The sequence below is a fragment of the Paenibacillus sp. P5_B5 genome (genome assembly GCF_056400365.1).
Map to the genome: position 1 here is coordinate 288,357 of NZ_JBFULK010000005.1, position 57,671 is coordinate 346,027.

General features: G+C 42.8%; 47 protein-coding genes and 1 riboswitch (2 of these 48 cut by a window edge). Of the genes, 37 read left to right on the plus strand and 10 right to left on the minus strand.

Going from position 1 to position 57,671, the window contains the following annotated elements:
* The 17 genes from AC1DOK_RS09125 to AC1DOK_RS09205 form a co-directional block, all read left to right on the plus strand.
* On the plus strand, nt 1–476 hold the 3' end of the coding sequence (locus tag AC1DOK_RS09125) for an ABC transporter substrate-binding protein (RefSeq protein ID WP_477553942.1). 535 nt of this gene lie to the left of the window's left edge; 476 of the gene's 1,011 nt are visible here — the last part of the coding sequence; its start codon lies beyond the left edge, outside the window; the stop codon is at nt 474–476.
* Between the two features lie 3 nt (nt 477–479).
* A complete protein-coding gene (locus AC1DOK_RS09130; RefSeq protein WP_477553943.1) occupies nt 480–1,517 on the plus strand; it encodes a FecCD family ABC transporter permease in 1,038 nt (345 codons plus the stop codon).
* Between the two features lie 69 nt (nt 1,518–1,586).
* Complete coding sequence (locus AC1DOK_RS09135; protein WP_477553944.1) at nt 1,587–2,378, plus strand: ABC transporter ATP-binding protein; 792 nt, start codon at nt 1,587–1,589, stop codon at nt 2,376–2,378.
* Nucleotides 2,379–2,449: 71 nt separating this feature from the next.
* Entirely contained in the window at nt 2,450–3,505 is a 1,056-nt protein-coding gene (gene cobT / locus AC1DOK_RS09140; protein ID WP_477553945.1) for a nicotinate-nucleotide--dimethylbenzimidazole phosphoribosyltransferase, read from the plus strand.
* Nucleotides 3,506–3,651: 146 nt separating this feature from the next.
* A complete protein-coding gene (locus tag AC1DOK_RS09145; RefSeq protein ID WP_477553946.1) occupies nt 3,652–4,314 on the plus strand; it encodes a bifunctional adenosylcobinamide kinase/adenosylcobinamide-phosphate guanylyltransferase in 663 nt (220 codons plus the stop codon).
* Nucleotides 4,314–5,309: an adenosylcobinamide-phosphate synthase CbiB gene (cbiB, locus tag AC1DOK_RS09150; protein ID WP_477553947.1), complete on the plus strand. Its 996-nt coding sequence runs from the start codon at nt 4,314–4,316 to the stop codon at nt 5,307–5,309. The genes AC1DOK_RS09145 and cbiB overlap by 1 nt, the downstream gene beginning before the upstream one ends.
* Nucleotides 5,285–6,106, plus strand: coding sequence for an adenosylcobinamide-GDP ribazoletransferase (gene cobS / locus AC1DOK_RS09155; protein WP_477553948.1), 822 nt, complete (start codon nt 5,285–5,287; stop codon nt 6,104–6,106). Before cbiB ends, cobS begins: the two co-directional genes overlap by 25 nt.
* A 351-nt stretch (nt 6,107–6,457) precedes the next feature.
* Nucleotides 6,458–7,588 (plus strand): threonine-phosphate decarboxylase CobD, encoded by a 1,131-nt coding sequence (gene cobD / locus AC1DOK_RS09160; RefSeq protein WP_477553949.1) that lies wholly within the window; start codon nt 6,458–6,460, stop codon nt 7,586–7,588.
* Between the two features lie 15 nt (nt 7,589–7,603).
* Complete coding sequence (locus tag AC1DOK_RS09165; RefSeq protein ID WP_477553950.1) at nt 7,604–9,169, plus strand: cobyric acid synthase; 1,566 nt, start codon at nt 7,604–7,606, stop codon at nt 9,167–9,169.
* 1 nt (nt 9,170) lies between these two features.
* Nucleotides 9,171–9,743, plus strand: a complete 573-nt coding sequence (locus AC1DOK_RS09170; protein WP_477553951.1) for a cob(I)yrinic acid a,c-diamide adenosyltransferase — start codon at nt 9,171–9,173, stop codon at nt 9,741–9,743.
* On the plus strand, nt 9,740–10,678 hold the full coding sequence (locus AC1DOK_RS09175) for an RluA family pseudouridine synthase (protein WP_477553952.1): 939 nt from the start codon (nt 9,740–9,742) through the stop codon (nt 10,676–10,678). Before AC1DOK_RS09170 ends, AC1DOK_RS09175 begins: the two co-directional genes overlap by 4 nt.
* A 5-nt stretch (nt 10,679–10,683) precedes the next feature.
* The gene (locus AC1DOK_RS09180) at nt 10,684–11,043 is read left to right on the plus strand and encodes an arsenate reductase family protein (RefSeq protein WP_477553953.1); all 360 of its coding nucleotides are present in this window, start codon (nt 10,684–10,686) and stop codon (nt 11,041–11,043) included.
* Nucleotides 11,044–11,073: 30 nt separating this feature from the next.
* On the plus strand, nt 11,074–12,210 hold the full coding sequence (locus AC1DOK_RS09185; RefSeq protein ID WP_477553954.1) for a site-2 protease family protein: 1,137 nt from the start codon (nt 11,074–11,076) through the stop codon (nt 12,208–12,210).
* A 115-nt stretch (nt 12,211–12,325) separates the two neighbouring features.
* Nucleotides 12,326–13,462, plus strand: coding sequence for a DNA sulfur modification protein DndB (locus AC1DOK_RS09190; RefSeq protein WP_477553955.1), 1,137 nt, complete (start codon nt 12,326–12,328; stop codon nt 13,460–13,462).
* Nucleotides 13,462–14,646, plus strand: a complete 1,185-nt coding sequence (locus AC1DOK_RS09195) for a DNA sulfur modification protein DndB (RefSeq protein ID WP_477553956.1) — start codon at nt 13,462–13,464, stop codon at nt 14,644–14,646. The genes AC1DOK_RS09190 and AC1DOK_RS09195 overlap by 1 nt, the downstream gene beginning before the upstream one ends.
* A 271-nt stretch (nt 14,647–14,917) precedes the next feature.
* On the plus strand, nt 14,918–18,766 hold the full coding sequence (locus AC1DOK_RS09200) for a family 10 glycosylhydrolase (RefSeq protein WP_477553957.1): 3,849 nt from the start codon (nt 14,918–14,920) through the stop codon (nt 18,764–18,766).
* A gap of 401 nt (nt 18,767–19,167) precedes the next feature.
* Complete coding sequence (locus AC1DOK_RS09205) at nt 19,168–22,368, plus strand: glycosyltransferase family 39 protein (RefSeq protein ID WP_477553958.1); 3,201 nt, start codon at nt 19,168–19,170, stop codon at nt 22,366–22,368.
* A 255-nt stretch (nt 22,369–22,623) separates the two neighbouring features.
* Here AC1DOK_RS09205 and AC1DOK_RS09210 read toward each other — a convergent pair whose 3' ends face one another.
* From AC1DOK_RS09210 to AC1DOK_RS09220, 3 genes are read right to left on the minus strand one after another with little or no spacing between them, the layout of a single operon-like run.
* Nucleotides 22,624–23,895, minus strand: a complete 1,272-nt coding sequence (locus tag AC1DOK_RS09210) for an NAD(P)/FAD-dependent oxidoreductase (protein ID WP_477553959.1) — start codon at nt 23,893–23,895, stop codon at nt 22,624–22,626.
* Nucleotides 23,895–24,227 carry a (2Fe-2S)-binding protein gene (locus AC1DOK_RS09215; RefSeq protein WP_477554122.1) on the minus strand — a complete coding sequence of 111 codons (333 nt, stop codon included), beginning with the start codon at nt 24,225–24,227 and terminating at the stop codon, nt 23,895–23,897. The genes AC1DOK_RS09210 and AC1DOK_RS09215 overlap by 1 nt, the downstream gene beginning before the upstream one ends.
* An 11-nt stretch (nt 24,228–24,238) precedes the next feature.
* Nucleotides 24,239–24,514 carry a (2Fe-2S)-binding protein gene (locus AC1DOK_RS09220; protein WP_477553960.1) on the minus strand — a complete coding sequence of 92 codons (276 nt, stop codon included), beginning with the start codon at nt 24,512–24,514 and terminating at the stop codon, nt 24,239–24,241.
* 353 nt (nt 24,515–24,867) lie between these two features.
* On the opposite strand from AC1DOK_RS09220, the gene opp3b reads away from it, so the two are divergent.
* The 4 genes from opp3b to AC1DOK_RS09240 are packed head-to-tail and all read left to right on the plus strand — an operon-like array spanning nt 24,868 to nt 29,240.
* A complete protein-coding gene (opp3b, locus tag AC1DOK_RS09225; RefSeq protein WP_477553961.1) occupies nt 24,868–25,797 on the plus strand; it encodes an oligopeptide ABC transporter permease in 930 nt (309 codons plus the stop codon).
* Between the two features lie 59 nt (nt 25,798–25,856).
* Nucleotides 25,857–26,816 carry an oligopeptide ABC transporter permease gene (gene opp3C, locus AC1DOK_RS09230; RefSeq protein WP_477554123.1) on the plus strand — a complete coding sequence of 320 codons (960 nt, stop codon included), beginning with the start codon at nt 25,857–25,859 and terminating at the stop codon, nt 26,814–26,816.
* Nucleotides 26,817–26,827: 11 nt separating this feature from the next.
* Nucleotides 26,828–28,801, plus strand: coding sequence for an ABC transporter ATP-binding protein (locus tag AC1DOK_RS09235; RefSeq protein WP_477553962.1), 1,974 nt, complete (start codon nt 26,828–26,830; stop codon nt 28,799–28,801).
* Nucleotides 28,794–29,240 carry a DUF3899 domain-containing protein gene (locus tag AC1DOK_RS09240; RefSeq protein ID WP_477553963.1) on the plus strand — a complete coding sequence of 149 codons (447 nt, stop codon included), beginning with the start codon at nt 28,794–28,796 and terminating at the stop codon, nt 29,238–29,240. Before AC1DOK_RS09235 ends, AC1DOK_RS09240 begins: the two co-directional genes overlap by 8 nt.
* Nucleotides 29,241–29,315: 75 nt before the next feature.
* Here AC1DOK_RS09240 and AC1DOK_RS09245 read toward each other — a convergent pair whose 3' ends face one another.
* Nucleotides 29,316–30,992 (minus strand): peptide ABC transporter substrate-binding protein, encoded by a 1,677-nt coding sequence (locus AC1DOK_RS09245; protein WP_477553964.1) that lies wholly within the window; start codon nt 30,990–30,992, stop codon nt 29,316–29,318.
* A 158-nt stretch (nt 30,993–31,150) separates the two neighbouring features.
* On the minus strand, nt 31,151–32,215 hold the full coding sequence (locus AC1DOK_RS09250) for a M24 family metallopeptidase (RefSeq protein WP_477553965.1): 1,065 nt from the start codon (nt 32,213–32,215) through the stop codon (nt 31,151–31,153).
* Nucleotides 32,216–32,532: 317 nt separating this feature from the next.
* Here AC1DOK_RS09250 and AC1DOK_RS09255 point away from each other — a divergent pair, with 317 nt between their 5' ends.
* The gene (locus tag AC1DOK_RS09255) at nt 32,533–33,537 is read left to right on the plus strand and encodes a proline racemase family protein (RefSeq protein ID WP_477553966.1); all 1,005 of its coding nucleotides are present in this window, start codon (nt 32,533–32,535) and stop codon (nt 33,535–33,537) included.
* An 18-nt stretch (nt 33,538–33,555) separates the two neighbouring features.
* Entirely contained in the window at nt 33,556–34,539 is a 984-nt protein-coding gene (locus tag AC1DOK_RS09260) for an ornithine cyclodeaminase family protein (protein WP_477553967.1), read from the plus strand.
* A gap of 194 nt (nt 34,540–34,733) precedes the next feature.
* On the opposite strand, the gene AC1DOK_RS09265 is transcribed toward AC1DOK_RS09260, so the two are convergent.
* Complete coding sequence (locus tag AC1DOK_RS09265) at nt 34,734–36,512, minus strand: sigma-54 interaction domain-containing protein (protein ID WP_477553968.1); 1,779 nt, start codon at nt 36,510–36,512, stop codon at nt 34,734–34,736.
* Between the two features lie 198 nt (nt 36,513–36,710).
* Here AC1DOK_RS09265 and AC1DOK_RS09270 point away from each other — a divergent pair, with 198 nt between their 5' ends.
* From AC1DOK_RS09270 to AC1DOK_RS09300, 7 genes are all read left to right on the plus strand, one after another.
* On the plus strand, nt 36,711–37,898 hold the full coding sequence (locus AC1DOK_RS09270; protein WP_477553969.1) for an NAD(P)/FAD-dependent oxidoreductase: 1,188 nt from the start codon (nt 36,711–36,713) through the stop codon (nt 37,896–37,898).
* Nucleotides 37,888–38,970, plus strand: coding sequence for a proline racemase family protein (locus AC1DOK_RS09275; protein WP_477553970.1), 1,083 nt, complete (start codon nt 37,888–37,890; stop codon nt 38,968–38,970). The genes AC1DOK_RS09270 and AC1DOK_RS09275 overlap by 11 nt, the downstream gene beginning before the upstream one ends.
* Before the next feature lie 251 nt (nt 38,971–39,221).
* Complete coding sequence (gene rpoN, locus AC1DOK_RS09280; protein ID WP_477553971.1) at nt 39,222–40,538, plus strand: RNA polymerase factor sigma-54; 1,317 nt, start codon at nt 39,222–39,224, stop codon at nt 40,536–40,538.
* A 125-nt stretch (nt 40,539–40,663) separates the two neighbouring features.
* A complete protein-coding gene (locus tag AC1DOK_RS09285; RefSeq protein ID WP_477553972.1) occupies nt 40,664–41,551 on the plus strand; it encodes a dihydrodipicolinate synthase family protein in 888 nt (295 codons plus the stop codon).
* A gap of 30 nt (nt 41,552–41,581) precedes the next feature.
* The gene (locus tag AC1DOK_RS09290; RefSeq protein ID WP_477554124.1) at nt 41,582–43,015 is read left to right on the plus strand and encodes an aldehyde dehydrogenase family protein; all 1,434 of its coding nucleotides are present in this window, start codon (nt 41,582–41,584) and stop codon (nt 43,013–43,015) included.
* Between the two features lie 313 nt (nt 43,016–43,328).
* Nucleotides 43,329–44,216, plus strand: coding sequence for a 5'-3' exonuclease (locus tag AC1DOK_RS09295; RefSeq protein ID WP_477553973.1), 888 nt, complete (start codon nt 43,329–43,331; stop codon nt 44,214–44,216).
* 66 nt (nt 44,217–44,282) lie between these two features.
* On the plus strand, nt 44,283–45,419 hold the full coding sequence (locus AC1DOK_RS09300) for an ROK family protein (protein ID WP_477553974.1): 1,137 nt from the start codon (nt 44,283–44,285) through the stop codon (nt 45,417–45,419).
* A gap of 54 nt (nt 45,420–45,473) precedes the next feature.
* Here AC1DOK_RS09300 and AC1DOK_RS09305 read toward each other — a convergent pair whose 3' ends face one another.
* The 3 genes from AC1DOK_RS09305 to AC1DOK_RS09315 all read right to left on the minus strand — a co-directional run bounded on the left by AC1DOK_RS09305 (nt 45,474) and on the right by AC1DOK_RS09315 (nt 48,054).
* Entirely contained in the window at nt 45,474–46,433 is a 960-nt protein-coding gene (locus AC1DOK_RS09305; protein WP_477554125.1) for a formylglycine-generating enzyme family protein, read from the minus strand.
* Nucleotides 46,434–46,457: 24 nt separating this feature from the next.
* Nucleotides 46,458–46,751, minus strand: coding sequence for a DUF3055 domain-containing protein (locus AC1DOK_RS09310; RefSeq protein ID WP_477553975.1), 294 nt, complete (start codon nt 46,749–46,751; stop codon nt 46,458–46,460).
* A 103-nt stretch (nt 46,752–46,854) separates the two neighbouring features.
* Nucleotides 46,855–48,054, minus strand: coding sequence for an MFS transporter (locus AC1DOK_RS09315; protein WP_477553976.1), 1,200 nt, complete (start codon nt 48,052–48,054; stop codon nt 46,855–46,857).
* Between the two features lie 154 nt (nt 48,055–48,208).
* On the opposite strand from AC1DOK_RS09315, the gene AC1DOK_RS09320 reads away from it, so the two are divergent.
* On the plus strand, nt 48,209–49,246 hold the full coding sequence (locus tag AC1DOK_RS09320; RefSeq protein WP_477553977.1) for an HRDC domain-containing protein: 1,038 nt from the start codon (nt 48,209–48,211) through the stop codon (nt 49,244–49,246).
* A 165-nt stretch (nt 49,247–49,411) separates the two neighbouring features.
* Entirely contained in the window at nt 49,412–50,041 is a 630-nt protein-coding gene (locus AC1DOK_RS09325) for a VC0807 family protein (protein ID WP_477553978.1), read from the plus strand.
* Nucleotides 50,042–50,109: 68 nt separating this feature from the next.
* On the opposite strand, the gene corA is transcribed toward AC1DOK_RS09325, so the two are convergent.
* Nucleotides 50,110–51,048, minus strand: coding sequence for a magnesium/cobalt transporter CorA (gene corA / locus AC1DOK_RS09330; protein WP_477553979.1), 939 nt, complete (start codon nt 51,046–51,048; stop codon nt 50,110–50,112).
* Nucleotides 51,049–51,421: 373 nt separating this feature from the next.
* A riboswitch (SAM riboswitch) is annotated at nt 51,422–51,547 on the plus strand.
* Nucleotides 51,548–51,632: 85 nt separating this feature from the next.
* Here corA and metA point away from each other — a divergent pair.
* From metA to AC1DOK_RS09355, 5 genes are all read left to right on the plus strand, one after another.
* A complete protein-coding gene (gene metA, locus AC1DOK_RS09335) occupies nt 51,633–52,547 on the plus strand; it encodes a homoserine O-acetyltransferase MetA (protein WP_477553980.1) in 915 nt (304 codons plus the stop codon).
* Between the two features lie 46 nt (nt 52,548–52,593).
* Nucleotides 52,594–53,766, plus strand: coding sequence for a PLP-dependent transferase (locus AC1DOK_RS09340; protein WP_477553981.1), 1,173 nt, complete (start codon nt 52,594–52,596; stop codon nt 53,764–53,766).
* Nucleotides 53,763–54,962: a trans-sulfuration enzyme family protein gene (locus AC1DOK_RS09345; protein ID WP_477553982.1), complete on the plus strand. Its 1,200-nt coding sequence runs from the start codon at nt 53,763–53,765 to the stop codon at nt 54,960–54,962. The genes AC1DOK_RS09340 and AC1DOK_RS09345 overlap by 4 nt, the downstream gene beginning before the upstream one ends.
* Before the next feature lie 279 nt (nt 54,963–55,241).
* A complete protein-coding gene (mqnC, locus tag AC1DOK_RS09350) occupies nt 55,242–56,387 on the plus strand; it encodes a cyclic dehypoxanthinyl futalosine synthase (protein WP_477553983.1) in 1,146 nt (381 codons plus the stop codon).
* A 613-nt stretch (nt 56,388–57,000) separates the two neighbouring features.
* Nucleotides 57,001–57,671 carry the 5' portion of a hypothetical protein gene (locus AC1DOK_RS09355; protein WP_477553984.1) on the plus strand. It continues 244 nt past the right edge of the window, so 671 of the gene's 915 nt are visible here — the first part of the coding sequence; its start codon is at nt 57,001–57,003; its stop codon lies beyond the right edge, outside the window.

The window sequence follows — 57,671 nt, forward strand, 5'->3', positions numbered from 1 at the left end:
TTACTGATGCTAATGAGCCTGCTAAGCAGATTGTTGCCAAAATGAAACAGGATATTGATAAAGTGCAGAAAGCTGTAAAGGATGTTAAACCAGAAGCTAAAAAGAAAGTGCTTCTTGAGTTCTCACCTGGTTGGACAGTTGGTAAAGGTGAGTTCATGAATGAACTGATCACAATTGCTGGTGGTGTGAACGTTGCAGCTGAGATGGATATCACTGGCTGGGCACAAATGAATGAAGAATTGATCGTGAAGCAAAATCCGCAAGTTATTCTATATGCAAGTGGGATTATCGATGATAAAAGCAAGAAGCCTTTAGAAACACTTATCCGTGAACGCGCTAGCTGGAGTAAGATGGATGCTATTGTAAACAACCAAATTTTTGGGCTTGATGTGAACAGTTTAAGTAGACCAGGTCCACGAGTTACAGATGGACTATTAGAAGTTGCCAAAGCATTGTATCCTGACTTGGTGAAATAGCCTATGAAACGTAAGCTACTACTATGGGGAGGAGCAGGGGTTCTGCTCCTGCTTCTTACTGTTTTTATAGCGATATTTGTTGGAGCAAGCTATGTATCACCTAATCATATTCTCAGAATAATTGGGAGTCATCTTCCGTTTATAGGGGATTGGTTTATGCCTGATTGGGATGCATCTGCTGAGCAAATTATTATGAATGTTCGTATGCCACGTGTGATGCTCGGCATGCTTGTCGGTGCTTCATTAGCATTAGCAGGGGCAGCTTTTCAGGGTGTCCTTCGCAATCCACTTGCCGACCCGTATACGCTAGGAGTAGCGTCTGGATCATCAGTTGGAGCTGCAGTGCTTATCTATTTTGGTCTTGAATATGCATTGTTTGGGCAGTGGACAATTCCGGTTGTAGCTTTTACTACTGGCATCATGACACTGTGGATTGTGTTGAAGCTTGCGCAAGAGAATGGTCAGATAAGGAAGGAAACCTTAATTCTTTCTGGGGTTGTGATGCAAGCCTTCTTTGGAGCAATAGTATCGTTCCTCGTAGCCATGTCCAAACAAACGGTTAATGAAATTATGTTCTGGCTCATGGGATCGCTATCGATGCGTGGATGGGAATATTCACTAGTGATCGGCCCTTATTTATTGATCGGACTCGTTATCCTCATTGGATATGCGAGGGCTTTGAATTTGTTCGCACTTGGCGAAAGACAAGCTGCACATCTTGGAGTTCATGTTGAACGCACGAAGTTGATTGTTCTATGCGTAGCTACTTTGCTTACAGCGGCTGCAGTATCGGTAGCGGGAGTCATTGGATTTGTAGGGCTAATTGTTCCCCATTTACTTCGTCTTATCGTTGGTCCTGATTATCGCTTACTTATCCCACTATCTGCTCTTGGTGGGGGGATCTATGTTCTGTGGGCAGATACTTTGGCTAGAACAGCGCTTGCGCCTACAGAAATACCACTTGGTGTTGTTACCGCTTTTATCGGTGCTCCGTTCTTTGCGTATTTATTACATAAACAGAAGAAAGTATCTCACATGTAAAGAAGAACGTATCAGTAGTTTGAACGCTATATCTTTTCATCTATTCTCGTGAACAAGGAGGCTCGGATCATGATTAAGTTAAATCATATTTCCAAAGCATATGACACTAAAGTTGTCTTGCATGATGTCAATTTAACCGTAGAGCAGGGTGAATTTATTGGCCTCATCGGACCCAACGGAAGTGGGAAATCGACCTTGTTACGGATGATTTCAGGCGTTGAGCATGCGGATAACGGAAGTGTTGAGCTTAGAGGAAAGTCTGTTCGAGATTACCCACGTAAGGTATTAGCTAAATGGCTTGCTGTACTTGAGCAAGATGCGCTTCCAGCGCTTGGATTTACCACAAGAGAAATTGTAGAAATGGGTCGATACCCATTTCAAAGCTGGTTAGGTGATGACTCGAATAATGGTTATCAATTAGTAGATGCCATATTAGAACGGTTGAAGTTGAGTGAAATTGCTGAACGCAGAGTAGATATTTTAAGCGGAGGTCAAAGACAACGTGTCGCACTAGGTAGAGTGATGGCCCAAGAGCCTTTGTTATTACTGCTTGATGAACCGACAACTTACCTCGATATTGCTTATCAAATTCAAATGATGGATTACATCCTCAAATGGCAGGTTGAGTGTGGTCTTACAGTCGTTGCTGTATTACATGATTTGAATTTGGCAGCACAATATTGTACTCGTTTATTAATGATGAGTGACGGGCAGATCGTTGCAGATGGAACACCTGCAGAAATCATTACTACTGATCTAATTAAGCAAGTGTATGGTACTGAACCCATTGTTTTATCTCATCCTGTTAGTGGTGTGCCCCAAATACTACTACAGCCTGAGGGGAGTATATGGACAGTCTAAGAAAATTAACAAAATATCGTAAGCTTATAAGGTAAGGCAAAAATCTATTTTTACGAAAGAGTGTGACTATGATGACAGCATTACACAAGATGATTACTCGTATTGAATCACTTCATAATAGTAAAATAGACGAAGCAGCGCAGTATTTGGATTCTCTAACCAAACCTCCAGGCAGTCTAGGTAAACTAGAGTCAATCGCCAAGCAGGTTGCAGGAATTACAGGAGAGCTTAAACCATCGTTCACGAAAAAGGCAGTCATTGTTATGGCGGCAGATCATGGGGTATGCGAGGAAGGCATTAGTGCATTTCCAGCAGAGGTAACACCTCAGATGGTATTAAACTTCTTAAGCGGTGGTGCAGCAGTTAATGTGCTGGCACGTCATGCAGGTGCTGATGTCGTATGTGTTGATATTGGTGTGAATGCGGAACTAGAGCATCCTAAGCTCATATCACGCAAGGTACGTAAAGGTACAGCTAATATGACTAAAGGTGCTGCAATGAGCTATGATGAAGCCGAACGCGCCATTATGGTAGGTGCTGAACTGGTCAATGAAATGGTACAGCAAGGGGTTACGTTGTTTGCAACTGGTGAAATGGGAATTGGAAATACCACAGCAAGTTCAGCAATATTATGTGCACTTACTGGATTGTCACCTGAAGAAGCGGTCGGACGTGGTACTGGAATTGATGATGCGCGAATGCAGCATAAGCTTAACGTGATTGCTCAGTCACTTGAAGTCAATCAGCCAAATGGGAAAGATCCACTTGATGTACTGGCTAAAGTTGGGGGACTTGAAATCGCAGGATTAGTTGGTGTTATACTGGGCGCAGCAGCCAATCGTTGCCCTGTAGTGATCGATGGATTTATCTCATCGGCGGCTGCATTAATTGCTAGTAAAATGGCTCCTTTATCTGTTGATTATATGATTGGCTCACATTTGTCCATGGAACAAGCACACCGTCGAATGCTAGAAGCAATCAACCTATCTCCGATGCTTCAAATGGATATGAGATTAGGTGAAGGGACCGGTGCTGCATTAGCCTTTACTTTAATCGATGCTGCAGGCAAAATAATGCGTGAAATGGCTACCTTCCAAAGTGCTAGAGTAACGAGTGATCAAGTGTAGAATTTATCAAGTATAGATTTTATGAAGAATAGATCTTTACCTGTAGTCTAGAGAATTAGTAAACAAGCTGTAGAATAAAGCTGTATGATAGAAATAGAGCCTTAAGATAATGTGTACCCAGTAAGCTGTAAGGAGTGTTGATATAAATGGCTATTTTGGTGACAGGGGGAGCGCGCAGCGGCAAAAGTGGGTTTGCCGAGCGGTTAGCAGCTAGGCTAGGAGACTCCGGGCTGTATATTGCTACAGCACAAATTTATGATGAAGAGATGCGCGAACGCGTCTCTTTGCATCAAGAGCAGCGCACCAGCGGCACATTCTCGTGGGTGACACGGGAGGAGCCTTATGAGCTATCCAAGCTGCTGCGCGAGCTTGCCAGTAGCGGGGAATCCTCGGTAGTCGCGACACCGACTATGAATGTGGTGTCCAGCGCTGTTACGGATTCCACTACTGATGCGACATCCGCCAGCGCGGAGCGGGCGGTAGTGTTAGTGGACTGCCTCACCTTGTGGCTGTCCAACCAATTGCTCCGGCATGAGAACGAGCCGGAGGCAGTGGCCCTCGTGACGGCGCAGATCGCGGATTTGGCAGAGGCCGTATCGGCCTATCCATATCCGCTCATCCTCGTCACGAACGAGGTGGGTGACGGCATCGTACCCGTCACCCCACTTGGCCGGCAATTCCGTGATCTTGCCGGTCGCTTAAACCAGACGCTCGCAGCGATATGCTCGCAAGTTTTCCTCGTAACCGCAGGAATTCCGATTGAGCTAAAAAGCATAGCGTACAAGCTGGACGAAAGTGAGCGAAACTAATGCTTTTCTATTCGTTACAAGAAATCATATGGATTGTAATAGCCGCCATTCTCTTAGATTTATGTATCGGCGATCCGAAGTGGCCCACACACCCGGTCATTCTGATCGGTCGCTGGATTAGCTTTCTAGAGAAGCGGCTTTTGACGTCTAATGATATTAAGCGTGCAGAGTTAAGTCCTAACATCAAGCTATGGTGTGGTGCTGTGCTCACTGTTTCCACCACACTACTTAGCTTTGCAATTCTATGGGGAATTATTGCAATCACGACTTGGATACATCCTTGTTTAGGGTATGTAGCAAGTGTATGGTTCATTGCTTCTACAATTGCGATCAAAGGCTTGAAGCAAGCAGCTTATCGTGTTCTTAACCCTATACGTGCAGGTAACATGCAAGATGCACGTAAATATACAGGCTATATTGTAGGTAGAGATACGAAGGAGCTTTCTGAAGCAGAACTGACTCGTGCAGTCGTTGAGACTGTTGCTGAAAATATTGTGGACGCTGTAATTTCACCAATTTTCTATGCTTTGCTTGGTGGAGCTCCATTTGCTATGCTGTATAGAGCATCGAATACATTAGATTCAATGGTTGGCTATCGCAATGAACGTTATTTATTTTTTGGACGAGCATCAGCGAGATGGGATGATGTCATGAACTGGATTCCAGCACGACTGACGGGTCTTTTAATCTTAATTTCCGCTATGTTTGACCATGAATTGTCAGCAAGACGTGGATTTCGCTCGGTCATCACCTTTGCAAGTAAACATCCAAGTCCCAATAGCGGCATACCAGAAGCAGCAGTTGCTGGAGCGCTTGGTATTGAGCTTGGTGGTCGCAATATATATGGTGGTGTTGCTAGTGAACGAGCTAGACTTGGCTATCCACTAAGAGAGAGAAATGCGAATGATATCGTGTCGACAGTTCGAATATTATATCGATCTGCCTTTATTGTGATTGGAGGATTAGCCATATGGGCTCTACTCATAATCGTGTAACAGACTGGCTGTATGGATGTATTGCGGCCTTTCAATTTTTATCGCGGATTCCTATTCCACTGCAAATTAACTATAACAATCAGGTGTTCCAAAGAAGCGTACCTTTCTATCCGATCGTTGGTGGAGTAATTGGGTTATTACTGCTAACTCTAGCCGTTATTGGTCAAATGATTCTGCCTCCAATGCCGGCTTCAGTGCTACTTATTACTTTCTGGATTATCTTGACAGGCGGATTGCACTTAGATGGTCTCATGGATACTGCTGATGGTATTCTCAGTCATCGGGATAGGGAACAAATGCTTGACATCATGAAAGATAGCCGGGTAGGAGCTATGGGTGTCATTGTTTGTGTCCTGTATTTATTCATGAAAACCTCACTTATCTACGTGATTGTGCAGCATGATCTCTCCCAGTTGTTTCTTCCCTTATTGGTGATTCCGATCTGGAGTCGTTGGTTTATGACTGCTGCAATTACCCATTGGCCATATGCAAGACCTGATTCTGGATTAGGTAGTTTTTTTAAGGGGACGTCAGTACGCTATGTAGGATTGGGTGCAATAGTTGGACTTTTACTAAGCCTAGCGGTGCTTGGCGTACCCTATTTACTTGGGAATTCAATCGACTGGATACTGCTGCTATGTGTGATTGGTGGTATGCTAATAATCGGTTGTATGACAGCAGTTTATTTGGCTCGCAAGCTTGGTGGGTTAACAGGAGATACATACGGCGCATTGAATGAGATCCTTGAGTTAACAGGGCTCTTGATTGTAGTTATCTTTTATCATTTAACAGTTTAATTAACTGTGTTAAATATATGGTTGTTATTTTTCATACCTTATAAGTTGCTCTAATACATAATCAGTACATGCTAAAGACAGAATCCAATATTGATCGTAGTAGCGGAGGGGACGGAATTGTCCTGAAGAAGCGAAGCGTTCGCCTACAAGTTTTCCGAAGGAAAACTACTTCGTAAGCGTATGCTTTGACACCGGATTTCTACCGCTCTATGCGGTATATAATCAAGAAATCTGGTGGCAACAGCGATCGTAAGGACAATCCGTCCACGCAGCGGTCATCGATCGGCACACTTGTAACGTTTCTAGCACTGATTATGATTTAGACCTTAAGTTACCCTAGGAGGCACGTTTATGTTAGAACGTTATGGACATGGTGGAGATCTTCGTACAGCTGAGGAATCGTTTGGTTTGAATAAAGAAGAGTTTCTTGATTTCTCTGCCAATATGAATCCGCTTGGGCCACCTGAGGTAATTGAGCACATTATGAAGTCGAAGTGGCATGAAATTAATCGATACCCAGATCCAGCTTCACGCCAGCTTGTCAAAGCGATATCGGAACACTATGAGATTCCAGAAGCGAGCATAATGGTTGGTAATGGCGCAGCAGAGTTAATCGATCTACTTGTACGCCATCTTGTGCCGAACATAACAGGACTTGCACAACCTTGTTTTAGTGAGTATGGGGATGCGGTTCACAATGCAGCAGGAATCGCCTATGATATCCCCTTGTATGAAGAACACAGCTTTGAATTGCAAGAAAGTGATATCGAGCAAGCGATGAATGAAACGAATTTACTTTTCCTCGGGCATCCCAATAATCCAACGGGGAAGCTTATACCACAGTGTATTCTCAATAATATTATAAATCGTAAACATCCTCTCATTTTGGATGAAGCTTTTATGGATTTTATCGCGAATGAAGCGGAGGTTAGCCGTATCCGTCAGGCTGCTGGGGAGCCGAATCTGTATGTGATTCGTTCAATGACCAAATTCTTCTCAATTCCTGGTATAAGGCTCGGGTTTATGGTTGCTCATCCTGATATGATTGCTCAGCTTCGCAAACGGCAAACGCCTTGGAGTGTTAATTTTTTAGCACAGGAAATAGGTAAATCAGTCTTGAATATAGAAGACCCTTGCAATGAGCAATATGCTCAGCGTACGCGAGAGTGGTTAGATGAGGAACGTCCATGGTTAACTAATCAACTTGAGTTACTAGGGCTACAGGTTGTACCAAGTGAAACTAATTTCTTGCTGATCTCATTACCTGAGCAATCTGGCTACGATATTAAACAACTCCAACAGTTATTAGGACGTAAAGGAATACTAGTTAGAGATGCTTCTTTGTTTAAAGGTCTAAATGAGCGATATGGCCGAGTTGCTGTTCGAACTAGATTAGATAACGAGCGTTTAGTTCAAGCGATTCGAGAAGTCATGGCTATCAAAGTTGCTATTAAAGTTAATGTTCAAGGTATGCCTGAATAGGGAGATGGTCAGTCAATGAAATCAGATACCTCAAAGCGAGCAAGAACAATTATGGTCTTAGGGACAAGTTCTGATGTGGGTAAGAGCATTATCACCACAGGGTTATGTCGTATTTTTCTCGAAGATGGCTTAAAGGTAGCTCCTTTTAAATCACAGAATATGTCTAATAATTCTTATGTGACGATAGATGGCAAAGAAATTGGGCGCGCACAAGGTGTGCAAGCTGATGCATGCCAAATTCAGGCGACAACGGATATGAATCCGATCTTGCTTAAGCCCAAAGGTGACCTCACTTCACAGACAATCGTTCATGGTGTGCCAGTTGCTGATTTTAAGGCAAGGACTTATCGTGAAGAATACCTTCCTTTAGCTGAATCGATTGTTAAGGAAGCGATCGATCGTTTGCGAGCGCAATATGATGTGGTTGTCATGGAGGGGGCAGGAAGTCCGGCAGAGGTGAATTTGAAGGATAACGATATTGTTAACATGCGCGCGGCTGTGTGGGGTGAAGCACCGGCTGTGCTTGTTGCTGATATTGATCGGGGAGGCGTATTTGCTTCGATCGTCGGTACGTTAGAAATTCTGACTGAAGAAGAGCGATCCCGGGTACAAGGCTTTATTATAAATAAATTTCGTGGAGACGTATCTTTACTGCAGCCTGGTCTTGATTGGTTAGAAGCACGGACTGGTATTCCTGTACTGGGCGTCATTCCATATTTGCCTATGCTTGGTATAGAAGATGAGGATTCTGCTTCTCTGGACTCTAAACGTCAGATAACGCGTTCAAGCGATAGTTCACAACATGCCAAGGATCAAAAGCTTGATATTGCTGTCATTCGTTTCCCTCGTATTTCTAATTTCACAGATGTTGATCCGCTCTATGACGAGGAAGATGTGCGGGTTCGCTATATCACACACCCAGGTGAATTTGGGAAGCCTGATGCGATTATTATGCCAGGAAGCAAGAATACGACAGAGGATTTAAGATATTTACGCAGTACAGGCATGCAAAAGCTGCTGCTTGAGTATATGTATGAGCAGGATGGTCACGTCGTAGGTATTTGTGGTGGTTATCAAATGTTAGGGCGTAAGCTGCTTGATCCGAATCAAGTAGAGTCGAATGAAAAGGAATATCATGGGCTTGGTGTTTTTCCATCAGTAACTACTTTTGCACAAACGAAGAGAACGGTTCGTATAGCTGGAACAGCCTCTCTATATGGGGCAGATTTAGTGCCTATTGAAGGTTATGAAATTCATATGGGTGAAACCAATTTTGAGGAAGAGGTTATGCAGCCTTTTACGATCGATGACCTCCCAGAGGGTGCTTCTGTAGATGATGGGCGAATATGGGGTACTTATATTCATGGGATTCTTCATAATGATGATCTGCGTAGACAATGGCTCAATAAGATTCGTCAGACTAAAGGACTAGATCCACTTCCTGCGAATTTAAGATTCAAAGAGAAAAGAGAGCAAGCTTTTGACAGATTAGCATCGCATGTGCGGGAGCATTTGGACTTAAAGCGCATTTATAATATCATAGGATTATCTCATCCATCACAAATATCGGAGGTTGATTAGAATGAAAATATACACGCGAACAGGTGATAAAGGTCAGACAAGTGTAATTGGTGGTCGTGTGAATAAAGATGATATTCGTGTTGAAGCTTACGGAACAGTAGATGAGCTTAATAGCTTCGTAGGGCAAGCGATGAGTCTCATGAATCCAGATAAATTTACGGATCTGCTCGAAGATTTATTACAAATCCAACATGAGTTGTTCGACTGTGGTTCAGATCTAGCGAAGTTGAAAGAAACGGAGAAGCATCCGTTCAAGGTAACAGCCGAAATGGTAGAAGCACTTGAGCCTTGGATTGATAAATATGATGCCGAGACGCCTGATCTCACACGGTTTATTCTGCCAGGTGGAAGCAGCACTTCTTCAGCTTTACATATTTGCCGAACTGTATGTAGACGTGCAGAACGGAGAGTTGTGACGCTTGCTCGTGAACAAGAGATTAACCCTGAAGTATTGCGTTATCTAAACCGATTATCCGATCTATTCTTTACCATTGCTCGGACTGCTAACTTGCGGGAAGGGCAGACTGATGTTGAATATATTCGCTCCGCTGAGGTGTTTAGATCCAAATCATGAATTATTATGATCCCTTACAATATATTGTGCCGCCCGAAGATGATGGTTGTGTATTGAAAACAATTTTACAAAAAAGATTAGGTGTTTCTCGTAAATTGTTATCTCGTGTGAAGCTGACGGAACAAGGAATTATGGTTAATGGTGAGCGTAAATATATTTCTGTTCATGTGCAAGCTGGTGATCTTGTTGAAGTCCGAATGGAGCGCGAGGAATCGGATGATATTATGCCACAAGAGCTGCCATTAGACTTTATATATGAAGATGAAGATCTCTTAATTGTAAATAAACAAGCTGGAATGATTGTACATCCCACGCATGGTCATTATATTAATACGGTTGCGAATGGTGTCGTTTATTATTGGCAAAGTAAAGGTGAGAGCTTCCGCTTTAGACCCATTCATCGGCTGGATCAAGAAACTTCTGGTGTGCTCGCCATTGCTAAGAATGCCTATGTCCACCAGCAAATTTCTGAGCAGATGATTGCGCATACGATTGAGAAAGAATATATGGCACTTGTATATGGTGATGTCAAGGATGATAAAGAAACGATTGAAGGTCCAATAGATCGTGATCCTGAACAGCCACATATGAGGATTGTAACCCCTACAGGTTATCATGCAGTCACGCATTACGAGGTATCAGCACGATTTGGACATGTAACATTAGTCAGAATACGTCTAGAGACAGGTCGCACGCATCAAATTCGCGTACATATGAAGCATATTGGTCACCCACTTGTGGGGGACAAGATGTACCAACTAGGTGAGTATGCTCATTTATCAGAGTCTGTTGATTCCATTATAACTAGACAAGCCCTTCATGCTTATCGGCTCGGATTTACTCATCCAAGTACGAGGGAGCGGGTAGAGTTCAGGGCAGAAGTACCAGATGATATGAAACTTGTGATTGAACATTTACGTAATGAAATGGAGTGACTTGGATGAATTTTAAAGTCTATGAATATGCAAAATGCAGTACATGCCGGAATACATTAAAGTGGTTAAGAAGTCATCATCCAGATGCGGAGATAACGACAATTCCAATTGCGGATACTCCACCAAGTGTTGAAGAACTACGGGAACTGGTTAAGTTAAGTGGACTTGACATTCGCAAGTTTTTTAACACTGCTGGGGAAGTGTACAGATCGATGGGACTTAAAGATCGGTTACCGCAGCTTTCGGAGGATGAGATGCTAGCGTTGCTCGCATCTAATGGTATGCTAATTAAGCGCCCAATCGTAACGGATGGACATAAGGTAACAGTTGGTTTCAAGGAAGAAGCATTCGAACTAAACTGGTAATTGTACGTGAGGACGTTTGAGGAGGAAAATATGAAAGATAGTTCACCTACACCTGAATCTAATAAGCCAAATAATAGTAACGCCAAAAGCAAAAAAAATAATCCATTGTGGTTTCTTGGAACAGCCGGCTTCTTTATTCTAGCTAAGGGAAAATGGATTCTTTCACTTTTGAAGTTCGGTAAGTTTGGTGGCGCTATAGCAAGTATGCTAGTTTTCACTGGAACCTATGCGATGCTGTTTCCAATATCTTTTGCGATCGGTATAGTGGTAATGCTATTTATTCATGAAATGGGACATGTGATTGCTGCCAAGCAGAAGAAGATGCCTGTATCTGCACCATTCTTCATCCCTTTTGTTGGAGCATTAGTGTCCATGAAGCGTAATCCTAGTGATGCAGTAACAGAAGCCTATATTGGTTACGGTGGTCCTTTACTTGGTACGATTGGTGCAACAGCTACTTTTGGACTTGGATTCCTGCTTGATTACCCAGTACTCTATTCAGTTGCTTATATTGGATTTTTTCTGAATTTGCTCAATCTACTACCGGTTCATCCGCTTGATGGTGGGCGAATCTCTGTTGCAGTAACACGTTGGCTATGGGTTGTTGGCTTAATTGTAGCGATTCCTGTTATTATTTATTTGAAAAGTATATTATTAGGAATTATTTTAGTTATATCAGCTTGGAATATGTACAATAAATATGTGAAGAAAAAAACAGCTCAATCCAAAATGAATTTTGTTTCTACGGATTACTATTTGACAGAGGAAACCTTCTATCAAGGGTTAACGTTCATTCCAGGCGAGAACCATCAGCGGGATTTATCGTATACAGCATTTACTGAGCTTACCGGCAAGCACGAAGGTAAGACAATTGTTAGAGCAAAATGGGATGCCATTCAATTTGAAGAAGAAATGGTTGTTATGACGCAAGCTATCATTAAACGCGTATACGCCCAAACCAAACATATTCAAGCGGGTAGTCAGGATTCATCTGTTTGTTTGACCGTAGTTATTGAATACCAAGAGTTTGAGAATGAACAATATTATGAAGTTCGTTCCTCAACTCGTTGGAAATTCGGGCTTGCATATTTTGGGCTTGCTGCTTATTTGGTTGTCATGATGATGCTTGCTCATCAGGAAATGCAATCTATCATGCTGATTTCATAACTTTTTGTATATAAAAAAATATATTTTGATATTTTAAGGAGCGCCGATGTTTTAACGGCGCTCTTTTTGTTCAAAATGGTAAGGATAGGATATTGGTATTGAAAGGAGATTAACAATGAATTCCGTAACTTCCTTATCTGAATTATTGTCAAAAGGTAGAAATTCCGCATATGTTGATATTCCGGGTATGTTAGGTAAAACATTTGGACAAGTTACTTTGTCAGCAACGATGCCAATGAGTAGATTGTTTTCTATTTATGAGGTTGACCTTGAGGTACAACGCTCGATTAATCCACGTAATTTAACTAAACTAATTGATTATATCGAATTGTACTTGCAAGATAACCAGCCCATATATTTCCCGGGAATTATTTTCTCTGCTCGGGGAGCTGGGCACTATGACGAGGAACAGAATGCTTTTCGTCTCCAGCCAGTTGAAATGCTTTATGTCGTGGATGGTCAACACCGTCTAGCTGCATTCCGAAGAGTGATGGAAAGCTTACAAAGTCAAATGACAAGGGCAAAGGATCGTCGCGAATATGAGAAGATGGAGGAAATAACCGAGAAATTACGCCGGTTGTATGCATTCCCAGCCTCTATTATGATCTATCTGGACATCAATGCAATTCAAGAGCGTCAGCTCTTCTCAGACATTAACAAACTGCCACGTAAAATTGGCGGTAATCTTGCCGTATTACGTGATCAAAGACGTTATTATCATGTAATGGGGATGGACTTGCTGCAGAATCACGCCGTGATGAACCATATTCCGATTGATACATTCTCCGAAAGGGGTAAGGGTCCTGAGTATTTGTTTACTTATCACCTACTCACCGAAATTCTAGTCGCTCTATTCGAAGGTAGAATGAAATCTAGTAGCCGTCAGAACAGCTACCGCTATGAAGATAAAATGCTGCAGGAGCATATTACATTAGCTTCCGAGTATTTTATTCAAATGCTTAAGGTATTGCCTGAACCTATTAAAGGCTCATCGCCTTGGACAGAAAATATGCAGCTTGCTACAGCATTATTTATTCATGATGAAGCGACGAAGAGTGGCAAATTTAATCGATATGCGATGAATTATGCGATGCGGATTCTGCCTCATATTCGCTGGGAGACGATTTTCTCAGGAGAAGAGAAAGATCGATTGCCACGTAGAACAAGGATTATGAAGGCCTATCAGCATATAGTAGGTTTCTACAAGGAAAACCATGTATTGTTGATTACAGATGGGGAGGATGTTGGCTAATGGATGGACTTCGCTTACAAATGACCATTTATCCTCTGTGTGATAAATTCGGCTTGACTACAGTTGCACTTAAAGTACGTGATTTGCTTGATTATACAACGATTGACCCTATGGTGCAGCGGAAGCTTAGTTTAATGCAGAGACGCAAAATATCTAATTATTTGCAGGAAAGAGAATTGGATCAGGTATTCTTTGGACCTGTCACACTCTCCATGAGAGACGTCGGTTCACTTGCTACTGATGGAGAAGATCATGAGAAACAAAGCTATGTACTCAGGCAAGGTTCTAAACTCAGTATCTTAGATGGTCAACATCGAATTTTGGCGTTAGGTTATGTTGGTGAGCAAATGCTGCGTGAGGTTCGCAGGAACACACGCAAAATCACTGTTTTGAAATTGAAGCAGCGAAAGGATCCTGAAGATCCCTCAGTACAGTCAGAATTAGATGATTTGCAAAACTTAGTAGATAGTATCGAAATAAGAAGGCTGGCATTGATGGAAACAGAGCTAGCTGTACAAATCTACATTGGTCTGAATGAAGAAGAGGAGAAGCAATTGTTCGGAGATATCAATTCCAAGGTTCAATTGGTATCTAAGGAGCTTGGACATTTGTTTGATTCAGTTGATCCCATTAATCTGGTTATTCAACAGGTTGCAGACCATCATCCAATGCTTAAGGAGGTAGGGATTGAAAAACGGAATTCTTTAACCGCGTTCAATCGTAACTTTACTTGCTTCTCTTGGATGTATTCAGTAGCAACGATGCTGTTCTCAGGGAGAATGCAACCATCGTATGAGTTAATGCGCAATATGCGTAAGGATTTACCATTCTACGTTGAGATTCTGCATCAATTCTATAGCAAGCTGCTACCACTCTTACCAGAACAACCCGGCTTATCACAATATACGTCAGCGAGTAGAGTAATGCAGGAGAGCATAGCGATCTATGCGAATCACTTTTTGTTTAAGGATGGCGAATTTAATGAGGAGTGGACCTCATGTCTTCGAATTCTAGATGGATTCGATTGGTCCCATCGTAATGAAGAGTTGTTCTATATTTTCGGTATGCAAGATAATGGCAAGTTAAATTTAATTCACGAGAAATCTCTGCGTAAACATAGTAAGCTGCTTAAGTTTTTCTTGGAAGGTATGGAAGAACCTGATGGCTTCGCCTCTTTAGCGTAAAACGGTCTTTCTTCATTAATTAGCATCCGTTATCTTACTTAAGATGACATTCGGATGGTTAATCGATGAGGAAAGACCATTTTTTTTGTAGTTTTTTGTAATTTAATTTCTTCTTGGAATATTATTTTAAATGTTTATTGAATTTTAAAATTTTATTTTATATAATGAGGTTTAATTAACAGAATATTATTTTTTCAAGGAGGTGGTTTCAGAGCAAATTTCTTGATGTCAGAATAATTGAACTGACAATAATGAATCGGGAGTGATTAAATTGATAGGTATTCATCGGTATTATACAAAGAGAATTGCAATTATGCTGGTTATTCTTCTGTTATTTAGTACTTGGACTAGTACATTTGTAAGCGCTTCCGAATATAAAACAGGGTTCTCTGTAAGCGAATCAGATGTGCCGAATTCTGAACAAGAGAACTTACCAACAAACAACGAAGATGAATTAAATAATGAACCAAGTAATAATCCTGAAGATGAGGCACCAGTCGATGAGATTGTTAATGAAGAAGAGAAGTTAGATATTGAAAATTTAGCAGTAGTTGATGTCAAACGCATTGAAATCGCGAATAACACACTTATGATGAATCCAGGTGCTGTGCAACCATTTCAAGTAAAAGCATTTGATGAAGGCGGTAATGAAATCCCTCTTACTGAAGGTGTAGCTTGGACTGCTGACCCTCAGATTGGTCAAATTAGTCAAGTGGGAGAACTGACTGCTGGCGGTATACTTGGAAGTGTTGAATACGGCTATGTCACAGCCAAATACGGAGAATTAGAAGCTCGTAGTCTTGTATTAGTAGGCAAGGTTGGTGTCGTATTAGAAGACTTTGAATCGATGACTCAGAATGGTAAAACCATTTTAACAACTGGCATTATTAACAGTAAATCTGCAAATGTACAATTATCTTCAAGGCCTGACCCAGTTGTATATGGGGAGCATGCGGCCAAGTTTACATATGATATGTCTGGAACAACAGGAACTTCAGCTGCATATGTCAGTTTACGAGATCTTGCTACAGGAGCCCTTGATCGCAGATTAGAGGGTAATCCGACTAAGCTTGGCGTATGGGTATATGGTGATCAGAATGCCCATTGGTTTCGGGCAAGGTTGAGAAATAACACGGGTGGTTCTTTCACTATTGATTTTACAACAAGCTCTAATTTTACTTGGTCTGGCTGGAAATATGTTACGGCTTCAATGCCTTCCAACCAAGTGGGGCCTTTTAAAATCATGGATTTATATCTGGTAGAAACGAAGAATGACAATAAAAACGCAGGTGTACTGTATTTTGATCGATTTAGTGCTTTCTATAACAATACGGATATTTTCAGTGTCGATATTGAGGGTTTAACACCAATGAAAGTTGGGGAGAGCAAACAAGCTCAGGTCTATATTACTCAAAATGGTAGTGTAGCACCCGAACAAGTAGGAAGCGGAGTTACTTTTTTAAGCAGTAATCCCGAGGTCGCCTCAATTGATGATTCTGGGCAGGTTATTTCTCATAAGGCTGGTCAAACGACCATAGTTGCTCTGTATCAAAATGCACAACCCGCCTTATTCGAACTTATGGTAAGTGTAGACGACGCTCCGCTTGAATCAATTGAAATGATTGGTCCTTTAACAATTGAGAAAGGAAGAACAGGTGAAGTCAAAGTGTTTGCTAGATACTCGAATTATCCGAATAAAATCAATGTGACGGGCGAAGCAGTTATTAGCTCTTCATCTCAAAATATTGATATTCAACATGGAGGTATAGTGAAGGGCTTAGATGTAGGTGATGCGATCATTACAGCAAGTTATCAAGGAAAAGATGCTTCCTATTCATTAACCGTTACAGAACCTATTCCAGTTCTTGATAAAATTGAACTCTCGGGACTCTCGGCGATGACAATAGGCAGTGAACAACAAGCTACAGTGACAGCCTATTATAATGTACTTGATCAGCCAAGCCACACCACTGATATCACACAGAATGCTGCATTTACCAGTAGTAAAAAAGCAGTAGCAGAAATAGGGCCAGGCGGACAAGTAAGAGCACTAAGCGTAGGTGCAACCATGATCACCGCTTCTTTCCAAGGTAAAACACACAGTTATGTGTTGGTAGTAAATAAAGAATCGGTTGCTATTCCAAAACAAGAGATGCGTGCAACTTGGGTCGCAACGGTTGAGAACATTGACTGGCCATCCAAGGGACCCTTTGATAAGGATAAGCAACAAGCCGAATATATTGCCATGCTGGACGAATTGCAAGCTACGGGTATAAATGCCATCATTATGCAAGTCAAGCCAGCTGCAGATGCGTTCTATCCGTCTGAATATGCACCATGGTCCAAATGGTTGACAGGAAAGCAGGGTCAAGATCCTGGTTATGATCCACTCGCCTTTATGATTGAAGAGTCTCACAAAAGAAATATCGAATTTCATGCATGGTTTAATCCTTATCGTGCTAGCATGGAACCAGATATCAATAGCTTGATTCCCGAACATCCGCTTAGGCAACATCAAGATTGGTTGCACGCGTACGGTGGTAGGCTGATCATGGATCCAGGCATCCCAGAAACACAGGAATACATCATCAACGGCATTATGGAAGTCGTTAATAAATACGATATTGACGCTGTCCACTTTGACGATTATTTCTATCCTTATCCTGTAGCAGGTGTTGCATTTCCGGACAGTGAATCCTTTGCTAAATACGGGCAAGGTATGACATTAGATAATTGGCGTCGTAATAACGTAGATACGCTAATTCAGGATTTGTCGATAGAAATTAAAAAGGCAAAGCCATATGTTAAATTCGGAATTAGCCCATTTGGTATTTGGAGAAATAAATCATCTGATCCGAACGGCTCGGATACGAATGGGACGGAAAGTTATAGCGCCATTTATAACGATACTCGCAAATGGATTCAAGAAGAATGGATTGATTATGTTACACCGCAAATTTACTGGTATTTCAATTATGGTCCTGCCGCATATGAGAATTTGGTCGATTGGTGGGCTAAGCAAGTAGAAGGAAAGAATGTGCATTTATATGTTGGGCACGGCGCTTATCGAATCGGATCTAATGATCCAAACTGGTTGGATCCTGATCAAATGCCTAACCAAGTTACATTTAATCGTAATTATAATAATGTGAAGGGCAGTATCTTTTTCTCAACGGATAGCATTCGCTCCAATCCATTAGGATTTAAAGATAAGCTTCAAGATTCTTTATATCAATACCCTGCATTAGTACCTCAGATGAATTGGCTCAGTCACAATCTGCTGAATCCACCTCAGGATTTAATGGGCAAAGTAGGCAGTTCAGGATTGAAATTAAGCTGGAATGAATCACAGGATGATACATCTTATTATGTTATTTATCGTAGTGAAGGTACCATTGCACCTGATGTAACAAATCCTGCTCATATTTTAACGAAGGTTAGTAGAGCAGCTGGTGAAGATCAACGATTCGAGGATAAGACGGTAGAACTATCGAAGACATATACTTATCTCATTACGGCAGTCGACAGGCTTCATAATGAAAGCAATCCTGAGACGATAACCGTCGAAGTGAAAGAGTTTGAGAAGGTGCCGAGAATTGAGTTCGAGAACATGTCCGCCTTAAAAGTAGGTCAGTCTTTAATAGTGCAGCTTCTAGCGATCAATGAAGATCATACAGAACCTGTGGATATAAAAAGTGATGTTAAATTAACAAGCAGCAACGATAAAGTCGCTACTATTGATAAGAAGGGAATCATTAAAGCGAAAAAAGCTGGTAAAACAACCATCACTGCGAATTACAAGAATCTATTCACAAGTTATGAACTTATTGTGATTAATAAAAGTGACGATCCGAATACGATAGAATGGATTGAATTCTCGAACCTAACTTCCTTACTTACAGGTGATACTTTACAAGTGCAACTTCAGGCGATCTATATTGATCGCACAGAATCATTTGCAATAAATAATAAAGTTAAACTAGCTAGCAGCAAGGAAAAAATTGCGACAATTGATAAAAATGGACTCATACATGCAATTAAGGAAGGTAAAACAACTATTACTGCGAAATATAAGAATTTGACTGCAAGCTTTGAACTAATCGTAGCGAATAAGAACTAACATAAAAGGCTCAACACCAAAATCAGTGCTTGAACAAATGGAGTCGTGTCGATGGATGACCGCTACGCGGACGGATTGTCCTTACGATCGCTGTTGCCCCCAGATTTCTTGATCATATACCGCTAACAGCGGTAGAAATCCGGTGGCAAAGGCGAACGCTTTGCTTCTCCAGGACAATTCCGTCCTCTACGCTACCTTCTGCTTAGGCTTCTGTTTTTAGCAAGCACTTATTATGATTTAGAGCCACATAAAATATCCCCTTTAAGCAGACGGTGTTCGATAAAGAACACTAAAGTTGACTTAAAGGGGATTTTTGTACACGATGATAGTTGCCAGTTCTGAATAAAGTAGCATAAAATGGTTGTAGAAGTAATGACAAAAATATAGGAGTGGTTAAGCTTTTGGCTAGATATATAAAACCTTTACATAAGACGACTCGGAATAATATCCGATTTACGCCATTGTTATGGATATTATTATTTATCGGGCTGGCAGTTCGACTCTATATTGCACCTATCTGGACCGGATATGAAGCCGATATCCAAACCTTTATCGCTTGGGCGGAGACAGCTTATTCAGGAGGTCTTAATCAGTTATATGGGACTGACATGTTCCTTGATTATCCACCTGGATATATGTATGTCCTTTATATCATTGCAGCGATTAGAGACATGCTGGGAATAAGCTTGGATAGCCCTGCGATGCTTATTTTACTGAAGATGCCTGCAATGCTCGCGGATGTGATTACAGGTTATCTGCTTTATCTTGTTGGGGTTAGATACCTCAAACCAACAATAGCGGTAATGATTGCCGCACTATATGTGCTCAATCCAGCAATACTGATTAATTCTACAGTATGGGGACAAGTTGATTCGTTCTTCATGCTCGTTATTGCTGTCTATTTATTGTTCCTGCAGCGAGGAAGGTTATCGCTAGCTGCGGTCGTATTAGCAGTTGGTATCATGCTTAAGCCTCAAGGTCTTTTATTTGGGCCATTCTTACTTATTGCTGTTCTTCGGACTCAAAGCTTTCGCGTACTGTGGCAGTCCATACTCTCTGGCGTCGGAACGGTTCTCGTATTATTATTGCCATTTGGCATTCTAACGAATGGCGTAGGATGGGTTTTTAAACTCTACTTTACAACATTAGCATCTTATCCATACGGCTCGCTTAATGCTTTTAATTTTATAGCGCTGTTAGGCGGTAATTTCATCGAGTTGAACGGTAAGTTAATTTCGTATCAAGCCTGGGGCTTCATGCTGATGATCGTTTCTTCGATTTATTGCTTCTATTTATATTTCAAAAGTATCGATCGGAAGGGCGCAGCTTTCTATTTCTCGTTCTTATTCTTGGCCGCGGTATTCATGTTTACGGTCAAAATGCATGAACGCTACTTTTTCTATGCCTTGCTGCCGCTTCTGATGAGTTACATCTATCTCCGTGATAGGCGAATATTAGGCTTGTTTGCATTGTTTTCCTTTACACATTTCGTTAATATCGCTTATGTGCTTAAGCTTGTGTGGCAAGGGATACCTTGGGTTCCGCAATGGGATGTGCTGATGCTGATCATTTCAGCGCTGCAAGTTATATTGCTCGTATATGGTGCGTGGCTTGGATGGCAGCTTTATAATCCGTTAGCAATGAACTCGTCTGTAGAGAATAAAAACATCACAACTAAGTCGAGGTCTGATAAGAACGAAGCTAAGCTTGCCAATAAAGCCTTGTTGCCTTTAGCAAAACCCAAGTCAGATCGATCAAAACGATTTACCAAGAAAGACTGGCTGTTATCGATGAGTTTAACTCTCGTCTATAGTGTATTTGCATTTATTAATTTAGGAGCGCATGAAGCGCCTGAGACGTACTGGAAACCGGCTGTTTCTGGCGAAGCGATTGTCTTTGATCTTGGCTCCAAGGTGAAGCTTGAACGATTACATACGTACGCAGGGGTAGGCCATGGGAAATATACCTATTCGTATTCGAATGATGGAAAAACCTGGACTGATTTGCCTGAAGTTGATTCTAATCATACAAAAGTATTTACATGGAATGTTCTGACACCGAATGTAGATGCGAGGTATGTCAAGTTGGAAGTGAAGGAGCAGGGCTTCACACTGCATGAGATCGCTTTTTTTGATGGTCAGTCTGACAAGCCGCTGCCTGTTGAACAACTGCAGGCTATCCATCTGAATGCAGATGACCTTGGCAAGGTAGACAATCTGATCGATGAGCAAAGCATCGTACCATATTCACCAACTTATATGAATGGTACCTACTTTGATGAAATCTACCATGCACGGACAGCTTACGAGCATCTGCATCAGATTGAACCCTATGAGAATACACATCCACCACTAGGCAAAATATTTATTTCAATCGGAATCGCGCTATTTGGAATGAATCCTTTTGGCTGGCGGATTGTAGGAACGTTGTTTGGAATTGCGATGGTTCCTATTATGTATATGTTCGGAAAGAGGCTATTTGGCAAATCCCGTTATGGCTTTATCGCTTCCTTCTTATTTACGTTTGATTTTATGCATTTTGCACAGACACGAATTGCAACGATTGACGTATATGGCGTATTTTTCATCATCTTGATGTTCTATTTCATGTATCGATACTGGTCAACGAACTTTTATCGGGACGGCTTACGCAAAACATTAATTCCATTAGGGCTTGCGGGTCTTTTCTTCGGAATAGGAGTTGCTTCCAAGTGGATCGTATTATACGGTGGAGTAGGATTGGCTTTGATTCTGCTGATTGTGTTGATCGAACGCTATATAGAGCATCGACAGGCTAAGCAGCTGTTAAATAGCTTAGAGCAATCGAGTGAGGATAACCCTTCAACTGATGGTTCAATCAGTGAAGATAAATCTGTTGAAGCACCCATCGAACTATCGACGGAAGAACGCAGTTATTTGGAGAAAGTAGCAAGCACCTACTGGCGCCCGACCATTGCGACATTAGCCTGGTGTCTGTTGTTCTATATAGCGATTCCTGTAACGATCTATGTCCTATCCTATATACCATTTATGATGGTTCCTGGAGAAGGGCATGGGCTGAAGAACGTGATTACGTATCAGGAACACATGTTTAGCTATCATAGCAAGCTGGTCGCAACTCATCCATTTGGTTCGCCTTGGTATGAGTGGCCGTTTATGGTGACACCGATCTGGTATTACTCAGGACAGTTCTTACCTCAAGGCAAAATATCGTCGATTGTGTCATTTGGTAACCCGCTTGTATGGTGGGGAGGACTTGTCGCCTTGTTTGCAACGATTTATTGTGCAATCAAATATAAAAAGCGTGAGCTTATCGTACTATTGATTGCTTGCGCCTCCCAATACCTGCCATGGGTCGGTGTTCCGAGATTGACCTTCATTTATCACTATTTTGCAATAGTTCCGTTCTTGGCCTTAATGCTTGCGTACTTTATTGGCAATTGGATGGACAAGAGCAAAGAGCTGAAATGGATTGCTTGGGGCTACTTAGCTGCTGTATTCCTGTTATTCCTGATGTTCTATCCGATTCTATCTGGCATGGTCATCGATTCAAGCTATTCTGCAAACTGGCTGCGCTGGCTGCCAACATGGAATTTCTTCTAGTCAATTTCAACCGCAAGCTGTTCTATAATGGATGAATCATGTCCCTGATGTGTGGGCTAATTGGGAAGATATAAAGCTGCGAAAGGTTGTTGTTAAAAATCCACTTGAGCTAGCTATAATCGAATTCAAATAAAGGCGTCCCATAGGGCCAGTTGTTGACCCGGGAAGCCTTTTTGTTATGCTTATGGCGATCTACAATGACTTGGAATTCCGTGCAAACCACTCATCCTCAAGCATGCTCTTTTGGATGCAGGGTTAGCTTGATTGGTTTGATCGGTTTGATGTTGATAGCCAGTGCTCTGTCATTTGCTGTCTTCCAGCCTCGACCTGAGGGTGGAATTGCAACACGGCAGCAGACCTAACTCGATGAACCTTTTGCATGGCTGTCTGCAGCAAATGATCTAGCTTTGCAAGATCAGCATTTGTTGAAGGGGCTGTATTGGTATATGGCTTAATACGTTTCGAAAGCAGTTGCCTCGCAATCGACAGTCCAGCCACCGTTCCTTGGGCCAAGGCAATCTTAGCACTCTCGATGCCAGTGATATTGCCAGCCACATACAAGCCGCTTATGGGTGTTTCCATTTGCTCATTGTGTACAGGTACATGTCCGCCGAGCTCGGGAATGTAGCGGAATGGACAACCCGCCACTGCTGCCAGCTCTGCCAGCGGATAAAGTCCGCCAGAGATGCATACGAAATCGACATCCAGAGATCGGATCGATCCCGCCTTTACTTGGCCATCTGCATCTACATCCGCAATTTGGACCCGTTCTACCTGGCCATTTCCTTCTACATCAACAGCAGCTAGGCGAAGCTGAATCGGGATTCCCCATATGCGCATGCCGCGCTTCGGATAGAAGCGATGCCCCAGCTTCTTTATAGCGGGATTGCGCATGAGCTTTGCTCCGAATCGCAGCAGTGGAGAAGGGGCCAGATGTGCCAGCCGCAGCATCGCATCCATAACATGACGTGGACTGCCGGTTTGCTGATTCAGCATGCTGGCCGCTGGCAGAACCATGGCTGCCACCTCGATTCCAGCGAGCTGAAGCTCTCTTGCGATAGCCATCGACAGCACATTGATTCCGACGATGATGCCACGCTTGCCGACCGGCACGCGGTGCACATTCGTCATGACCTGTGCGGCGCCAATCGACATGACACCAGGCAGTGTCCAGCCCGGGATGGGTGAAGCGATTTCAGCGGCTCCCGTTGCCAATAGCAGCGCAGGGGTCTGCCAAACCTGTGAGCCGGCGTAGACTTGCCAGCCTTCCTCGCAATGCACGATATCGTACACGGAAATGCCCATTTCGATCTCTACTCCTAATGAATGGGCACGATCCTCCAGCTTTTTCGCTTCTGATATCCCGTTCCACCATTCTCCATCCGGCTCCTGATGCAGCTGTCCAAGAAGCCTTCCACCCGGACGGACAAATTCATCCAGCACCTTCACTCGCAAGCCATGCTCTGCACAAGCAATGGCCGCACATAGTCCGGCGGGTCCAGCGCCGATAACGATGACATCCACCATCAGGAATGATCTCCTTTCTTGAATGGGGTAGGCAGCGCTTTGCCTGATTGCACCTTCATACCGTCCCGTACGATTGTCAGACAGGCTCGTTGTCCTTCAAGTCCGTCAACCGTAACGCGGCATTCGAAGCAATGTCCAATGTTGCAGTAAATTCCTCGTGGTGTACCATGCTCCTCTTGTACACGCAAGGTTCTTATTCCATAGGCTAGCAGTGCTGCTGCAATTGTCTCGCCTTCCCTGGCTTCCAGCGGCTCGCCGTCAAATTGAAAGCACTGGGGCTTTCCGAGAACGAGGGGGCCCAGAATGGGATGCGCCTCCAGTCGCTGCGCTATACGCGGCTTGATCAATCTGCGTCACCTCCTTGAGTGGTATGAAAGGGGATCGGACGAACAGGCGGCTGAACTCTAAGCGGCAGGTCGGCTGGCATTTCACGACCACTTGCCAGCTGGGCGATTTGGTCAACAAGCACTCGACAGGTCCTTCCTCCGCAGTAGCCCATTCCTGCACGGGTACGCAGCTTCAGCTCTCTTGACGAGCATTGATATTGAACAGCAGTATCTACCAACTGCTGAAGTGAAATTTCTTCACAGCGACATATAATCTCCGTCGACTGGCTCATAATGGTCCTCCTTTGAGGTTCATGTTAGGGGTTTCCCACTAATCTAGCAAATACCGTGCCAACTTTGGCTGCTAGTTTTGAGTGACAGATGTCAATGAACCTATACAGTGCCAAATCAGACTGTATACGAATGTCAAATATACCCGGTCAAGTGACGGAATCCTCAGACCAAGCGTAGTATTCACCTCAGGTTTCTAAAAGAAATTCAGTCATTATCCTCCATCTGGCATGATAATTGCTGAAATCATATGCAAGCATGCCATGCTCAGCAAAGCTGAGGTTTGAAATTCTTGAAAGCCCTTCCATTCATAGGGCGTGTACGGAATGCTTAAATATGTGATAGGAGGTAGAGTATGGCTCGTTATATTTTTGGACGTATCGGCTATATGATCGTGACTTTTCTGATAGTTGCCACACTAACCTTTTTCCTGATGCAAACCTTGCCAGGCTCACCATTTAATGATCAGAAGATGACACCAGTGCAGAAGCAAAACCTCTATGAGAAGTACGGCTTAGATAAGCCAGTTGCTATGCGTTACATTCAATACATGTCCAATATTCTAAAAGGGGATCTTGGACAGTCCTTTCAGTTTGACGGAAGACCTGTTACGAAGATTATCTCGGAGCGAATTGGTGCTTCTGCTATACTTGGTGGCCAGTCTCTCGTGATTGGAACTATCCTTGGATTATTGCTTGGAATGCTAGCTGCGATAAAGCACAATAGCTCAATCGATTACGGGGCTATGGTATTCTCGGTGATCGGTGTTTCGATTCCTTCCTTCGTATTTGCCGGATTACTGCAGTACTGGGTGGGGGTGAAGCTGCAATGGCTTCCAATTGCCTTTTGGGATGGCTTCAAATATACCATTCTTCCAACGATTTCGATGGCTGTATTTGTTATAGCCACGATCGCTCGCTTTATGCGTACCGAAATGATTGAGGTTTTGGGACAGGATTACATTATTACAGCAAGAGCCAAAGGATTGGGCAACGTAGCTATTCTAATCAAGCACGGGCTTCGCAATGCAATGATTCCGATTCTTACGCTGCTCGGACCTATGACCATTAATTTGATGACGGGCTCTCTTGTAATTGAAAGGATTTTCAGTATTCCAGGTCTGGGCGAGCAGTTCACACAATCGATTACTACGAATGATTATCCGGTCATTATGGGGACAACGCTTTTCTATGCAGCACTCTTTATTGGAGTCGTGCTTGTCGTTGATTTACTGTATGGCATCGTGGATCCAAGAATACGTCTAACTGGAGGGAAGCAAGGATGAATACGAATATTACAACGCAGCAAAGAAAAGAATGGCTCGTTCTAGCAGAGTCGGACCAAATGAACCCGGATCACATCTCGGACGCTCCTCCACTTACTTATTGGCAGGATACTTGGAAGCGATTTCGTAAAAATAAAGGAGCATTAACTGGGTTTATTATTATCATCCTTCTGGTGATTATGGCAATTGTCGGGCCCTATATGACGAAGTTCGGTTTTGATGATCAAAATTTACAGCGCGCCAAAATGCCGCCCAAGGTGCCAGTGCTGGAGAATATTCCATGGCTTGGGTTTAGTGGAAAAGATATTCATGGCGTTGACCAATACGCTAAAAAAGGAGTCACTGACTACTTTTGGTTCGGTACGGATGAGCTGGGTCGGGACTTGTGGACTCGTGTGTGGCAAGGTACTCGCATTTCATTATATATCGCATTATTAGCTGCAACTATTGACCTGATACTAGGTGTCGCCTATGGAGGAATATCCGCCTTCTATGGAGGCCGAGTCGATAATATTATGCAGCGGATTATCGAAGTATTAGTAGGAATTCCAAGCTTGATCGTCATCATCTTGCTGATCCTTGTACTTAAGCCCGGGATAATTTCGATTACACTGGCGATGGTCATAACAGGCTGGGTTGGTATGGCGCGGATTGTCCGCGGACAAATTTTGAAGCTCAAAAACCAGGAATACGTGCTGGCAGCTCGAACACTGGGAGCCAAGGATCGCCGTCTGCTTTGGAAGCATCTGATTCCGAATACATTTGGTCCAATCGTCGTAACTTCGATGTTTACGATTCCGGGGGCCATCTTCACAGAGGCCTTCCTGAGCTTTATCGGCTTGGGCCTGCAGCCGCCGATTGCTTCACTGGGAACACTGGTCAATGACGGGTTCAAAATGATGCGCATCAATCCACACATGATGATCGAATCATCCATCGTAATCAGCTTGATTATGATTAGCTTTAACCTGCTTGGTGATGGTTTAAGGGATGCACTGGATCCCAAAATGCGCAGATAGGAGGAAACACGATGGAAAAAATACTTGAAGTCAAAAATATGCATGTTTCCTTCCAGACGTATGGCGGGGAAGTGCAGGCGGTGCGAGGCGTTACCTTTGATTTGTACAAAGGAGAGACGCTGGCGATTGTTGGAGAGTCTGGATCAGGCAAATCCGTTACGGTCAAAAGCATTATGCAGCTGATCAATCCATCCATCGGCAAAATCAAGCAAGGAGAGATTCTTTTTGGAGATCAGGATTTGCTAAAGCTGTCGGAGAAGCAAATGCGTTCGATCCGCGGCTCGGAAATTTCAATTATTTCGCAGGATCCAATGACTTCCCTCAATCCTACCATGACGATCGGTAATCAGATTATGGAGTGTATTCGAAAGCATCAACGTGTAAGCAAAGCAAAATCACGCCACATGGCGATCGAACTGCTGGATCTGGTCGGTATTCATAGTCCAGAATTGCGTATCAAGCAGTATCCGCATCAATTTTCTGGAGGTATGCGTCAACGGGTAGCTATTGCTATAGCTCTGGCGTGTAAGCCGAAGATTCTAATTGCAGATGAGCCAACAACCGCATTGGACGTTACGATTCAAGCTCAAATTCTGGATTTGCTCAAAAGTTTGCAAAAACAGTTCGGGATGTCCATTATTTTTATCACACATGATTTAGGAGTCGTTGCCAATATGGCTAATCGAGTAATCGTGATGTATGCCGGACGAATGATCGAGCAGGGTACCGTAGACGATATTTTCTATGATCCGCGTCATCCATATACTTGGGGATTGCTTGGCTCTATGCCTAGTCTGGAGAGGAAGAGCGAGATGCTCTATTCGATCCCGGGAGCTCCTCCGAACATGGCCAGCTTGCCGCAAGGGGATGCTTTCGCCAGTCGAAATCAATTTGCACTTAAAATTGACTATATGGAAGAGCCTCCTATGTTCAAAATATCAGACACTCATTACGCAGCGACCTGGCTGTTGCATGAAGATGCTCCAGTAATAACCAGACCTAATTTGCATCCTGCCGATGGGAAGGAGTCATCTAATAAGGATAAAGGAGATCGGAAGGAAAAGCTGCTGGAAATATGCGAATTACGTAAAACCTTCAAGGTTGGAAAAGGACAGCTGCAGCATGCTGTGGATGGTCTGTCCTTCGAAATTTTCAAGGGAGAAACCTTTGGTTTGGTTGGCGAATCGGGCTGTGGCAAATCCACAACGGGTCGTACGATCATCGGTTTGTATGATGCGACAGAAGGCCAGGTTCTATATCATGGGAAGGACGTTCACAGCTTGAAGGCAAAGGAGAGAAGAGAGCAGGTCAACCGTCATATGCAGATGATTTTCCAAGATCCTTATTCGGCTCTTAATCCAAGAATGACGGTCGCTGATATCATTGCAGAAGGCCTTGATATTCATGGCTTGACCTCAACGTCGCAGGAACGGATGAAGCAAATTTACGAGCTGCTTGAAACCGTTGGTCTTAATCGCGAGCATGCGAATCGTTACCCGCATGAATTCAGCGGCGGCCAGCGTCAACGAATTGGAATTGCACGCGCATTGGCTGTAAATCCGGAGTTCATTATTGCAGATGAGCCGATCTCGGCTCTGGATGTATCAGTGCAGGCCCAAATTGTTAATCTGTTGAAGAAGCTGCAGAAGGAGAAGGGGCTTACTTATTTGTTTATTGCCCATGATCTTTCGATGGTTAAGCATATTAGTGATCGGATTGGTGTGATGTACAAGGGGAAAATAGTCGAGCTGGCCGATAGTGCTGAATTGTATGATAATCCGCTCCATCCCTATACCCAATCACTACTGTCAGCGATTCCACAGTCTGATCCGCAGGTGGAACGTAAGCGTCAACGAATCGTATTCGATCAAGAGCGGTATCGCCGTGATGAGGATCAGCGGGAGTTTCGTGAAGTAAAACCAGGGCATTGGGTGGTATGTAGGCCAGATGAGCATATCTCTGCATTGAAACAAAATCATGCGTAGCCTGTCAGCCTCGCGGATCACATTTCTTATTCTGATCAGTACTATAATCATTTCATTCGTACTTGCGCTTTTAACTCAGGCGCTTTTCCTGCTCTCATTTGTTGATACAGCAACTTTGCTAGCGCTCCTGCTGATTACAGCAGGAGCTGGCTTATGGGTGCTGCAGGGAGGCATGTTTGATGGCTTTATTCATACCTTTAAGAAATTTTATAGTCGTACGGACAAGGTAGCCGCATATGTGGAGGAACAGGAGAAGGAGATTCGCCGAGGATCCGATCGCCCCTCGTTCGATTCGATGGGATCGACTGGCTATCCAATGACTCTCGTATCGCATACGACAAGACCTGCCCGAATCTCTCGAAATCGGTTCACTTATCCACTGCTGATTGCGGGCATTGTGCTGTTTGTTCTGTGCTATGCGGCAGCATTGTTTATGTAAAGATCACAAAGAAACTGGCTTCCATCTCAGCCAGTTTCTTTGTGATGTTTATAGGTAGAAGAAACGATTACTCAATTACTCAATATGAGCCCACATGTAGCTGACATAAACACCGAACGGATGAGTCACATAGCCTTTCAGCTTTTCTTTGATCAGTAAGGCTCTGCCTTCTTGATACATTGGCATCAATACAACATCTTCCTCGAACAGCAGACGCTCAGCTTCTTGCAGGTCTTTCCAGCGCTCTGCCAAGTCTGTGTTGTTTTTCGCTTTGTTGATCAGCTCGTCATATTTAGGATTGTTGTAGCCAGACCAGTTGTAAGGAGAATCCGATGTGTAGTTCTCCAGGAATGTCAGCGGATCTGGATAGTCCGGGCCCCAGCCAGAGGAGACAAATTCATATTTCAAATTGTCCATCAAAGCTAGCTTTTGTTTTTGAGGCTGTTGGTTAATTGTAACAGTTAAGCCTGGAAGGTTTTTTTCCAATTGGTTTTTGATGTACTGACCGATTGTTTTGGACAGGTCACCTTCATAGTTCAGCAGCTCGAGGCTGATTGCTTTCTCGCCAAGCTCTTCCAAGCCTTTGGCCCATAGTTCTTTCGCTTGATCCAGCGTTACTTTGTTGAAGCCATCGTATTTGTCACGGAAATCCTTGCCGTCCGGACCGAATACAAAGCCCTTTGGCACGACGTAGTTAGCAGGAATGGAGCCGTCATTCAATACGATATTAACCATATCCTGCTTGTTCCATGCAGATACTAACGCAAGTCTAATATTTTTATTTTTCAGATATTTATTTGTGTGGTTAAAATCAATATAACGCATACCTGGATCTAAATTAGTGATATATTCCTTGCTGTTTTTGTACTGCTCTACATACTCGGAGGAAAGAGCGGTTACATCAATTTGGCCAGCTTCGTATAGATTCATCCGAGTTCCAACATCTTTAACTACCTTGAAGTTGATTGTTTCAAGCTGAACATCCTTTGTCCCCCAGTAATTAGGGTTCTTTTTCAATACCCATCCTTCTTCATGCTTCCAGCTTTCAATCAAGAATGGACCGCTGAACAATACGGTATTGGCTTCCAAGCCATATTTCGATCCTTGTTTTTCTACGAAGGCTTTGTTTTGCGGATAGAAAACAGGTGTTGTAAGCAGATCCAGGAAGTAAGGAACAGGCTTGGAAAGAACGACTTCTAATTTGTGATCGCTCAGTACTTTAATTCCAAGTGTACTCACTTCAGCTTTTTTGGCGCGAATTTCACGGCCATTTACGATGTCATCGAAGAAGAAGGAGAATGGAGACATGGTCTCAGCGCTAAGCGCTTTTTTCCAAGCGAATTCAAAGTCATTTGCCGTAACGGGAGAACCGTCGCTCCACTTGGCGTCTTCACGAAGCTCAAATGTATAAGTTTTGCCATCGCTGCTCAGCTCATGCGATTTAGCGATCCCGGGAATTGGTTTATTGTCTTTTCCAAGGCGGTACAGACCTTCCATGACGTTATTCAGCAATCCAATGGTTGGATTATCAATCAGACCTGTGCTGTCTAGTGTTGTAATTTCTTGACCTGCACTCAGGTTCAAAACTTGCTCAGTTTTTTTATCCGAGCCTTTGTCGCTAGGCGCCGGGGAGCTGGATTGATCCGGTGAAGGGATCGGAGAGCTGCTGCCTTTACTGTCGTTAGAGCATGCGGCGAAGATCATGGAGAACGCTACAATTAATGTGATAATGAAAGACCCTCTTATTTTCATTTGGAATCGTCACCTTTCCTGATTTGGAATTTTAACATTGTCTGCCCGGATTATGTTTGGATTTCAATAGACATTTACGCTTATATGCGGTGTTCATCCTCCTTTCTCAAAGGAAATTGAAATCGCTTACATTGTCTATAGTAAAAGCTATACCACCTTTAGAGAATGAGTAATTCTTTTGGAGAATGAGTTAAAATTTCGTATCCATTTTCTGTAATTAGCACATCATCCTCTATTCTAACACCACCTGAGCCTGGAATGTATATACCTGGTTCTATCGTCATAATCATGCCAGGGGCCAAAATGCTCGTTGATTTCTTGGAAAAGAACGGCTCCTCATGAATATCGAGTCCAATGGCGTGGCCGGTTCCATGACCGAAGTAGGAGCCATAGCCTTTATTCTCAATGAATTGATGGGTCCATTCGTCGATTTCCATACAGGATACACCGGGCTTCAGCTTTTCAATACACTGTGTCTCAGCTTCTAGAACTATGCTGTATATTTCCTTGAACGTATCACTAGGCTCGCTAATGGCAACGGTTCTCGTCATATCAGAGCAGTAGCCCTCATAATAAGCACCGAAGTCCATAGTGAGCATTTCACCTTTAGCCAAAGCTTTATCACTGGCAACACCATGAGGAAGGCTACTGCGAATACCGGATGCAATTATCGTTTTGAAGGAAACTGACGTGGCTCCAAGTGTACGCATAAAGGCTTCGAGCTCATGCGCAATAGCCCGCTCTGTGCGACCAGGCTGAATGAAATTGAGAATATGAGTGAAGGCTTGATCTGCAATGGAAGCAGCTTGACGTATGATGGCAATTTCTTCATTGGTTTTAATCATCCGCAGCTTTTCCACTAATCCGCTTGTAGGAACGAGCTCGATCCCGAGGTTTTCGTGAAATTGAAGAAACGCGCCGTGAGAAAGATGGTTTTTCTCAATACCCAGCTTTTGAATACCCAGACGTTTTACTTCTGCAATCACTTGCTCGAAGATCGTGCTGGTCGCGATAATTACATCGTAATTCGTGGTTTGCGATTTGGCTTGCTCTACGTAGCGGAAATCAGCAATGAACAGAGCCTCACTCATGGTGATCAATACGGCTCCTGCTGTCCCTGTAAAACGAGTCAGGTAACGACGATTTGATGCACTGTCGATATATATTCCTTCCAAACCATCTTGCTCCATTTGTTGCCTTAGCTGTTTCAATTGTTCAGTCAAAAGAATTCCTCCTTGAATAAGCATCTATTGCTTGCTTGTTAATCGTTCTTATTCATGGGTTAAGCAAATAGAGTGCCAAGCATCAATTCAATCCATTGAAATAAATAGTAGCAAGCAGCTTTCTAAAGAATATTCCTAGCTCGTAAGCAGTGCTTGTCTTAGCTCTGTATAACTCCGCAAAGCCTAAAGTGTATACATTAGGAAAACGTGTATCAAATGTTTGACATTTGTAAGAAAAGACTCCAGTGATGCTTGGCATCATTCTTGCTGCACATACGGATGAGTCATTATTTTTGACGTAGAGAGGGATGGTATGGATGAAGTTTAATCAGCTTTTTACGACAATTGACGCTCATACAGGTGGAGAGCCCTTGCGTATTATTACCGGAGGAATTCCACCGCTTAAAGGCGATACAATCTTGGAAATGCGTGCTTATTTTCGCAATAACCTGGATTACATCCGCCAAATACTAATGTATGAGCCAAGAGGACATCATGGAATGTACGGTTGTGTGATTACACCCCCAGTAAGTGCTGAAGCTGATTTTGGTGTGCTGTTTATGCATAATGAGGGCTACAGTACAATGTGTGGACATGGGATTATTGCCGTAGTTACTGCTGTAATCGAAACGGGATGGATCAAAGTACAAGGATCGAACCCGAAGATTGTTATTGACAGTCCTGCTGGATTGATCACCGCCCATGCTAAATGTGAAGGCAGTAATGTGAAATCTGTGTCCTTTGAAAATGTGCCGTCTTTCGTATTGGCATCCAGTGTGCCGCTATCGTTAGGCGGAAGACAATTCACAGCAGATATCGCATACGGCGGTGCGTTCTATGCCATCGTTAATGCTGAGGATCTAGGTGTCCGGACGGAAATTGAACAACTGCCCTTTCTTCAGAACTGGGGTGCTGAGATTAAAGCCGCAATTGAGCAGCAGATGGTAGTCGAGCATCCGCATGAAAAAGAGATTAATGGCATTTATGGAGTCATTATTTCAGATTCACCTCGCAAAGCAGATTCACATCTTCGCAATATCACGGTTTTTGCCAATAAGCAAATCGACCGATCTCCATGCGGTACAGGGACTTGCGCCAGAGTTGCAGCTCTATATCAGCGTGGACATTTGAAAATGACGGATCGATTTGTTCATGAGGGCATCCTGGATAGTCAATTTATTGCACGGATCAGCAAAACAACTACGGTTGGTCAATACGATGCGATTGTTCCGACCATTGAGGGGCAAGCTCATTTGACAGGCTTCCATCAATTTGTGGTAGACCCGACTGATCCTCTTGCAGATGGATTTTTACTTCAATAGTACAGGAGGCTAATTCATATGATCGTGTTAACGGCCAGTAATCAAAAGCAGCTAATGTCCATGAGTGAAGCGATTGATGCTGTGGCTCTGGCTTTAAGCGAATATTCCAATCAGCGTGCTAATGTTCCGATTCGTACGTTTTTACCAGTAGAGTCACAGGGTGGAACAGCGATTTTTATGCCGGCCATGGTTGAAAGCATTGACAGCATCGGGATGAAGTGGGTATCGATCTTCCCACGGAACAAAGAGCAGGGTAAGAAGACGTTATATGGTCTTGTCCTGCTTGCAGATATTCGAACTGCTGAGCCTTTGGCTATGCTCGAGGCTTCCCATTTGACCGCTTTGCGAACCGGAGCTGCTTCCGGACTTGCTACCCGGCTTATGGCTAGAGCGGATGCCAATACGCTAGGTGTTGTTGGAACGGGTGTTCAAGCACGTGGAGCGATTGATGCCATTATGGCTGTGAGATCGATTGCAAATATTCGGTTATATAATCGAAATCGCGATAAAGCTGAGCAAATGGCTAACGAGCTGGCTGCGATGTATGATGTGCATATCGATGTAGTGGATGCTGCAGATAACGCTGTGGAAGAAGCGGATATCATCGTAACGGCAACAAACTCCGCCCAGCCTGTACTGTCTTCAAGTGCGATCAAGCCAGGTGCACACATTAATGCCATTGGTTCATTTCGTCCGCACATGCAAGAGCTTCCCACTGATTTGTGGCTGAGAGCAAGTAAAATTGTGACAGAATCGACGGAAGGCGCTTTGGATGAAACCGGTGACCTGCTGATCCCGATAGAAGAAGGAGTCTATAAAGCCGAGGATCTATATGGTGAGCTTGGCGAGCTGGCATGCGGTCAAAAGCCAGGTAGAGAGCGTGAAGATGAAATTACGATCTTCAAATCAGTAGGACTGGCTGCAATGGATATCGTAGTTGCCAAGCAAATCGTAGACAAAGCGCTTGCTGCTGGAATCGGGCAAACGATTATGCTGGAATAAGCTAAGCCTTTCCTTGATGGAGGGCTTTTTTCTGTTTATGGGTATTAGTTTCCTTATTTCAGAAAAATAAAAAAAGACACTGCCTCCAGCGTGCTGCATGAATCCTTATACAGCGAGCGGAGAATAGTGCCCAAATTCAATCCTATGGAGTGTCTAACAATTTATTTACATATGTAAAACGGCTGTATGGAAAATCAGGTTTCCAGCAGTCCCAATTTATTCATTTTGTTATAGAGTGTAGCCCGAGACATGCCTAGTCGTTTGGCAGTGGACACCTTATTGTCTTTCTCCAGATTCAGGGTGCGAAGAATGATGCTTTTCTCATATGTATCAAGCTCTTTCTGCAAGGATTGAATTTCGTAAGCGGGTTCCTCTTCTTGTTTCTGTTCCAATAGGGGAGCCAATTTTGCCACAGCCTCCTGCTCATAGTTACTTGAGAAGATCGAGGTTGGCAAATATTCCTGCTTGACCTGTCCATCTGCTGCGAACACAACTAATCGTTCGATTGTATTGCGCAACTCGCGAATGTTGCCCGGCCAATCATATTGCATCAAGCTGAGCACAACATTTTGTGGCATCTCATGAATGACACGATTATAACTTAAGGCAAATTCATAAAGGAACGTCTGGGTCAGCTCAATGATGTCCTCCTTGCGCTTGCGCAGCGGAGGAATTTCAACTGTCACAACATTCAGCCGATAATACAAATCCTCACGGAATTGCCCCAGCTTAACCATATCTTCGAGATCGCGATTAGTTGCAGCGATTACACGAAAATCAGCGTCTAATTGCTTTGTTCCGCCAACGGGATAGTATTTTCGTTCCTGGAGAACACGCAGTAGCTTAACCTGCATATCAATCGGCATCTCGCCGATTTCATCCAGGAATAAGGTTCCGCCGCGAGCCAATTCAATTTTTCCCTTTTTCCCATGAACATCTGCTCCGGAGAAGGCACCCCTCTCATACCCGAATAGCTCGCTTTCAAAAAGGGAAGGAGGAATCGCCCCACAGTTGATGGCAATGAATGGTGAGGAGGACTTCTCCCGAATATCATGAATGGCTTTAGCAAACAGCTCCTTACCTACTCCGCTTTCACCCAGAATAAGTGCAGTTGCTTTCGTTGAACCAATTTTCTTGCACATGTCAATGGTTTGTTTAATGGCTCGACTGGAGCCCTTGATATGTACGAATGGATCACTGGATGGACGAAGCTGAGCCATTTGCTGCTGAAGATGGAGGACTTTGGCTGTTGCATTAAACAGTTCCTGATTCAGCCGCACCTCGCTTGTAATGTTCATCTCAGTTGCAACAGAGCCGATAATACGACCATTTAGCCGTATCGGGTTGGCATTGATCAAGACATACAAATCCGGCCGCGGCTGATGCTGCTTTCTTAGAACCGATTCACCTGTTTTTAAAGTCTTAAGCGTTTGCAGCATATCGATCGGGAAAAAATCTGAGATCGACTGGCCGATAATTTTTTGAGCTGGAATTGAGAAAATGTGCTCTGCTCCTCGGCTCCATACGATTGTTTTCTCATCTTCATCGATCATGGTAACCGATGCTTCCATTGTTTCGATCATCGCCTCGAAGTAAGCATCAAGATAGCTGTGCGTTCGATGCAGAGCATTCAGCAACTCGGCTGCATCCAGGTAACCGACCGGTGCCGCGCCATCTTCTACGAGAATATAAGGGCATTTATGAAAGAGTGGAAGAATGTTTTCGAGCGATTGATTGATTTGTACGGAGTATGTCTTCTGCGGAACCTGGGTGGGCTGCCATTGAGTAACGGAATAACAATACATATTCTGCTGCTGTTTAAAAAATAAGACATTGCCTTCAGACTGGCTGGTGAGCGATGGACTTTGGTGGAGCTTTTCTAGCTGCTTTATGGCCATAGTTGCGTCTTTAGCCATGAAAAAAGATCGGTTCATCAGTTTTTCGATTGCAGGTATTTTGTGCTTCAAGGTCATCCCCCCCCTTAATCTGTACATTAGAATTCACTCGAAAGGATATATTTTCCTTTAATTATACACAGTTGTACCAAAAGTGTAAGCAGAATTAGACAATTATTTAAATTATTTGATTTTTTGTAAACGGAAAGGTTTGGCATACTTCTTGCTATGAATGCTGGATAAGGATTTTAATTCACTGGGGAAGGAATATAGGCGATGAATGCTAGTCATGCAGAAATAATCATTGTTGGTGGTGGAATCATCGGCTCAGCCATTGCTTATTTTTTGAGCAAACGTAATGTTGAAGTCATTCTGTTGGACAAAGGAGAGCTTGCTGGAGGAACATCTTCCAGGTGTGATGGCAATATTCTGGCGATCGATAAAGATCCAGGCTTTGATAGTCAGATGTCGCTTGTCAGCCAGCAAATTATTCATGAGTTGAGTCAGGAGCTGGATCTTCCTTTTGAATATCGTAATCCGGGCAGTATTCTCGTATGCGAATCGGATGAAGAAATGGAAGCTGCAAACAAATGGGTGCAAAGTCAGCAGGCGGCTGGTCTTTCCTTCCGTATGCTGGACCGGGGTGATATTAGACAGGAATCCCGATATTTTGCAGATGATCTGTATGGAGGACTGGAATGTGCAACGGATTCCACCGTTAATCCATATTTGTTGACCTATGCCTTGTTTGAGCAAGCGAAAAAAAATGGGGTCAAGGCCAAATTCCATACGGAAGTATTGTCCATGGAGCATAGAAGAGAGGGGGGCTATGTCATACGGACGAATCAGGGAGATTTTACAGCGAAGCAGGTGGTGAATGCTGCTGGCGTCTGGGCACCCCGAATTGGCAGTATGCTGGATTTGGACATTCCGATTGAGCCGCGTAAGGGACATCTTATTGTTGCTTCTAGGCAGCAGCCGGTTGGTATGCGCAAAGTGATGGAATTTGGATATTTGATTTCCAAGTTTGGCGGACAGCGCAAGGTTGACCCTGTAACAGAAAAATATGGCGTTGCTTTAGTATTTGAGCCTACTGAAAGTCAAAATTTCCTGATCGGAAGCAGCCGTGAATTTGTTGGCTTTGATACGCGGGTTAACATGGATGTTGTTAGATGTATGGCCAAACGTGCTTTGCGGTTTTACCCAAAGCTTTCTGATTTTAATTATATCCGAACATATACCGGTCTTAGGCCGTGGACCAAGGATCATTTGCCGATTGTATCTTCGGTCGAGCATCTGCCGGGATACTTTATTGCAGCAGGACATGAAGGTGACGGAATAAGTCTGGCAGCCGTAACAGGGCAGTTAATGAGTGAGTTAGTAACCGGTCAAGAGAAGATGGTCATTGCTCCAGAGCCACTAAAATATGAACGGTTCAGAGAGGTGGGACTACATGCAAATTAAAAAAATATTCAAAACCATTGATACCCATACTGGAGGGAATCCGACAAGAACGATTATTAGTGGTTTACCATCATTAAAAGGTTCGACCATGTCTGAAAAAATGCTGCATATGCAGAGGGAATATGATTGGATTCGTAAGCTGCTTATGTTCGAGCCTCGCGGTCACGATGTAATGTCGGGAGCTTTGTTGACAGAACCTTGCCATCCTGATGCTGACATCGGGGTTATATACATTGAAACAGGTGGCTACTTGCCAATGTGCGGACATGATACCATCGGCTTCTGTACAGCATTGGTCGAAGCGGGAATGGTTCCTGTAACGGAGCCTATTACAACGATCAAGCTGGATACGCCAGCTGGTCTTGTTGAGACACAGATAACCGTTGAGAATGGCAAAGCCAAAGCTGTTGCTTTTCATAATATTCCAGCTTTCTTGTATCGCAGTGTAGAGGTCGAAGTGGATGGAATTGGAAGCGTTTCCTGTGATATTGCCTATGGCGGAAACTTCTATGCGCTTATCGATGCCCGCAAGCTGGGACTGTCCTTGCTTCCTTCCAATGCATCTACCATTGTAGATACTGCAGTGCGCATTCGCAAAGCGATCAATAAGTCTGTTGAAATTATTCATCCAGCAGCACCCTTCATTCAAGGCTTGACGCATATTGAATTTTATGGCGACCCGACCCATCCGGAGGCCGATGTGAAAAATACAGTCGTTGTACCTCCAGGGGGGATCGACCGTTCTCCTTGCGGGACAGGAACTTCTGCGAAATTGGCTGTCATGTATACAAAAGGTGAAATTGAATTGAATGCACCCTTCGTGCATGAAAGCATAGTAGGCTCCTTGTTCCGCGGGCAAGTCGTCGGAACGACAGAAATTGGCGGACTTCCTGCTGTATGGACGCGCATTACCGGCTCTGCCTGGATAACCGGCATGCACACGTTCTTCCTACAGCAGGAGGATGAATTGGATGAAGGATTCCTGTTAATTCCTCCAGCTGATGACCACGCTGCAGCGTGTGCAATAAGCCCAGTGCAGCACAATACAGAAGATTCAGACGCGGCTAGCTGAGCTTCTTTAACAGCAAGCACCGCAAGTTCGGACGAAAGCATAAGTTAAATGGTTATGTGCATCGAGTGATGCCATACACATTTATTTTTCCTCTGAAGCTGAATTGGCATTGAAATTGCTAGGTTAGAGGTATGCGATAATTCGTTCTACTTGTTGCAGCACTGCACTTGATCCATAAGTATATGAACAGCTTCAAGCATTTTATCATATACAAAATTGCTGATGCAGTAGCATGAAAGGGTGAAGCGTAAATGCAGCTTGGTTATTTTTTGAATCAGGAACAGAACGTCAAGCTATTTATGACTCCCGAGTTGAAACAGTCAATTCATATTCTCCAATTGTCGAACACAGAACTGACCTCTTATTTACAGGAACTAGCAACTGAAAATCCGCTGATTGAAATTGAATGGACAGAAGCTCCGGTCCTTCGTTCTAATTCCAAATCCAACCATCAAGGATTGGAGGGTATGGATTGGCTCGGTAATTTATCAGCTCGTAAAGGGTCATTAGAGAATTGGATCGTGGATCAATTGCGTATGACTGAATATGCTCTAGATGAATTTAAAGCGGTTTCATTTCTTGCAGGCAATTTAGACGACTCTGGTTACCTAGCCATTGAGCTTTGTGAAGCTGGAGAAAAGCTGGGTTTGAGCTGCGAATTGATGGATCGAGCCTTGATGAAGCTGCAATCGTTCGACCCAGCTGGAATTGGTGGGAGATGTCTGCAAGAATGTCTGCTGCTGCAGGTGTTCAGAGATAAGAAAGCGGTTATAGGGGCGGAGAAAGTAATTCGTGACTATCTGCAGGAGCTGGCCAAAGGGAAGTTCAGCAAAATATCCAAGGACATGGACATTTCGGAAGAACATGTGTCAAGGATATTGGAATACATACGTACCTTGAATCCTCGTCCAGGCCTGGTATTCGCTTCATATGATGAGGAATACCTGATTGTGGATGCTGAACTGATCGTTGATGAGAGCAAGTATGTCATTGAGATGAACAATAAGGCAGTTCCCAAGGTCACGATTAACAAGCAGTATGCAGATTTCATGAAGCAGGCCCAGGGTAAGGACGTCTCGCTATTTTATCAGGAAAAAATGAAAGCGGTCGAGTGGCTGATTCGCAGTCTGGATCATCGTTATAGCACATTATTCCGGGTCACTTGCGTCATTGTGGAGGAGCAGTTCAGCTTCTTTGAAGGTGAAAGCGGAAGGCTGAAGCCGATGAGCTTGCGCGATATTTCGCAGAGGCTGGAAGTGCATGAGTCTACGGTGAGTCGCGCGATTAGAGGCAAATATATCCACACGCCAAGGGGCATTTATGAGCTGAAATTTTTCTTTACCAATGGGCTGAGAACGGATGAAGGAGATGAAGTTTCCTCAACGATGGTGAAGGGAATGATTCGTGAATTCATCTGCCGGGAAGAGCGAAAAAATCCTTTGTCCGATCAAAAAATTATGGAGCTACTATGTTCCAAAGGGGTTCAAATTTCACGCCGAACGGTTGCCAAATACCGAGAAGAGGAGCACATTCTTTCCTCTGCTATGAGGCGTAACAAAATCGGTTAGTTCGTATCGTAAATTAAAGTTGGATCATTTTCAGAAGGTGATTGTTTCAGTTAAGCATTCAAGTTGGCATGGAATTTGATAGGAAAGAACTGACTATACGAAACAATGAGAGGAGATAAGCAACAATGGCAAGATTTCCAGGTGTTTATGCAGCAACTATTACCCCTTTTACGAAGGATTTGGAGGTCGATTATAAAGCAGTCTATGATCACGCAGACTGGCTGATTCACAATGGGGTGCATGGTTTGATACCAGCAGGCTCACTGGGTGAGTATGCGACTCTTTCTAATGAAGAGCGTGCTAAGCTGGTTGAAGTGACAATTGAAGCAGCTGCTGGACGTGTTCCGGTTATGGTGGGTGCAGCTTCACCATCGACCAAGTCGATTGTAGAATTTGTGCAATTCTCCAAGGACAAAGGCGCAGAAGGTGTCATGGCGCTTCCTCCGATTAACTACAAGCCGCTTGAGCGTGAGGTTATTGCACATTATCAAGCCATTGCGAATGTTGGTTTGCCCGTAATAGCATACAATAATCCGCGTGATTATCCGATTGATTTGACTCCAGATGTGCTTAAGGAATTATCCAAAATTGATAATGTTATCGGTGTTAAAGAATTCTCCGCAGATATTCGTCGTGTGTATGATATTCTTCGCGAAACGGATCTGGAAGTATTTATTGGTATAGATGATCTGGGAGTAGAAGGGGCAATTGCAGGTGCATCTGGTTGGATCGCAGGCTATGTGAACGCAATGCCAAGAGAAAGTGTTCAAGTGTGGGAGCTAGCTTCACAAGGTAAAGTGAAGGAAGCGATGGATATTTACAAATACTTGCTGCCGCTCTTCCACTATGATGGATATCCTCAGCTTGCTCAATCCATTAAATACACAATGGAACTGGTAGGTCGTCCAGTAGGCGAAACTCGTCCACCTCGCTTGCCGCTTACCGATGATTACAAAGCAGCGGTTCGTGAAGCGTACGAATATGCGGTCAATCGTCCTGGAGTAATGGTGTAATACAATCGAATTGGAGTGACTGGGTGTATGATGAATAGTAAAAATTGGATCGGCGGGGAGTGGATCCTTGGAGGTGACGGGGAGACTCCGATCTTCAATCCATCGAATACGAAAGAACAGGTTGGAATCGTACATTTGAATGGTGCAGGTGTTGTGCGGCAAGCTGAACAGGCTGCACAGCAAGCGCTTAAGGGATGGTCCACTCTGACACCAGCCAAACGTGGTGAACATTTGGAACAGATGGCGCGTGTTCTGGAAGCTTCGCTTGAAGAGGTCGCCACTCTGTCTAGTCGGGAGATGGGGAAACCGATCTCGGAGATGAAAGGCGAAGTTATGCGCGGAATTAATCTGCTTAAATATTATGCTGCTGAAGGAATGCGTGCGAATGGTTCGGTTATTCCGGCAAGCGCCAGTCATGTTATGCAGTATACGAAGCGAGTAGCGCTTGGTGTGGTCGGAATTCTCACGCCGTGGAACTTCCCGGTTGCTATTCCGATATGGAAAATCGCACCTGCGCTGCTATGCGGCAATACGATTGTATGGAAGCCAGCCGAAATTGCTTCCTTGACAGCAACTCGTCTGGCGGAACTATTCGCCAAGGCAGGTCTGCCGGCAGGTGTGCTCAATTTGGTCATCGGCAAGGGCAGTCAGCTGGGTGATGTTTTGCTGGAGGAATGCAACCTAAATGCCGTCAGCTTTACTGGATCTGTCTCAATCGGACAGCGAGTCGCCGTTGCTTGCGCGAAGCGCAATATTAAATACCAAACGGAGATGGGCGGGAAGAATGCGGCAGTTGTGCTGGCTGATGCTGATCTGTCCGTGACGATTCCAGCGATTGTCAGCGGTGCTTTCCGCTCAGCTGGGCAGAAATGCACAGCTACAAGCCGGATTATCGTAGAAAAAGCGATTCTTCCTCGTTTCCTGACAGAGCTCCAAGCAGCTGTTGAAGCGATTAAGGTAGCCTCTGCTCTTGACCCGCAAGCCTACTTGGGACCTGTTGCCTCGGCTGGTCAATACCAAAGTGTTATGCAATACGTCAATTTGGCTGCAAAAGAGGCAGAGCTGGTAGCCCAGACGAAAAGTGTGTCCATAGATACAGCTGGACACTATATCTATCCGACCGTTGTAACGGGTGTAGCAGTGGATCACCCGCTCGTGCAGGAGGAAGTGTTTGGCCCGCTAGCTGTAGTGCTTGAAGCTGAAGATTATGATCATGCGGTAGAGCTGTGCAACCGTACCGTCTTTGGTTTAAGCGCAGCGGTATTCACACAAGACTTGAGCAAGGCGTTTCGCTTCTTGGATGAAGCGGAGGCGGGTCTTGTTCGCGTGAATCTGGAAACCGCTGGCGTTGAATACCAAGCTCCGTTCGGAGGCACCAAAATGTCCAGCTCCGGTGCACGCGAGCAAGGGCAAAGCGCACTGGACTTCTATAGTCAGATCAAAACGTGCTCGATCCTATATTGAACCATCGATTTGATGCGAAAACATTAACCAAATCAAAGAGCTGTTCTTGCTACTGTAGCGAGGGCAGCGTCTTTGCGTTGCTCCGTAACCACATGTTAAAGCCGAAAATCTTAAAGTTAAGGCAGATTCACATTTAGAATTGAATGGAAATTCGCGTTTATCTATATGTATTTCACAAAGTTAAAAATGTACGTTTTTCAGTGGCTCGGTTAATCCATGTCTGTTTGCAATTGGTAAATGTAGTATTGGAGACTCTTATACTAACGTGATACTATGTATATAGAAAATCAGTTTTGGAGTGGAGAGATCAAGGTTGAGCGATGATAAAAAAAAGGTGCTTTTAGTCGACGGAATGGCTTTACTTTTCAGGGCGTTTTATGCAACATCTTATTCGGGTTATATTCGAAAAACTAGTTATGGCTTGCCTACTAATGCTGTATATGGATTTATTCAATACTTTTTTGACGCAATTAATACATTTAACCCGACGCATGTAGTTTGTTGTTGGGATATGGGCAGTAGTACCTTTCGTAACGAGAGCTATAGCCAATACAAACAAAATCGTTTGGAAGCTCCTCTTGAACTTTTGCCGCAGTTCGATTTGGTGAAAGAAGTAGTGGCTGAGATGGGGGTCCCCAATATCGGAATAGTTGGATACGAGGCGGATGATTGTATTGGAACGTTGTCAAATAAGCTTCAAAGTGACTCAGAAGTTTATATTTTAACTGGAGACCATGATATGCTTCAGTTAATAACTGAGCGAGTTAAAGTTGTCATTATGAAAAAAGGAAGATCAAACTATATAGAATATGATTTAGATCTGCTACTTTCGGAGAAGCAATTGACACCACTGCAAGTCATTGATTTAAAAGGGTTCATGGGTGATGCGAGTGACAATTATCCAGGGGTAAAGGGTATAGGTGAAAAGACTGCTCTTAAGCTGCTGGCTGAGTATAAATCTATTGAGGGTTGTCTAGAATGTCTTGAGATGCTCCCCAATAGTACGAAGAAAAAAATTCAAGAAAATTTGGATATGTTACATCTCTCAAGGGACCTAGCTCGAATACGACTTGACGTGCCTATAGAGTGTAATCTAAACGATTGTCTGTGGGATCTGCGTCATGCTGAAACAGCAAGTAAATTTGAAGAATTGGAATTTGGTGGTCTTGTCAAGATACTCGGTGAAGCAGTGAAAAGTTAAGAATCAAGACTTGCCTGATGATATGATATTCTTAATAGGTAGTATTGACGGACAGGAGTTGTTTACGTGATTCCTCACAAGCACAAGGAAATTCTGGATTTCATCCGCAGGTATCAACCGATCTCAAAGCTTGATCTGCTTAAGCGTTATGAACTGACGACTAGCACGATGACACGTTTACTTGAAGAGTTATTATCGGCAGGTAAGATTATAGAAGCGGGATATGGTGATTCAACCGGTGGTAGAAAGCCATTTTTATATCAAATTAACCCAGCCTATGGCTATGTAGTTGGCCTTGAAATATCTAGGGCTTACTCACATGTCGCGATATATGATTACAATATGAATAAGATGAGTAGCTATAAATGGGAAATGCCGGGTGGCAATACGCAAGAAGCATTATTACCCATGATAGCAGTAAGAATTGATGAAATGTTAGCTGAGCATCATATCTCACCTAATCAACTTCTTGGCATGGGTATTGGTTCAGTTAAAGGCTGGATGAATCAAGAGATAGTCCGCTTCTTCGAAAAGAAATTAAGTATACCTGTCACATTAGATAATGGTGCCAACACTGCATTATTGGGTGAGTATTGGGCTGAACCAACTCATATTAATAACAACCTGGTATACATTCATGTAGGTGTAGGCTTGCGCTTATCCATGATGTCTGATGGAGAGCTGTTGTCACGTTCGGTTGATCAAGAAGACTCATTCGGCCAAATGATTATCCAAACAGATGGAATAAGGCTCGGGGATCAAGGGAATTACGGCAATTTAGAATCGTATGTTTCGATTCCAGCAATGATACATATGCTTCATCATCGGCTTAAATTAGGACGAGGGAGCCTACTTCATAATCAATCCTCGAGGATTGAAGAGATTGGATTCCAAGATTTATTAGAAGCATTAGAGAATGACGACGCCCTTGTTAAGGAAGTTGTGACTGAGTCTGCGTGTTATTTTGGAATTGGACTAGCGAATGTAATCAATATAGTTCATCCTGAGAAGGTGATTCTTGGGGGACCACTTATTCATAGCCATCCGCTATTTTTTGAAGTAGCAACGCAAGCGGCTCTAAGTAAAATCTATCACCCCAAAGCTTATGAGATGGTGTTTAGCAAAGGAAAGATCGGAGAAGAAGCGGTTGTCTATGGTGCTGCTATTATGATCATTCAACAATTGATGGATCAAATTGAGTGAGATTCAGTGAATGTACAAGAGCTATCCCTGGTTAAGGGATAGCTCTTGTCATGTTTAGGCATCTGCTGCACATCGAAAGCCAATATTACCCGTTGAACTATCAGGGGTATTTGCACTACGTGCTGCTACTCGGTAACGGTTACAATAAGAGCGATGGCATAAATAAGAGCCGCCACGCATCGATTTAGCGCTTCCTTGTTTGGGACCATGAGGATTATGCGAGGAGCTATCTACATGATACGTTCGGCTGAACCAATCGTCGCACCATTCCCACACGTTACCCGAAACATTATAGAGTCCATATCCATTCGGTCGATAGGAGCGAACAGGAGCGGTGCCGATATAACCATCGGCTGCATTGTTCTTCTCTGGGAATTTGCCCTGCCAGATGTTACACATATGCTGACCATCCTGTTTTAACAAATCTCCCCATGGATAGGTTTTACCCTCTAACCCTCCACGTGCTGCATACTCCCATTCGGCTTCTGTAGGAAGTCGCTTGCCTGCCCATTTACAGTATGCACTTGCGTCATTCCAAGAAATGTGAACAACTGGATGATCCATTCGGTCCTCAATTGAAGTTCCCTTTCCTTCCGGACACTGCCAGTAAGCTCCATCTACCACAAACCACCATGGTGTTTGCTGGGGTACATTCTGAACTAGCTTAGCATTTTCCTCAGGAACGAGCAGATGAAATACGTATGACCAACCGAATGACTCTGCTTCAGTCTTATAGCCAGTTTCTTGAACAAATCGAGCGAATTCAGCGTTAGTTACTACAGTAGCATCTATATAAAAGGGAGATAGAGTTACCTTCCTAATGGGTCCTTCACCGTCTTCAGAAAATCCGTCTGAATGATTGTTACCCATCCAGAATGATCCGCCAGGAATGTGAATCATGTTTTTCTTTAGGTTGCTAGCTTGTGATTCAACTAGATCAGAATCCTGCTTAGGACGATTTTCACTTGAGGGTCTAGACACAGAACAGCAAGATTGCGTTTCGTAAGCCACAATTTTCTCCACCTTTAGAACCAAAGATTAAATATCGGTAAAATTAATAGTACCAACAATATCGCCGAGGAATTCACGTAATTCATCTGCTTCTTGTTCCGTAACCTTGAATGCATGCTCGAGATAGCCTTCTTCTGCTATATCATCGGGACCAAGAATAGCACTTCTTCCGGATTGCATATCAATGACAATTTTTTTACCAAAAAAGCTATTGGTAGACATCAGCGCTAAGTCGAACCGACGTAAGGATTTTCCCAGAATACATACGAATCTTGTAGTTGTTTCTTCTCTATAGTCATACAAATGCTGAAATTCTGACATACTTATGTTCTTCCTCTCATGTGGAAATTAAAGTTATTATAAATAAGTTTATTATAAGCCTTCCTTATATTATAGAGCAATGAATTCTGAAAATTAACATCAATTAGGTGGTTTTGTGAAGGAAACAGGTGAATAGGAGCGATAGGGCTAGAACACAGGATAAGAGAACGAAAGAAAACTGACTTCCTACAATTTCAATGCTATAAGCCGCAACAAGTGGTCCAAGTGCCGCTCCAAGAAATAGAATAAGTGAGTACAGATTAATCGCTAATACACTTGTCCCTGGTTCAGCTAATCGGGAGGTGAGTCCGACTAGTAGTGGGGTTGTTAAGGCGATACCTGCAACAAAGCAGATGCTGGCGATAACAATCGCAGTAATCGAGTTGCTATATCCGATGAGAATGGAACTGAGAAGGCTGAGTGACAGATTAAATTGTAGTAGACGAGAGAATCCAACTTGTTTTACAAGTTTACCTGCAAGTGGAGACATCAGTATTCCAAATAATCCAAAGGCTCGAACGAATAGAATATCAGACTGTGATAAAGAGAATTCAGGACTGCTAAGTCTTACTCCAAGTAAGGTATACATAGCTACAAAGGAGAACAGGATCGTTACGGTAATAAGGAATAGTGGATATAATCTGGTGTTTCTCATAATTGATCCATACTGATGCCATAAGGAAAAGGGACGGTGTTTAATTCTTAATATAAGCTGTGGAGACTTGTTCTGTTTGAATAGCAAAGCTAAGCAAATAGCACTTATGAAATACACGATTCCTAAAAAGTAGAACACATAGCTCCAATGAAAGGATTGTGTAATTGATCCACTGAGTAACTGACCAAATACACCTGCAGACAGCATGCCAGTACTGAGGTATCCAAGTGCTGTTATTTTATTTCGTTCAGGATATGTTTCTACGATGAAGGCAAGTGCTGCAGGAGCATAGGAAGCAGCAATTATGCCTTGCAGCGTTCTAATACTGATCATGGATAATAGGCTATGTGACAGACCAACTAGTGGCGTAATAGCTGCAAGTAAGAACATGCCGATAATAATGATGGTAGATGTCCCATATCGATCGGATAAGGCACCAAACACAATACAACCGATCATGTATCCAATAGAAAAAGTAGTTCCTGCCCAAGCAGTGGCAGTAAGTGACGCATTAAATTCATCTCCGAACAGGGGAAGCATAGGTATTGTAGCATATAAGCTGCATAATACCGATACAGAACACCACACTAACATGATTGTGATGGAGCGAGCTGAGGAACGAATTAGTTCTGCCGAAGGAATAACCAAGGATTAACACCTCCTGCAATTATTATATTGCAGTGAATGATGTCCTATGGTATTATTTGGATAACCGAAGAAATCGGAGGAAGCACCTCTCTTACAACCTGTAAGAGAGGTGTTTTTTTGTATTTCTTGCGGAACCATTAGGAAGAAGGAGGAGATGACTCTGAACTTGCTTTTTATGAATACACTTGAGAAAAAAGTAGGTGACAATCGCGTCATTTCAGCACAAATTGTAATTGGTGAGGACAAAGGGATCTGGCATGCGATGTGGAGCGAATCGAAGGAAAGTGGTCACGATGAACAAGAGAACTGGTATGAAGGTCAACACTGGGAGGAGCTGATTAGTTCGCTGAGAGCCAACCTAATAGGTAAGCTTTCAGAAGGTTATTTGCCGCTTATAACGGCTCCATGGGATGATTCTCAGCGCGGACTTGGTGAGAGGGCAAGATGGAATGCATTGTTACAATGCTACAGTGAATCGCATATTAACGTCCAAGTAATGGATAGCTTACGTAAATGGCGAAGAGATAAGGCTACTGAGCTTGCCAAAGCTCCTTATATGATTGCAACTAACCGCATGTTGGAAATGATCACTGCGCTATTGCCTCAAACGGCAGACGAATTGAAACAAATCCCTGGTTTTGGTCATGATAAAGTTACTCATTATGGTGATGAGATATTCAAGATCACGAAGGCAACGGAACGATTGACTACTTTTCCACTCACATGGGTTGAACATGAAGTGGAGCCCGTTGTTCTTCAACAGTGGATTTATGAGCAGAAGGAGCGCAAAATGAAAGCAGAGTATACCAAGACAGCTAGAAAGCGTAGATTTCTAGAAGCGATCTGGCAAGGTATATCCCTAGATGAGATCGTACAGGAATTATCCATTTCCCGTAGAGATGCTATTCTGATGGTAGAAGAAATGGATCACGAGGGCTATAATGTAACTCCTCTAATAGAGCTAGAGCTTGAGCAAGTGAAAGCAGAGGATAAAGAGCATGCTTGGCAGCATTTTGACCAGCAAGGTGATCGTTACCTTAAGCCTGTGTTTCAGGCGTTGTGTGAGCAGACGGAACTGAAGAGCAGTGATTCAGATCGTACCTATCAATGGTTACGTTTACTGCGAATTCAATATCGTAGAGCCAAAATTGTACAACAGGATAACCCCGACTTACATTCGCAAGCGAGCTAAAAAGATATTGCTGAAGAATGAGAACGGTTGTTTAGGCAGCCGTTCTTTTTTATGCAGGGAAAGTTAGAAAAGATTATTCATTGTGAAATAATCACACGTATGGTATGTTATTTTGTAATATTTTAACAATTAATAGTGGGTATTTCTAATAAGAGGGGATTGCCATTGCGTAATAAAATTGTGATTTTGGATTTGATTTGCTTCGTATTATTTCCTTTAGTTATTTGGAACTATAGTAGAAACTATATCGGTGATTATTACGCAATGCTGATCTCTTCGATACCGGGATTGCTATATAGCATTTATCGTTTTGTTTTAATTAAAAAAGTACATATCTTTGGCATTTATATGATTGCTAATTTAGCAATTGGAACAATAATAGATGTCATTTCAGCATCTGCCATTCAAATGTTATGGAATCATGTCATATTTTCCTATATATCAGCTGTATTTTTCATTGTTACTGTCGCGTTCCATAAGCCGATTGTACTTTTCTTTTCATTAGATTTTGTTGAAATGCAAGGATATGATCGCAAAATAATGAAAGAGAAATTCTATCAAAAAAGAATCTTATTTATTTTTATGGTTGTTACACTTGGATTTGCTTTTAAAGATATACTTTTAGCATCGATAAAAGTTGGTTTGATTCTAGAATATGGTGTAGAAGCCTTTGATAAGGGAATTATTATACGCAAAATAATGAATTGGGGTATTTCTGCGATATTATTTTTAGGTATTATTCATATTTCCAAGCTGCTTAAGGAGCAGTCCAATTCAAGTTCTTCTGTTGTATGAAATTTAAAAAAGCAGCTTTCCTAAATTAGGAACAGCTGCTTGATTTGTATATGTGGCGAAATATGAAGTTATAGCCAATCTTTTTTCTTGAATAGAATAAACATTAAACAGCCTAGTAAAGTCATAAAGCCAATTGCATATAAATCTGCATGCGGTACTTCAAGTAAACCAAATATATTGGTAAAGTTCATCCCGAATAATCCAGTAATAAATGTTAGGGGCATGAAAATAGTGGTTAGTGCAGTAAAGATTCTCATAATTTCATTCGCCCTATTAGCGACGGCAGACTGATAAGCTTCTCGTAAGTTGCCCATCAAATCGCGAAGTGTATCAAATGTATCTACGATTTTAACTGCATTCTCATGAATATCTCCAAAGTATTTCTGTAGTGGAGCTGAGATCAGCTTGAGATCTCGCTTATTCAAATGGCCAATTACATCACGCTGAGGAACGAGTGCCTTCTTGAGCCATAGTATTTCACTTCGTAGACCGACGATTTCGTTCAAGTGGGTTTTCTTAGTATGCATCAGAATATCTTCTTCGAGCTTCTCAATCTTATCCTCGATTCGATCACCGACCGCAACGTAATTATCAACGACAAGATCAATAAGATGATACAGGAAATTATCAGGTGCATTGACTTCTTCTTCCCACAAAATCGGCTTCAACATACGAACTTCATTAATTTTTTGCTTGGTAACTGTAATAATGACATGTTTATATAGAAAAATATTAAGAGAACGCAAGAAAATTTCTTCATCATCAAATCGGATGGAATTTACAACAATAAAGTAATGTCCATCATAAATTTCTAGCTTGGGACGTTGTTCTTCTTCACTTAGACAATCCTCAACTGCCAAATCATGCAATTGGAACATGGATTGTAGAATATCTAAATCATCAACCGTCGCATCAATCCAATAGAAACCATCTTCTGGTGGAATTAATGCAAGGGTGATATCTTCAATCAGCGTAAAAACGCCATTTTGGACAAAGCGTGTTTTCATAGGATACACCCCTTCTTTAACGAAAGGCAGGGACTACTGAAAACAAGCTCGGTTAAGAAGAGCAAGCATTACAGGTAACGTCCGCTGCGCTTTTACATATATGATATTTGGACTCACGATGCAACTGCCCGGGTCACCGTCCATGCTTTCTCTCCCCCTTTATTCCTTAAATAGATTTGATTAATTTGGCTAAAATATACGACAATCAGACATTTCTTGTTGTCTTCTCGAATACTTGTTTAGTATATACCTACATTTTCCACAGTACAAGGAGTAAAATGAGGGAATTTATGTCTGTGCTTGACAAGTCTTATTTAAATTACTTGACTTTTCAGTAAGAATAAGTAACATTAAATACAAATTAATATTAACTTTCTTATCAAGAGTAGGTGGAGGGACTAGCCCGATGATACCCGGCAACCGGCATTTTTCCTAGTGAAAATCGTACGGTGCTAATTCTTGCGGAAGCGCCAATCAGGTGTTTTTTGGGAGATGAGAGAGGGCACAATAAGTACGGTTATTGGTGACCTTTCTCTTTAAATGAGGAAGGTCTTTCTTATTTTATTTATAAAGGAGTGTGTAACATGCCTGTTAAAGTTCCTGATCATTTGCCAGCCAAAGAAATTCTACAAACTGAGAACGTATTCGTGATGGATGAATCGCGTGCTTTTCAACAAGATATTCGTCCCTTACGCATTGCGTTACTTAATTTAATGCCAACCAAGGAAACTACAGAAACACAAATACTTCGGTTGCTATCAAATACACCTTTGCAAATTGAGTTTGTGCTGCTGCATCCCAAGACACATATATCTAAGAATACATCGCAAGAGCATTTATCTCTTTTCTATAAAACATTTGAAGATGTGAAGGATGAACAATTTGACGGACTCATCATTACCGGTGCACCAGTTGAACAGATGGATTTTGAAAAAGTGACGTATTGGGAAGAGCTTCAAGAGATCATGGACTGGAGCAAGACGAATGTCACTTCAACTATGCATATATGCTGGGCTGCGCAGGCAGGTCTGTATTATCACTATCAAGTTCCTAAGTATTCACTTAAAGAGAAAATGTTTGGTGTATTTCCACATTCGATTAATCAAAGTCATATAAATTTAATGCGCGGATTCGATGAAGTGTTCTTCGTACCACAATCCCGTCATACGGAAGTGCGTCATGAGGATATTGCACAGCTTGCTGAATTAGATATTTTATCGGAATCCGAAGAATCTGGTGTTTATCTGGTCGCTTCAAAGGACGGTAAGCAGGTCTTTGTAACCGGACATTCAGAATATGATCCGTATACACTCAAATGGGAATACGATCGTGATGTAAATAAAGGGCTGGAGATTGCGCTGCCATGTAACTATTATCCGAATGATGATCCAACTCGTACCCCAATGATCACTTGGCGTGCTCATGCCAATTTATTATTTTCGAACTGGCTTAACTATTATGTATATCAAGAGACACCTTATGATTTAGTTCGTAAATAAGGACAAACAACCCGTCCATACAATAGATGATCGGAGTAGATGATAGATGAAAATAGAGAGTAGGTTAGCGCAAATCGGCTCGATTTCCGAGCCAATAACAGGAGCGGTTTCCTTTCCTATTTATCAGGCGACCGCTTATCGCCATCCTAAACTAGGACAGAGTACCGGATTTGATTACGCTCGTACGAAGAACCCAACACGAACTGTACTTGAGGATGCAATTGCAGAACTTGAGTCGGGTGATAGGGGATTCGCGTTATCATCTGGTATGGCTGCGTTACAAACGATATTTGCATTGTTTTCTCAGGGTGATCATCTCATTGTTTCAGTGGATTTATACGGTGGTACATATCGGTTACTTGAACAAATTATGTCGCGGTTTGGTGTACTTGCATCTTACGTAGACACCAATGATATAACTGAACTAGAAACAGCTTACCGCCCGGGCAGCACGAAAGCGATCATCATTGAGACACCTACAAATCCACTAATGATGGTAACTGATTTGGCAGCTGTATGTAATTGGGCTAAGGGTAAAGAGCTACTAACGATTGTTGACAATACACTGTTGACTCCGTTCCTGCAGCGTCCACTTGAGCTTGGAGCAGATATCGTTGTGCACTCAGCAACTAAATATCTTGGCGGGCACAATGATGTGCTTGCAGGGTTAATCGTAACTAAGGGCGCTGAATTGTCAGACAAAATGTTCTTTTTGCAAAACTCAATCGGGGCGGTTCTAGGGCCTCAGGATTCATGGCTGCTAATGCGTGGAATGAAAACATTAGCACTTCGGATGGAACGGCATGAGTCCAATGCGACAGAGCTTGCTAACTATTTACTCGCCCATCCACTTATCACGGATGTGTATTACCCAGCTCTAGAGACGCATCCTGGTTATGCGATTCAGTGTAGACAATCACGTGGCAACACGGGGATATTATCATTCAAGGTTGCGGATGCCCGTTTAGTTGAACCGCTTCTTCGCCACATTAAGCTTATTGCATTCGCTGAGAGCCTTGGCGGAGTTGAGTCTCTAATGACGTATCCTGCAGTACAGACACATGCTGATATACCTGTAGAGATTCGTGAACGTATAGGTGTAGATGATCGATTACTACGTTTCTCTGTTGGCATTGAGCACATCGATGATCTTAAAGCTGATCTTGCGTATGCGCTTGATATGGCTCAAGGGGAGCTTGCTGGAGGTGAACTCGGATGAGTGAAGAACACAATGAGATGCAACCATTAAAGGATTTGGAAGAGGAACGCAAAGATTATGGCTTTGGTACGAAGCTATTACACTTTGGCGGGGAAATCGATAAAGTAACCGGGGCTTCTTCAGTGCCTATTTATCAAGCCTCAACCTTCCATCATTTTGATATCGATCACCCTCCGGTGTTCGATTATACGAGATCGGGAAATCCTACACGTGAAGCGGTAGAGGATCACATCGCTTTATTAGAAGGCGGCAAACGTGGTTTAGCCTTCGCATCAGGAATGGCTGCGATTTCGTCAGCATTCATGATTCTATCAGCAGGGGATCATGTGATTTGTACAGAAGACGTGTACGGCGGAACTTATCGATTCTTATCAACCATTATGAATCGGATGGGAGTAGAAACTACGTTCGTCGATATGACGAACTTCGAAGCTGTGAAAGCAGCCTTGAAGCCAAATACCAAGGCTGTGTTCATGGAGACGCCGTCGAACCCGACACTCCGGATTACGGATGTCTCAGCTGTAACGGCATGGGCGAAGGAGCATGGGCTGATTACCATGCTCGACAATTCCTTCATGACGCCTTATCATCAGCGTCCAATTGAACAAGGCGTCGACATTGTGCTACACAGCGCGACGAAATTCTTAAGCGGGCACAGTGATGTACTCGCAGGGCTTGCTGTCATGGCTAATGACGAGCTTGGCAATCGGATGAAGGCCATTCAGAATGGCATGGGCAATGTACTTGGCATGATGGATTCCTGGCTGCTGATGCGCGGCATGAAGACGCTTAAAGCACGGATGGACGGACATGAGCAGTCCGCACGTGTACTTGCGGATTGGCTTTCGCAGCGCTCCGATATTGCTGCGGTATATTACCCAGGGCTGCCAGAACATCCTGGCCGCCAAATCCATGAGCGCCAATCGCTTGGCTATGGCGCAGTTGTCTCGTTCGACGTTGGTTCCGGCGAACGTGCTAGGAAGCTACTGAACGCTGTGCGCGTTCCGTTAGTCGCTGTCTCGCTCGGCTCGGTTGAGAGCATTTTGTCATATCCAGCGATGATGTCTCATGCCTCAATGCCTCGCGAAGTGCGCAGTGCCCGCGGGATTACAGATGGGCTACTGCGATTCTCAGTAGGGCTAGAAGATATATCCGACATTCTAGCCGACCTTGACCAAGCACTCGCTAGAACTTGAGTTAGATCATATACAAACAACCAGCCAAGAAGATAGGGAATGATCCGATGATCCCTTTCTTCTTGGCTGGTTTATCTGTTACAGCTATCGAATACAATGACACCAATCTTACACTCTTGTAAGTTAGTCGTAAGGATTAGAATCTAGGAAATAGAAGGAAGAATTACTCTTGAATATAGCAACAAGTGTATAGGATATGTTACGATGATTAAAGAAATGTAAAAGGAACGTATGATGAACTTATTAATCATATAAATAGAAAGAATGAGGTGTGTTTTGTTGAAACCGATTGAACGCATATTACATAAAGCTGTTTCAGGCGGCCGTATCGATATCGATGAGTGTATAACGCTGTTTGAGTCTGATCAAGTTGAAGCAATGGGACATGCTGCTAATCAGATTATGCATAAGCATCACCCTGATCCGATAACAACCTTTGTCATTGGAAGAAATATTAATTACACCAATATATGTGACACTTATTGCAGGTTCTGTGCATTCTATCGTGCTCCAGGCTCTAAGGATGGTTATGTACTTCCCGATGAAGTGATTTTCCAGAAGATCCAAGAAACGCTGGATGTCGGGGGGTCAGAGATCTTGATGCAGGGTGGCACGAATCCGGACTTACCTTTCTCCTATTATACGGATTTACTACGTGCGATTAAGCAACGGTTCAACATTACGATGCATTCCTTCTCTCCTGCTGAAATCGTGAAGATGCAGGAAGTTTCAAATGGTCTCTCACTCGAAGAGGTTATACGTGAGCTTCATGTCGCTGGTCTTGATTCACTTCCTGGTGGAGGCGCAGAAATTCTGGATGACCGTACTCGTCAGCGTATTTCTAGGCTCAAAGGATCATGGCGCGACTGGATGAATGTGATGCAAACCGCACACAAAATCGGCATGAATACAACGGGTACAATGGTCATCGGCTTAGGTGAAACGATGGAAGAGCGAGCATTACATTTGCTTCGTATCCGAGATGCACAGGATGATGTTGCACTTAATGGCTGGAATTCCAAGGGTTTCCTTGCCTTTATTCCATGGACCTTCCAACCCGATAATACTGCACTTGGTGTAGCCCTAAAGAATGAGCGTCAAGGCCCTGAAGCTTATCTCAAGACTTTAGCGATTTCGAGAATTATGCTTGATAATATACCAAACTTCCAATCCTCTTGGGTTACGATGGGGCCAGAAGTTGGTAAATTGTCCTTACAATATGGCTGTAACGATTTTGGCTCGACGATGATGGAAGAGAACGTAGTGTCCGCGGCAGGTACTGCGCATAAGGTGAATATATCCGAAATCCTGCGTCTGATTCGTGAAGCAGGTAAAGTGCCGGCTTTACGCAATACGAAGTATGAGACTCTGCATGTTTATACGGATACAGAGCAAGCGGATAAAGATTTTGTTTTGCAAAATTAAGGCGATTGAGAAGATTAATCGGTGTTTGACGTAAATTTAACTTAGCTTGAATGACAAATATGTACTACACATTATAGTGCACGCACCCTGTTATTCTAGCAAGAAGTAACTAAAATGCTTGTCTATATTAATCCCTACAAGTGGATTAATATAGACAAGCGTTCTTTGTCATTTGGTAGAAATATTCGCGGCAGAAAATAGGCGATATTGTCCGAAAAATACAACTTTTATCATCAAGAATTACTATACGTAACTGACTATTCATGACTTGTACTTTAAATACATTGACATTAAGTGTTCAGAAGGTATTTCAGATGGACTTGTTCAAAGACGAAAATATTTTTGAACTTGGTTAAATCAAGGGCTGATTTGATGGAAGATCTTACAACTACTTTAGTTCGTGAGTGGTTCATCCATAAGCAAAAGCAGTATGCTGTTTACCAAACTCAGTGCGCGGTAGCAAGCGGAATGATCTACAGCTTTTATTGATGATTCAACAAGACAGGAAATACAACTAATTACGACAATTTTTATGGTATAATTATACTATTGCTAATATAGAAAACGGTCAATATTATATAATTTAAGTGTAGAAAGTAGGGAAGGGTAGATTATGTTCAAGCTTGAACACTATCGAAATAAAATTTTAACTATATCTGATAAAGCGAACTACAAATGGAAGATTAATAGAAATGTAGTATTTATTTACTTAGGTTTGTTAGTTGTTATTACTATTGTACTATTATTGTTAGTTTCGTTTGTTTATATGTTTTTTGATAATTCAAATTACAGGTGGTTTTTAGGTTATTTTTACGGTGGATTTTCATTAGCGGCAGTATTATTAATGTTTGCAGATAAGAACGATGTATTAAAAAAGCATTCATTGAATGAAAAATTATTCATATTGGTTTCTTTTTTAGAAGAAGAGTTGAATAAAGATAAAGTTAAACATTTTACAAGAATCAGATTTAATTATATTGTCTCAAGAATAATTCGTAATTTATATATATTGGAACAGCACATGAACAATAGATTTATATTTCTGACTGACAAAAACGAATCTATATTAATAGAAAAGATAATAAATTTCATGCAATTTAATATTCATTTCTTATTAAGACAGAAGAAAGTTGAAGAAATAAATAAAGTTTTACAACTAGTGAACGAGTTATACGCATTATCTACATACAATCAAATAATTTATAGTCCAAATGAAGAGAAACTAAGTAAAGACGTTCAATTTAGATATGAAGAATTAGATAGCCTTTTAGAGGGGATTACTTC

Coding starts and splice junctions, on each gene's coding strand:
- AC1DOK_RS09145 (WP_477553946.1), top strand. CDS start 3,652: ATGGCTATTTTGGTGACAGGGGGAGCGCGCAGCGGCAAAAGTGGGTTT.
- AC1DOK_RS09270 (WP_477553969.1), top strand. CDS start 36,711: ATGAATGCTAGTCATGCAGAAATAATCATTGTTGGTGGTGGAATCATC.
- AC1DOK_RS09245 (WP_477553964.1), bottom strand. CDS start 30,992: ATGAAAATAAGAGGGTCTTTCATTATCACATTAATTGTAGCGTTCTCC.
- AC1DOK_RS09320 (WP_477553977.1), top strand. CDS start 48,209: ATGACTCTGAACTTGCTTTTTATGAATACACTTGAGAAAAAAGTAGGT.
- AC1DOK_RS09260 (WP_477553967.1), top strand. CDS start 33,556: ATGATCGTGTTAACGGCCAGTAATCAAAAGCAGCTAATGTCCATGAGT.
- AC1DOK_RS09235 (WP_477553962.1), top strand. CDS start 26,828: ATGGAAAAAATACTTGAAGTCAAAAATATGCATGTTTCCTTCCAGACG.
- AC1DOK_RS09165 (WP_477553950.1), top strand. CDS start 7,604: ATGAAATCAGATACCTCAAAGCGAGCAAGAACAATTATGGTCTTAGGG.
- cbiB (WP_477553947.1), top strand. CDS start 4,314: ATGCTTTTCTATTCGTTACAAGAAATCATATGGATTGTAATAGCCGCC.
- metA (WP_477553980.1), top strand. CDS start 51,633: ATGCCTGTTAAAGTTCCTGATCATTTGCCAGCCAAAGAAATTCTACAA.
- corA (WP_477553979.1), bottom strand. CDS start 51,048: ATGAAAACACGCTTTGTCCAAAATGGCGTTTTTACGCTGATTGAAGAT.
- cobS (WP_477553948.1), top strand. CDS start 5,285: ATGGGCTCTACTCATAATCGTGTAACAGACTGGCTGTATGGATGTATT.
- AC1DOK_RS09275 (WP_477553970.1), top strand. CDS start 37,888: ATGCAAATTAAAAAAATATTCAAAACCATTGATACCCATACTGGAGGG.
- AC1DOK_RS09170 (WP_477553951.1), top strand. CDS start 9,171: ATGAAAATATACACGCGAACAGGTGATAAAGGTCAGACAAGTGTAATT.
- AC1DOK_RS09255 (WP_477553966.1), top strand. CDS start 32,533: ATGAAGTTTAATCAGCTTTTTACGACAATTGACGCTCATACAGGTGGA.
- AC1DOK_RS09180 (WP_477553953.1), top strand. CDS start 10,684: ATGAATTTTAAAGTCTATGAATATGCAAAATGCAGTACATGCCGGAAT.
- AC1DOK_RS09175 (WP_477553952.1), top strand. CDS start 9,740: ATGAATTATTATGATCCCTTACAATATATTGTGCCGCCCGAAGATGAT.
- AC1DOK_RS09285 (WP_477553972.1), top strand. CDS start 40,664: ATGGCAAGATTTCCAGGTGTTTATGCAGCAACTATTACCCCTTTTACG.
- opp3b (WP_477553961.1), top strand. CDS start 24,868: ATGGCTCGTTATATTTTTGGACGTATCGGCTATATGATCGTGACTTTT.
- AC1DOK_RS09340 (WP_477553981.1), top strand. CDS start 52,594: ATGAAAATAGAGAGTAGGTTAGCGCAAATCGGCTCGATTTCCGAGCCA.
- AC1DOK_RS09265 (WP_477553968.1), bottom strand. CDS start 36,512: ATGACCTTGAAGCACAAAATACCTGCAATCGAAAAACTGATGAACCGA.
- AC1DOK_RS09130 (WP_477553943.1), top strand. CDS start 480: ATGAAACGTAAGCTACTACTATGGGGAGGAGCAGGGGTTCTGCTCCTG.
- AC1DOK_RS09195 (WP_477553956.1), top strand. CDS start 13,462: ATGGATGGACTTCGCTTACAAATGACCATTTATCCTCTGTGTGATAAA.
- AC1DOK_RS09310 (WP_477553975.1), bottom strand. CDS start 46,751: ATGTCAGAATTTCAGCATTTGTATGACTATAGAGAAGAAACAACTACA.
- opp3C (WP_477554123.1), top strand. CDS start 25,857: ATGAACCCGGATCACATCTCGGACGCTCCTCCACTTACTTATTGGCAG.
- AC1DOK_RS09210 (WP_477553959.1), bottom strand. CDS start 23,895: ATGGTGGATGTCATCGTTATCGGCGCTGGACCCGCCGGACTATGTGCG.
- AC1DOK_RS09135 (WP_477553944.1), top strand. CDS start 1,587: ATGATTAAGTTAAATCATATTTCCAAAGCATATGACACTAAAGTTGTC.
- AC1DOK_RS09345 (WP_477553982.1), top strand. CDS start 53,763: ATGAGTGAAGAACACAATGAGATGCAACCATTAAAGGATTTGGAAGAG.
- AC1DOK_RS09185 (WP_477553954.1), top strand. CDS start 11,074: ATGAAAGATAGTTCACCTACACCTGAATCTAATAAGCCAAATAATAGT.
- cobD (WP_477553949.1), top strand. CDS start 6,458: ATGTTAGAACGTTATGGACATGGTGGAGATCTTCGTACAGCTGAGGAA.
- AC1DOK_RS09220 (WP_477553960.1), bottom strand. CDS start 24,514: ATGAGCCAGTCGACGGAGATTATATGTCGCTGTGAAGAAATTTCACTT.
- AC1DOK_RS09240 (WP_477553963.1), top strand. CDS start 28,794: ATGCGTAGCCTGTCAGCCTCGCGGATCACATTTCTTATTCTGATCAGT.
- AC1DOK_RS09290 (WP_477554124.1), top strand. CDS start 41,582: ATGAATAGTAAAAATTGGATCGGCGGGGAGTGGATCCTTGGAGGTGAC.
- AC1DOK_RS09190 (WP_477553955.1), top strand. CDS start 12,326: ATGAATTCCGTAACTTCCTTATCTGAATTATTGTCAAAAGGTAGAAAT.
- rpoN (WP_477553971.1), top strand. CDS start 39,222: ATGCAGCTTGGTTATTTTTTGAATCAGGAACAGAACGTCAAGCTATTT.
- cobT (WP_477553945.1), top strand. CDS start 2,450: ATGACAGCATTACACAAGATGATTACTCGTATTGAATCACTTCATAAT.